We start from the raw sequence: 57,671 nt of genomic DNA, 5'->3' as shown, positions 1-57,671 counted from the left end.
ATGCACCAAAGGCTCGATTCATCTCGATGATCTTGGGGCAGGCTATGGCGTCTATCTGGTCAATGAAGTGCAGGAAGCGGCCAAAGTGGACGACGTGATTCCCAAACACGAAAGCATCCGGGGTGTGTTGGCGGAGTTTGCGGACGCGATTCTCCATGATCGAGCACCGCTGTCATCTGGTGAAGATAATCTATTGACGCTCGCGGCGTTGAACGCGACGAGCGATTCATCGCGAGATGGAAAGGCCTGCTGTCCCATGGATTATTTGCAATAGGCGCACTGGATGGGCGCTATGACCGGATGGCGGGGCTGCCAATGCCGCGAGCGCCTAGATGCGCTTTCGTTTCAATCAGTTTTCTATTCTTGCTCTCTGCTTGCGATCAGCTTACATAACAGATGGTATTGGGGATATACTGCGCATGCAACTGCTTTTAATCAGGAACGAAAAGGAGGCATTGCGCATGCCCAACACCGTCTTGCAGCAGATAGCTTCACTGGATTGGCAGTCACTTCAATCAACGCTCGACGAATGTGGTCACGTGACCATTCCGGCGTTGCTCGGCATGGACGAATGCCGCGATCTCATCGACATGTACGCCAATGAATCTCTCTTTCGCAGTAGGATAAATATGGCTAGATACCGCTTCGGGCGCGGAGAGTACAAATACTTTCAAGCGCCGCTTCCCACACTGGTACAACACTTGCGCATGGGGTTTTATCCAGAACTCGCGAAGACGGCCAATCGCTGGTTGCAACAGCGTGGACGAGATGCGCTCTACCCACAGACATTGCCTGCATTCCTCGAACGTTGCCATCAACACGGACAGAATCGCTCAACCCCATTGATGTTGCAGTATGAGACAGGGGGCTATAACTGTTTGCACCAAGATTTGTACGGTGAAGTTTTCTTCCCGTTTCAAGTCGTCATCCTGTTGAATCAATGTGGCACAGATTATACCGGCGGCGAATTTCTGCTGGTGGAACAGCGGCCGCGCGCCCAATCGAGGGGATATGCCATTGCGCTCCAACAAGGAGATGCGTTGATTTTTCCGACGCAGCATCGCCCTGTGCAAGGGACCAAAGGATATTATCAAACCACATTGCGCCATGGTGTCAGCACGATTGCATCGGGAAAGCGGTACAGCTTGGGCATTGTCTTTCATGACGCGCAATGAAGCCGTCAGTTGGAGGCTAGCTTTGTGTATTTTTTACCAATCTCTGCCCGGTAGCGGAGGTGTGGCTTCATGTAAGTGTTTGCATGCCTAGCAAATGGTTTTATGTTATTTTTTATTACATATCCAAATAAAAAAGCCGATATACGTTATATTATATTACATAAGTTGTTGACGATTACGGATGATTTCCATACCCTAAAAGTGAATTAAAGAGAACAACTGGATGGGGAGGGGGACGCGATGAGAGCAATAACTATGCATAAATAATTGGTGATTCATATAGATTTTATAAACAGAATTATCAATTATTTATCTCTGGTTACTTTTTTCAAGATAAAAAGAAACGCAGAAGTTTACTTAGAACATATGAGGGGGGATCTTATCTACTGAATCTTTAGCTTACCGAGACGTTGATCGCGATCCTAAATCACCAATGAACGAGGAGGCGAAATTCATGAGGAGCATGATACTGAAGATCTGCAAAAGACTAGCAGGGATGCTCATTATGGTTCTAATTGTTGCTTCTTTCACGTTTTTTCTAGTTCGTATCATTCCCGGCAACCCGGTTCAGGCAAAGTATCTGTCTTTGGTTTCTAAAGGAGTAAGTCCTTATCAGGCCAATATACAAGTGCGTGCTCTGTACGGGTTTTTACCGCAAACCTCCTTATGGCACCAATACATCAGTTATATGGTGGATCTATTTCATTTGAACTTAGGCCAATCGATCACATATACAGGTGATTCCGTCTCCCAAATCATGTCTGATGCATTGCCGTGGACGATTGGTCTAGTTTCAATTGGTATCATCATAAGCTTTGTGCTTGGAGTGATTATGGGCGTTGTTGCTGCAGTGAAACGTTCTTCTAAAACGGGTGATGCCGTAACGTGGGGTTCAACTTTTTTGCATAGTATTCCTAATTATTTATTGGGTGTGCTCTTGATTTTCTTATTTAGCACATTCTGGCGTCTATTCCCAGTTGGCTCTCCCTATGACGCATCGTTAAAACCGGGCTTAAATATCCCTTTTCTAGCCTCGTTGCTTCGCCATCTTTTTCTCCCAATCGCCACTTATGTCATTTCAGGGTACGGTGGATGGACGCTTTCAATGAAATCCAGTGTTATCTCCGTACTTGGTGATGATTTTATACTCGCATCCGAACTCAGAGGAATGCGACGGGGGATCATTGTGCGCTACATTGCGAGGAACGCTTTTTTGCCACTTTTTACAGGACTGGCGCTCACATTAGGGTTCATGTTTGGTGGATCCGCCTTAATCGAGACAGTTTTCAACATTCAAGGATTAGGATACCTACTCACTTCTTCAACAGGGGCGTTAGATTACCCGTTGATGGAAGGGTGCTTTTTGTTAATCACAGTAGCTGTGATTTTGGCTAACGCTGTGGCCGATGTCCTATACACGGTTATTGATCCTCGGGTGAGGGGGTAGTTGTCATGAGCTTAGTGATCGGAAGTGGAAAAAGCACGAGAGTGGAAAAGTCCGTAATGACTTCCTGGATTCGTTTGATATGGACGACGTTCAAGCGCAAACCCACTAGACTGATAGGGCTGGGTATTGTTTTCTTCTTTTTCCTTATGGCTGCACTGGGCCCTCTTTTATACTCGAATCACCTTGCCGTTAATCCTATGAACATTTATGCAGCTCCAAGTTGGAGGCATCCATTGGGAACAGATTTTGAAGGGGAAGATGTATTAGCACAGATTATTCTTGGCTCGCGATATGTACTGTTATCCGCAATCATCGCGGCCTTTTTTACAGTGCTATTCGGTAGTGTGCTTGGGCTGGCGTCAGGTTATATAGGTGGAAAAACGGATTGGATTATCATGCGAATTACTGACTTGTTTTTAACAGTACCAACCTTTCCGTTGCTGATTGTCTTGTCGACCGTGGTTAGTTTTAGCTCTCCCGTCGGCATTGGGCTTGTGATGGGTGCAACCAGTTGGGGAGGTATTGCGCGAGCTGTACGCTCACAGACCCTTTCCTTACGCGAGCGAGGGTATATTGAGGCGGTTAGGGCCCTGGGCTTCTCCACACCACATATCATATTTAGAGAAATACTCCCCAATGTGGCCCCATATATAGCCATGAACTTACTTTTAAGTATCACTGGCAGTATTTATGGCGAAGTAGGTCTCTTCTTTCTTGGGATCATTCCCTTTTCGACTCAGAATTGGGGCGTCATGTTGAACATCGCATTTTCATCAGCGGGTGCAATTTATGAAGCCAGCTCATTTTTGTACTTGTTCTCACCGCTGATTTGTATCATGTTGCTGACATTTGGCATCGTGTTTGTCTTGGATGCAATTGATGAACTACTGAATCCAAGGTTGAGGAAGGTGTGATTTTAAATGGCGCTCTCTACGCGATATGGGAATGGTTCTACGGCTGTAATCAGTGATGACGTTTCATGTAGGATTCAGAATGTTACCGTAAAATACAAGCTTGATAATGGGGAATTTGCAGCGATTCGCTCAGTCAGTGCGAACATTCCTTCTGGGAAAATAACTGCCATGATTGGAGAATCTGGTTCGGGTAAGACAACGCTGGGACTAGCCATGCTCAATGGCGTATCACATCCAGGTAGAGTTGCAGAGGGTGTAATTGAGTACACGGGCGTTGGAGATATTCTTTCAAAAGAAGGGGAAGAACTTAGAAAACTAAGAGGTAAACATGTGGGCATGGTGTTTCAGGCAGCACAGAGTTCATTGAATCCATTAAAAAAGGTTGGCTCCATCATCATTGATCTCGCTAAATCGCACGGCTATGAGGATCCAAAGGTGTTAATTCGTTCTGCATGTGACCTGGCGCGACGGATGTCATTGGATCCCGACCGTGTCTTGAGCTCATTTCAGCATCAACTTTCTGGTGGGATGCGCCAACGAGTGAGTATTATTTTGGCGCTGATTCTCGAGCCAAAAATTTTGATTTTGGATGAACCTACCACTGCACTTGATATTTTATCTCAAGCTACTGTGTTAAAAGTGCTGCGTGAAATTCAGGAAGAACGAGAATTAACCACTGTTTTAATCACTCATGACATGGGTGTGGTTGCCGAATTATCCGACCAAGTATACGTCATGTATGCCGGGAAAATCGTAGAGGAAGGGAATACTTCAGAATTGCTGCAAAACCCTAGACATCCTTATACTCGTGCATTAATTCAAGCGATACCCAGGTTGACAGGTGACCGTTCTAAGGCAGTCCCCCTGTTGGGCTCGCCGCCAGAGATTTCTTCAACACCAAACGAAGGTTGTGTGTTTGCCAAACGTTGCGCATTTCGTCTGGATATCTGCGAATACGGTGAGACACCAAGGAGAATCACTGATGACGGTCATCAATACCTCTGTCATTTGAATGAGGAGGGTCTGGCATGATTGAAATAAAAAATTTGGAAATGACTTTTCCCGGGAATGGCGGCTTGCTTAGTCAAACATCGTTCAAAGCGTTGCGAGGCATCAACATGAAAATACAAGACGGCTCAGCGATTTCTGTGATTGGGGAATCAGGGTGCGGAAAGACAACCTTAGGGCGGATTTTGGCAGGTTATCAGCGGCACACTGATGGTCATGTTTATTTCGATGGTAGAGATGTGGATACCCTTAACAAGAAAGAACGCAAAGCGGAATTCCTCAAAGTTCAACTTATTCAACAAGATCCTTATGCTGCTTTGAATCCCTCCCGAACATTGGGCAAAGCGCTGTACGAGCCACTTCGGCTGCGTGCCAAGGCAATCGGGGAAAACCATGCATGGATTGAAAAACGTATGGAGTATCTCCTCGCTTTGGTCGGTTTAGATCCAGTTTCTACAGTTCATAAATATCAACACAATTTATCAGGGGGGCAAAGGCAGCGGTTCGTAATTGCTCGCTCTCTTACTGTGGATCCCAAAGTGCTGATTGCTGACGAGGCGGTGTCTATGATTGACGTCTCCCTTCGGTTGGAAGTTTTGAATCTTTTAAATGATCTCCGCTCTCGGCTAGGGATTTCGGTGATTTTCATTACCCACGACGTTGCAGCGGCTCGCTACATTGCGGATGAAAGCCAGCTGTATGTCATTTACAAAGGAGAAATTGTAGAGCAGGGAAAAACGGATGAAGTGATTAGCAAACCGATGCATCCATATACACAATCTCTCTTAAGTGCCATGCCTGTGTTAAAGGGGCTGGAATCCCCTGGGCCCGAGCGATTTGATCCGATTGAAGCACCAAATGAGGACCCAGTGGATACGCATTGCCTTTTTGCACAACGCTGTCCTTTTGCGCAGGACAAATGCTTCAAGGAACATCCGCAGCTAGAGAAAGTCGTTGACGATTCACGGTTTACAGCTTGTTTTTATCCGACCCCAAGGCGAGTCGCGCCTGTTTCAAATGAACGTGATGTAAGTTAAGCAAATTGAGCTGGGGGGAATTTAGGTGATATCCATTCATTCATTCTGTAGATGAATAATAGGGGGATCTGTTATGAAGAAAGTAACGGTAATTGGACTCGTTACCTGTGCATTCACCGTTTTGACCGGATGCGGTAATTCCAATGGGCAGACATCCGCAAACCAAACATCCTCTAGTCATCCATTTACTACAATCACCACAATCAATCCAGGCGCGCCTATGAACAAATATAACGGCAGCTATTATGAACCGGCAGGTATGGTGCTTATGCCGCTCGCTTGGACAAAGAATACTTCTGATGTGAATGCATTTTGGCCCTCTTTAGCCACAAAGTGGAGTTTATCTCGAGATGGGCGTTCTCTCACTGTGTGGTTGCGAACTGATGCAAAGTGGTCAAATGGAAAGCCCGTCACAGCAGAGGATGTAAAGACCACTTTTGCTGCTTTAGCGGCGACTGGTCAAGATTCGTACGAACTACAAGCCATCAAGATAGTCAATCCGCATGAAGTGATATTCAAAAGAGATCCAGCGCCGTTTAATTTGTTCGAAAATCAAATTCTTCAGCAGGTGATCACGCCGGCTCAAGTTTATGGGGAATTTCTACCTTCTGACACTTGGACACTGATTGCTGAATCTCAATATTTGGGTGCCAATCAGAAGTTGCAAACTTTAGCTACACAAGCTTCGAAAAAACTCACAGCGATTGGAGCAAAATTGCAGGCGTACAATCCTTCGACCAAGCTTGGGAGGATTAGCGATGGGCCATTTGTTGTCACAGGGGTTAACACAGGGCAGGAGACGGCCACCAAGAATCCATTGTACTGGGACGCAAACAAAATTAAGGTGCAAAATGCAGTGTTGTATAACTATACGGGTGGACCAAATACGTTTGCCTTGATGACCTCCGGAAAGACAGACGAAGCCACATCTGGGATGCCGCTGAATGTTGAGAAGGCCGCAAGCCGTACACCAGGCAATCAATTTTTCGCTATACCAGAATACTCATTTTCAGGATTACTTTTTAATGAAAAGTCCTATCCATATAACATAGTGCAGGTCAGACAAGCTTTGGCATACGTAATTAACCGTCAGTTTACATCCAAAATTGAGATGCCCTATACGCCAAGCAAAGATATACCTATGGTTACCGGTCTGGGGAATGGGGTGCTTCAGTCATACCTTTCAGCATCACAATTAAAACAGCTTAACCCATATAATTACAACCCAAAGAAAGCCACGAGCCTGTTAGAGTCAGTTGGATTTAAAAAAGGCTCTAACGGTCAGTGGTTGCTGCCGAATGGGCAGCCATGGAAGATAACCCTCTATGATTGCGCTGGAGATGCTGATTGGAACGTGGGCGGAAGTTATATCGCGAATGCGTTGACCAGTTTCGGAATTCCCACAATCCACGATGTAGTAAATGCGACAGCATGGGCGCATAATCAGGCGCTGGGCGATTATCCCATCTCCTTTTATTGGGATAACGGTGGGCCAAACGGATATCTCGGTTATAGCTCTATCTATGGCGCGGCTGATGGCTATAGCCAAGTGAATGGCACACTTAAGCACACTTCTTCTGTACAACAAGGGAACTATATTCAAACTCCTGTGACGTTAAACGTAAAAGGGGTGGGTAAAATCAATCCAGGTGAACTGACTTTGCAATTGGTGCAGACGAGCGATAAGAACAAAGTGAAAGAAGATGTATACAAACTGGCTAGGGCCTTCAATCAAACCGTACCCATGATTCCAACCGAAGATGAGATGGTAAATGGGTTTGTGAATGATCTCTACTATACCGACTACCCGACCAATGATTCATTGGTGCTAGATTCACAGTATTATTTCGCTCCATTTGAGTGGATGGATCTTGGTTATGTTCACAGCAAGAGTTAAGGGGCGCGCAGGATTTCGGGCAGGCGGGATGGTGATTAAAACATCCCGTCCGTCTTTGTAAGACGATTTCATAGGTATGAGTGAATCAAAGTATCGCATAATTGCAATATATCTTTATTGAGTATATCGCATTCTAGATATTTCATATTGATATGGAGGGAAAGATAATGGAGGATTTAAAACAGCAATACGAGTCTAAGGGATACATTGTGGCAAGTGATGTATTTACGCAAGAGGAAATTCGTTCAATGAAAGCTGAAATCAAAGCTCTCCTAAATAAGAAAGGAGTCTTTTCTAGAGAAAATGATGCGAGTAACGGCGTATTCGTTGGTCTTTCAGCTAATAGCGACCTTTTTAAGAAAATCGCTGCTGACAGAAGAATCATCAATGTGCTTCAGAATGTTATTGGTAAGCAAATTGTATTTTTAAGTGATAAGGTTGTTTTTAAAAATGCAACCACTGATTTTGGATCCCCATGGCACCAAGATTGGCCTTACTGGAAAGGGAGTCACAAGCTTTCTGTTTGGGTTGCTCTTGATGATGCCACTATTAAAAACGGATGTTTGAAAGTCATTCTTGGGTCACATCTTAGAGGAGAACTGTTGCATCGTGGAGAGGTGCATGACAATTTTGGTTTTATCAACCGAATGAATCCAGACGACATTGATGACGCGACAGTTGTTAGTTTGCCGATTAAGGCAGGTGGTGCTGTGTTTTTTCATGACTTACTTCTTCATGCATCGCATCCAAATGTTTCAGGGGAGGACCGCTGGGCACTTATTAGCACATACAAAGATGGGACCCAGCCTGATCCTAGTTATGACTGGGCCGTCGCATCTTTTCCTATTATATGTGAGTAAGCATTATTGCATTTTATACAATGTGATTTAACTGAACAATTGTGCAAGTCAATAAATAACGAATCCGCGGAGGGGAAGCCGATGTTGAAAGTAGCCGTTATCGGTGCCGGCACAATGGGGAGTACACATGCGCATTCCTATGTGAAAATGACCAATGCCAAGTTGGTTGGCATCGTGGATATACGAGGAGAAAAAGCAGAAGCGTTGGCGCAAAAGTGTAGTACGAGCGCTTTTAGCACCTTTGATGAACTATTGACGACGGAAGATCCCGATATCATAGACATCTGTGTGCCAACCTACTTGCATAAAAGCTTTGTTTATCAAGCGTCAGCAGCCAAAAAGCATGTGATATGCGAGAAACCGATTACGAGGACGTTGCAAGAAGCAGCAGAAATGATTCAAATCTGCAAAGAGGCGGGCGTACGTTTGTTCATCGGGCAAGTGGTTCGCTTTTTCCCAGAATATAAGCAAATTTATGACACATTGAAGGCAGGGGAAATCGGAGAAATTGGTACTGTTCACGCATTCAGAGGCGGAGGTTTTCCAGGTGGGTCCTGGGGAGATTGGTACGCAAACGTTGCAAAGAGCGGATCGCTCATTGTGGATTTGATGATTCATGATATCGATTATTTACGGTGGTGTTTTGGTGAAGTTGAACGGGTGTATGCGAAGAGCTTGCTCGGTCGTGAGTTGAATCGGTTCGATCACGCCTTTGTCAGCCTGCGTTTTAAAAACGGTGTGATAGCGCATGTGGAAGGATCTTGGGCTTATCCTGGTGGTTTTCGTACTGAATTGGAAGTGTGCGGCCGAGAGGGCATCGTCCATTATGACAGTGCGCAAGCGGCACCGATTCACACCTCCTTGCGTACGACGGCGGCAGGAGGCAGTGGTGTCGCGGTTCCAGAAAGCCCGTTGCAAAAAAGCCCCTATCAGTTGGAACTTGAGCATTTTGTCGATTGTATTGCCCAAAACAAGGAGCCAATTGTACGGGCGGAAGATGCCTACAAGGCGTTAGAAATCAGTTTGGCTGCACTAGAATCTGCGCAAACGGGGTCGGTTGTAAAGTTGATGTAGCAAAAATCTAACGGGGAGTGTGGAAAATGAAAATAGGGATTATCAGTTTTGCACACATGCATGCCTACAGTTACGCCAATTGCTTGCGTCAAATTGACGGTGTGGAATTGACCATGATTGCAGATGAGTCAGAGGAGCGGGGGCGGAAGATGGCCCAGCAGTTTGGCACGCAATTTTATAAAGATTATCAAGAGCTGCTCGCGCAGGATGTAGATGCAGTGGTTATCTGCAGTGAAAACGCGAGGCATGCTGAAATGGTCATTGCCGCCGCACATGCAAAGAAACATATTCTTTGTGAAAAACCGATTTCAACCAATGTGGAAGATGCAAAAAAAATGATAGCCGCATGTGAACAAAATCAGGTCAAACTACAAATTGCCTTTCCTGTTCGTTTTAGCACACCTGTGCAGAGGGTGAAGCGAATGATTGATGAGGATAAACTAGGGCGCATTTTGACCGTAAGAGGGACAAATCGTGGACGGAATCCTGGTGGGTGGTTTGTGGACCCGGAATTGTCGGGGGGCGGGGCTGTGATGGATCACACCGTTCATGTTATTGATATTATGCGCTGGTATCTGAAGAGCGAGGTTCGTGAAGTATACGCAGAGATTGATACTCGCTTCAATGATATCCCATCCGATGATTGCGGCTTGCTCATGTTGGAGTTTGAGAACGGGGTTATCGCTTCTCATGATCCTAGTTGGTCTAGGTGCAAATCATTTCCGACGTGGGGAGATGTCACGATGGAAATCGTAGGGACAGGCGGCACTACGCATGTCGATGCGCTTGCTCAGAATTTTGGAGTATACAGTGATAAAACGAATCAGTTTGGCTATAGACATTGGGGAGATAACAGTGATTTAGCCTTAATCTCAGATTTTGTAGCATGTATCCAGGAACAACGTACGCCATCTATCAGTGGTGAGGATGGGTTACGCGCTATGGAGGTCGCTTTGGCGGCGTATCAGTCAGCGAGGACAGGGCAACCCGTTTTCTTGCGTTGAATGGATAAGGCTTCTATCCGTTGTTCGGTGTGTAAGGATCTGTGACGTGCACGTCACAGAAGAAAATGCATGGCGGCAGGGACAACTCGCTTGCAGGGTGTTTGTTCCTAGCCGCTGTGGGGGCACTGAAACAACGAGCAGGTATATGAGAAGGCGTGCCATGCTGAATTGGGATTGTTGCTGCAAGACTTCGTTATACACCACTCATTTCTACGTCACTTGATAAAAATAATACTTTCATTCCAGACACTATTGAATATTCTTAAAATTGATCGTATCATTTGACACATAGATACTTTTTCAAACGAAAAAAGTAATGAGTATCTAGACAGAGATTTTTTTGCTAGGGTGGTTTCTAAATGAACACGGCGAATCATCGGTTATTGCGAGATATCAATTTGAGTCTAGTCCTGCAAATGATTCAGGAGCAGGCGCCGATTTCACAGCGAGATCTCGTACAACATACAGGGCTTTCACCGAGCACTGTGTTTACACTCATCAACCAGCTCCATGCCAGCGATTTGATTCGCGAGTGCGGGTATGCCACATCTTCGGGTGGGCGACGGCCGAAATTGTTGGAAATGAATCCGGAAGGTGGATACTTTATCAGCGTTGACCTGGGTGGGACGAAAATCTCCGTTGGCGTCTTGGATCTGGTCATGCATGTACGACAACAGTGGGTTTACTCAACGCCGCCCGAAGGTGGCGAAAGTGTCTTTCAGAAACTGATGGAAGTCATTTCTGACACGCGTCAGTACTGTGAAGATCAGGCGTGGAAGATCCTCGGGATGGGTATTTGTACTTCTGGTATCGTCGATTGTTTGAATGGCGTCGTCATTGAAGCGGATAACCTGGGGTGGCATGATTTCCCGCTCGCGGAACGGCTGAAAGCTGCACTCGGTTTCGTTCCGGTCATCGAACATGACACAAATGCTGCGGCTTATGCGGAATTCGTGTATGGCGCGTCGCGCGGCCAATCAAATGTCGTATATGTGTCCATTGGCACAGGGATTGGCGCAGGGCTGATTTTAAATGGTCGGCTTTTTACTGGTTCAAACGACATGGCTGGCGAGATCGGGCATGTCACGGTAGAGCACGGCGGCCCGATGTGCAGATGTGGAAAACGCGGCTGTCTTGAGGCCATTGCATCCGGGCCAGCGCTTGCCCGCACATATGTGCAGCGAAGCAGGGCAACGCCGGGCGCGGACGGGGTCGATGGGAAAACAGTCATTGCACTTGCTGAACAGAAGGATGCTGTCAGTTGTGAAATTGTGACGGATGCTGGGAAAAAGATTGGACATACGGTAGGTAACCTGACCAACGTATTAAACCTTGACACCATCGTCATTGGCGGCGGTGTCATGGCGGCAGGGGATGTGATGTTTTCAGCAATCAAAGAGGAGATTCTGTCGGTACTGTTGCCGCGGATGCGTGATAAACCGCATATCGTCAAAGCATCTTTGGGTCCGTCCGCGGGGTTGGTCGGTGTAGGGGCATTGAGCTTAGCCCGCATGTTCAATGCAGTCAGCTTATCTGACGTAGGAGGGTGGTCATAGGTGGCGCTTGGGGTGCTTCTGCTTGGCAAAGGCAGTATGGGTGCGATTCATCAAAAGGTGTATGCCAGTATTCCGGATGTACGATGTCAAGTATGGCCGGAGCGTATCACACAGCCTCGTAACCAATTGGCACAAGCGTTTCGAGATGAAAATGTAAATATCGTTGATGTCTGCTTGCCTACACACTTGCATGCCGAGGTTGCCGAATTGGCGCTTGAGTATGGGAAGCACGTGTTTATTGAAAAGCCGGTTGCGCGCGAGTGGAGTGAGTTGGAGCGGCTGCACTCCGCTGCGCAAAAGGCGCAAGTGAAAGTGATGGTGGGGCATGTACTGCGCTATTTTCCAGACTATCGGCTGATTTTGGAGCGGGCGCGGGCAGTCGGCAAAGCTGGGATGCTGTTGGCAAATCGGAGAGCGAAGCGTCCCCAAGGCAGCGGCGACTGGTTTTTGAACACACGGCAGTCCGGGGGGATCATCCTGGATTTGGCTTTGCACGACATCGATTTTGCGCGGTTGATGTTTGGCCCGGTTGCCTGTGTTTTCGCGCAAACGGCAGGTCTGGACGAGACGTATGCGCTCATCACGTTGCACCACGAAAATCAGAGTGTGTCTCAAATCGAAGTGAGCTGGATGTATACAGGTGGGTTTCACACTCACATCGAGGTCCAGGTTGATGGACATCACTGGGTGCATGACAACCACGAGTCCAACCCGATGGTGGTCCACGCCGACGAGTCGTCTGTGGCAGCCGTTGAGGTGCCATTGACACCGTTCAGAGAAGATCCGTGGACACGCCAATTCAAGGATTTTATTCGCTGTATTCAAGAGGATACCAAAAGTCCGATCTCTTTACATGACGCGGGGGAAAGTCTGAAAGTGGCGCTAGCTGCGATTCAGTCTGCAAGGAACAAAGCGCCGATTTCCGTTTCGGAGGTGTCTTGATGAAGATCGGGATTCTTTCTTATCAGCATGGTCCGTCCGAGGCATTGATTCGATGTCTAAAACAGGATTTGGGCGTAACAGACGTGATGATTTGGCAGCGTGGATCAGATGGGGCAGCCCATGGCGAAAGCACTGTGGAAACGTTCATCAACGAGGTGGATGGCGTCATTGTGCTCGGACATGATGAATGTCGTTTCGCAGATGTATTGCAAGTCCTGCAATTGGGGAAGCCGCTGTTGTGTGAGCCAGTGATAGACATGGTTGATAAGGATACCCGAAGCTTGCTTGCCGAAGCAGATAAAGACGAAGTGCTGCTCATCCCGGCATTTCCGATGCGGATGAGTCCTGTTGTCGGCAATCTGAAAGACACCATCGAGTCGGGGCGGCTAGGTGAAATTGTCGGCGTGCATGGTGTCAGTAATACAGGCGTTACGACTTTTTGGGGAGAGCAGGTGGCAGATGAGAACGCCTTCATCAGGACGACCATGCACCTTGTCGATACCATCCTGTGGTTGTTGCAGTCCGACGTAAAAAGTGTATATGGGGCAACAACCAATCTGCTGACTCAAGAAAAGGCGAGCAACCGTGTAGGAAGTGTTCAAATGGTGTTTGACAACGGCGTGATCGCAGGCTTGGCGTCAATCAGTCCAGAAGCACCGCCTGATACAGACGACCGCAATTTCTCGTTGTCTGTCGTCGGCACACTGGGGACTTGCGACATGCGCGCGTATGGCCAGCGCGTGGAGGAGCGAACCAAGGCGCGCACAACCATCTTGCGCTATGGAGATGAGCCGATGGTCTTGCTGATAAGCGAATTTTTGCGTTTGGTCGCTGGCGAAGATGCGACGAGTTTGCAATTGCCGCGGTTCAGGGACTGTGCTCGCGTGGGGCGAGTGATGCAGGCAATTGGTAGATCTACGAAGACGAGCACTTTGGTCCTTAGTTCCATTTTTTGATTCTATTTATCTTCCTACAGCGCTTGGTCGTTTAAGGTATCGCCTTTACAGGAAGAAAGGGTAGCCGATAAGCTGTTGTTTTTGCGGAAGGCTCTGAATATATCATGAACGGGGCTGCCAAAGAAAAGCACACCATGCGTGGTGGGTTCCGCAAGGCATCTCGGACGGCGTGGCAACAAGGTACCGCATTATTTCAGGTTAGGAGAAATGCAGAATGAAAAAAGCAGTCAATCAATGGTGTTTTCCAGACGGAACGTCTTTGAAGCAAGTGTTTGAAGTCAGCCAGGCCGCTGGTCTCGATGGGGTGGAGTTGAACATATACGAGCCAGGTGGCGTCGGGCTGACGTTGGATACCACCGATGCGGAAGCGAAGGCCATCAAAAAAATGGCAGCTGACCATGGGCTGGAGCTGAAAAGTTTGTCCAACGGCCTTTTGTGGCAGTCTCCTTTGTCTGCGGCAAGTGCAGATGTGCGCGCCAAGGGGGTCCGTATTGTGCGCAAGCAGTTGGAACTTGCGTCTGCACTGGAAATGGATGCGATTTTGGTCGTGCCAGGACGAGTGGACAAGGAGACGTCATATGAAGATTGCTGGACGCGCAGTCAACAGGAGTTGGCTCAATTGGCGCCTTATGCTGAGCAGCTTGGCGTCAAAATTGGCGTGGAGAACGTCTGGAACAAATTCCTGTTGTCGCCGACCGACATGGTCCGCTACATCGATGAGCTGTCCTCCGCCTTTGTCGGCGCTTATTTCGACGTGGGCAACGTGTTGAACTTCGGCTTTCCAGAGCAGTGGATACGTTCACTGGGCGAGCGCATTGTCAAAGTGCACGTCAAGGATTTCTCGACGAGTGTCGGCAACATCACCGGGTTTGTGCCGTTGCTGTCCGGTGACGTGGACTGGAAAGCTGTGCGGCAAGCGCTGCGCGATGTCGGCTATGACGACTACATCACAGCAGAGTTGTCGCCTTACAAAGTGGATGCCAATCAGATGATTCACGATACATCACGGCAAATGAGTTTCATTATCGATTGTGAATCAATCTGAGGGTAGAACGCCGCCATGCGTGATGCCATCTCGACCAGCAATCTGAGAAAATACCAGTCAACCAAGGCAGCGCGGATGGCGCACGCAAAGGTATCACATGATGTAGAGTAGAATCATAGAAATGTCAGTCGATTTCGTCATCTCGGACAATATACACAAAAAAATAAGCTCATTTTCAGGATGGGAGTGTCTGGTTTTGACATTGAGAATCGGTTTTATTGGCGTCGGTGGCATTGCGCAAGCGCACCTGAAGAATGTGAAGGAGTCGGGCATCGCCGACGTGATCGCCGTCAGTGACATCAACGAGCAGGCGGCGACGTCTTCAGCGGAGAAATACGGCGCGGTCGCGTACACAGATAGCATCAAGATGTTGGATAGCGAAAAATTGGACGCTGTGTTCGTCTGTGTGCCGCCGTTTGCGCATGGCGCCATCGAAGAAGAAGTGGTGAAGAGGGGCATCCACATTTTTGTGGAAAAGCCGTTGGGACTGGATTTGGCGGTTGTCCAAGCGAAAGCGGACGTGATTCGTCAGTCTGGCGTCATCTCTGGCACAGGATACTGTTTGCGCTATTGGGATATTGCCCAGGAGGCAAAGACTTATTTGGCGGACAAGCAGGTGGCCTTAGTCGATGGCTATTACTGCACTTCGTTTGTGCCGACGCCTTGGTGGCGCGTGATGGAGAAATCCGGCGGCCAGCTTGTTGAACAAACCACGCACATCGTGGATTTGTTGAGGTATTTGGGCGGTGAAGTGACGTCGGTGCAGGCGTTCATGAGCCTGGTGGCGTCGAAGGACATCGAGCATCTCGATATCTATGATGTCGGCACCGTCAATGTGGCGTTTAAAGATGGCGGAGTCGGGCATGTTCGGACTACATTCCTACAACCGGATCACCGCTCGGGATTGGAAGTAATGGGCAATGGGTTCCGGTTGACCGTGGACGGTGGAACGTTGACCATCGTCGAGAAAGAAAAGACCGTCATCAAAAAATCCAATGTGGATTTTTACAAAGAGCAGGATTTGGCGTTCCTTCAGGCCCTGGAGACTGGGGATAGGTCTTTGATTCTCGTCCCTTATGACGAAGCGTTGAAGACATTGGCCGTGACGCTTGCCGCAAATGAATCGGCGCAAACCGGAGAAACGGTGCAACTTTTAAACCTAGGGGTTCATCTTTGAGATAACACACTCCAGCAGTTGTCGGCTGCGGTTGGCGACGTTGGACGCAGCTTGTCGCACATGAAGCCTGTGGCTTTGCAAAACGCTCCAATGATATAGGCGTGGTGTGAGAGGTGCGCTTTGGCGGCCTCTCATGCCAGCTCAGGGGGGACGGCTTGGTGAAAACAGTAAACGTGTTGCTGTGGTTTGACGTGGAGGATTACATCACCAAAGAATCTGATGATGCCCTCTATGGGTTGTTAGAATTGCTGGATTCGTTGTCTATTAAAGGCACTTTTAAAATCGTTGGCCAAAAGGTCAGAAGATTAGAAGAGAACAGGCGCGATGATATTTTCGCGAGGTTGAACAACCATGGTATCGGGTTCCACACAGATTTGCACAGTTATCATCCAACAGTCAGCGAGTATTTGGAGGCGTACGGGTTTCGCGATGGGGTGCAAAAGTTTGAAGCGACCGAGTTACCTGGTTTGCAGTCGCTCCAAAAGCGTGTGAGCAAGACGGCGAGATGTTACGGGCAAGCGGGCTACTCGTGGGCGCCGCAGGCGTTCCCGACCTTGAGACACTGGGGGCTGCCTGTATATTTGGACTGTCATGACCAGGTTCGGTTGGACGGTGTTCCGTTCTGGTATGGCGGGGTGCTCAACCTGACAGATATTAGGGCGACCATGCGCATGGAATTAGAGGAGGGCGGGCTGGACAAAGCGATACAGGTGTTTGATAAGCACCATCAAGTGCGGTTGGATGACGGGGGGTTCATCAGCATTTTTTATCACCCCTGCGAATTTGCGACAAAGGAATTCTGGGATGGTCATAATTACGCGTTGGGTGTGAACACACCCAAAGAACAGTGGCGCATTCCGCCTTTGCGATCCGGTGAGGAAATGAAGCATTATCTGGAGATGTTGGGCGAATTTTTGCGCTACACCCTCACAAAAGAGCAAGTTCGTTACATTACGGCAGATGAGGCCTTGGCATTGGCGCATGCCCCACAAGTGTCACTTGGTGACGAGGAAATTCGCGAGATCGCCGCAGACGTCGGGCAAGACCTGTATTTTACGGTGCACAACCATAAGTCTATCAGCGCCTCTGATCTCTTCATGCTCTTTTACAAATACTTATGCAAACAGCCCTTTCCAGCAGAGATGTTATATGGACCAGAGCAGCACGTGGACAGTGACTTCGTCGGGTCCGTCAAGGTTCGGGACATCATTCAAGCCATTTCGTCAGACCGTTGTGCTTATCCATCCATCTATTTGGATAAACAGTTGCCAGATGCTTTTACCGTCGCCGGACAGCGCGTGAATCCGGTAGATATGGCATGCACGTTGGCGTACATCATCGCGCATGATTTATCTGAAGAAGATTCGGTTGCCATCGTGAAAGGGACGTTAAAAAGCGCGCAGCACGCCAAAAAGGAAGTGCTGTGGGGACCAAAATGGGTGGTGTTCCCGCCCGAGTTTACTGCGCCGAACATTGTCTCTCTCTCTGAATTGCAGACATGGACGCTCAAACCTGCACTATTTTAATCGCTTGTTTTGTGCTAAAACTACAGTTGAAAATCAAACAAGATCGCACAACGCGCCAAGCAAAATTCGGCGCTCGGCATAGACCGCAGTTCTTACAAGGAGTGTTTCATCATGAAAATTGGTCTTAGCACGTACAGCTTTTTTCAAGCGCTCAACAAAAAGGAAATGAACGTTTTAGAGGTCATTGACTGGATTGCCGAAAATGGCGGCGAGCACGTGGAAATTGTACCTATCGGATATACGTTGTCTGACAATCCTGAATTGGTAGATCAAATTCGGGAGCGGGCGGCAAAGGTTGGCATTGATGTCTCCAACTATGCGATAGGGGCCAACTTTATCCAAGACAGTGACGCGGCTTATGAAGCGGAGATCGAACGGGTGAAAGGTGAAGTCGAGATCGCCAATCGGCTTGGGGTGAAGTTCATGCGCCACGATGTGGCATGGCGGCCGATACCGGAAGCGACGCTGGATCAGTTTGAGCAAGATCTGCCTCGCATCGCCGATGCTTGTCGCAGGATTGCCGATCACGCGAAGCAGTATGGCATCACGACGAGCGTGGAGAACCACGGCTATTTCGTCCAGGCGAGTGATCGGGTGTTGCGGTTGGTCAAAGCGGTGGATCGCGACAATTTCAGGACGACGTTGGATGTCGGCAACTTTATGTGCGCCGATGAACAATCGCCTGTTTCCGTGCAGAAAAACCTGCCCTATGCTTCGGTTGTGCATTTAAAAGATTTTTACCTGCGGCCTTCGTATCGCAACCCTGGCGACGGTTGGTTCCAGACGGCGGGCGGCAACTTCTTGCGCGGCGCCATCGTCGGGCATGGGGATATCGATATGTGGGAAGTGATTCGCCTGGTCAAGCAGTCCGGCTACGACGGCTATATCTCCATTGAGTTTGAAGGGATGGAGGATTGCCGGGCCGGATCCAAAATCGGCATGGACAATGCCCGCCGGATTTGGGATGCAGTCTAATCGGGGGCTGTCTTTCTAGACATCTGTGCTGCAGCGCGGCGCAATAGGCGATGGACATCGGCAGAACGCGTGATTTTCCGACTTGGCATCATCGAGCGAGGTGCATGGGATGAAACGCATTGAGGGGATTCACTTTCAGACTGGGGAACCTGTTGCAGTGGAGATGGACAACGGTGTTATTTCAAGCGTGACGCCAATCGCCAAATGGGATCAATCGGTTCTGCCCATGATTGCGCCTGGTCTCGTGGACTTGCAGATAAACGGCTACGGCGGCATGGATTTCAACGCCATTCCCTTTGTCGATCACGACGTCGTGCGCATCACACAAGCTTTGTGGAAGGAAGGCGTAACGAGCTATTTCCCGACGGTCATCACCCAATCCGACGCGAGGATAGAAGCGGCCGTTCGCACCATCGCGCGCGTCTGTGAGCGCCATCCGGATGTGGCTGATTGCATTGCAGGCATTCATGTTGAGGGGCCGTTCATCTCCCCTCAACAGGGCGCGCGCGGCGCGCATGATCCGCAGTACATCAAAGCGCCGGATTGGACGTTGTTTGAGCGGTGGCAGGCGGCCGCCGGAGGCAGGATAAAGATCATCACCCTATCTCCGGAGTGGCCAGAGGCAACGGATTTTATCGCCAAATGCGTACGCGCGGGCGTGACGGTGTCCATTGGGCACACGGCGGCGACACCGGAGCAAATTCGTTTGGCCGTGCAAGCGGGGGCGCGCCTGTCGACACATCTGGGCAATGGGGCGCATGTGATGCTGCCGCGGCACCCAAACTATATCTGGGAACAGTTGGCCTGTGATGAACTCTGGGCCTGTGTCATCGCTGACGGCTTTCATTTGCCTGCATCTGTGCTCAAAGTGGTGACAAGGGTGAAAGGCAACCGGGCGATGTTGGTATCGGATGCGGTGGCGCTGGCCGGGATGCCGCCCGGAGCATACGATTCACCAGTCGGTGGCAAGGTTGTGCTGTCGCCAGCGGGGAAGCTGTCTTTGGCCGACACGCCAGAAATCCTCGCCGGTTCTGCACAGATGCTGCCGGCGGGCATTCAGAATTTGGTATTCCACAATCTCGCTTCTCTATCAGAAGCGTGGGCAATGGCGTCGATGCGACCGTCCTCATTTATGCAGTTAGAGACAGAAGGCGGGCTTGCAGTCAACGGTCCTGCAGATCTCGTCCTCTTCTTTGCAGATGGTGGTCACATTCAAATCTTACAAACCTATAAGCGAGGACGCTTGGTGTATACAGGATGAATGTCCCTGTGCCATTTTGTGGTTGCAAGAGGAGGAGGAACCATTGAGAAAGAATTACTGTCTAGTGGGCGTGGGCTCGCGCGGCATGAGCATGTGGGCGAAACCTTTGGTCACCGATTATCCTGAAACCGCTTGTCTCACTGGCGTTTGCGATCTCAATCTTGGCCGTGTTCATCTGGCAAGAGAACAGTTGGGCGCCGACGTCCAGGGTTTTACGGATTTTGATGAAATGCTGGATACAGTGCCTTGTGATTGCGTGATTGTGACAACGAAAGACGCGACGCACGACGAGTTTATCATCAAGGCGTTGCGGCGCGGCAAGGACGTCATCACCGAAAAGCCTTTGACCGTGAATGCGGAGAAATGCAGGGCCATTCTCGCTGCGGAAAAAGAGACAGGAAGAAAGGTCCAAGTCACTTTCAATGCCCGCTATGTGCCCTATCGGACGAAAATCAAGCAATTGATCCAAGCGGGGATTGTAGGCGAAATCCATTCGGTGGAGTTCCATTGGTATCTGGACACCGTTCATGGTGTCGACTACTTCCGGCGTTGGCATCGGAAGAAAGAGAATTCGGGTGGCCTCTTGGTCCATAAAGCGACGCATCACTTTGACTTGGTGAATTGGTGGCTTGAATTGGACCCTGTAGAGGTCGCGGCCATGGGCAGCAGGCGCTATTACGCGCCACATCGTCAACCAATGCATGGGGAGCGTTGTCTGACCTGTCAAGTAACAGAGGACTGCGCATTTTACATGGATATCTCCGCGCCTGGCATGAAGTCGCTCTATTTGGAGCAGGAACAGCACGATGGCTATGTGCGCGACGCATGTGTATTTTCTGAAGATACGGATATAGAGGACACCATGTCGCTGATAGTGCAGTATGACAGAGGCGTGCAAATGACCTATTCATTGACTGCCGCCACCGCTTTTGAAGGTTGGCGCGTGGCCTTCAACGGCAGCAAGGGGCGGTTGGAGGCGTTTGAGCCGGAGTGCTTTGTCACACAGCCGGATCAAACGCAATTGCAAATGCGCAGCCAGTCATCTGTGCGCAAGCGTGTGAACTGGGAGCAGGCGACTGCGCAGACGTCAGACGTCGTCAATGCCCATACGGTGCGCTTCTATCCATTGTTCGGCGGGGTGCAGACCTTTGATGTGCCCATTGAGGAAGGCATGCACGGCGGCGGGGACCAACGTTTGCGGGACGATTTGTTCCTAGCCGTTGGTGAGGAGGATGCGCTGAAACACTTGGCTGGTTCACGGGAAGGTGCGATGTCCTGCTTAATCGGCATTGCGGCAAATGTGTCAATGGCGGAAAAGCGATTTGTCGGCATAGAAGAACTACTCAGGTAATGGATATCACACCACACCACAGTAGAGGAGATGCCATCCATGGATACGAAAGTCTACAGAACGTCTGAAGAACTGGGGGCTGCAGCAGCTAGATATGCAGCGCAAATCTTGAATGAGGCCATCGCCGAGCAGGGATACGCCAGACTCACACTATCCACAGGCGCCTCGCAGCTCGATACGCTCAAAGCGCTGGTGCAAATGGATGTCGATTGGCGCAAAGTCGAGATGTTTCATCTAGATGAGTATATGAATCTCGCTAGCGACCATCCCGCAAGTTTCCGTAAATATTTGAAAGAGAAATTTACGGATCTTCTTCCTTTGGCCAAGGCGCATTTCGTCAATCCAGAAGGGGATGTGGCGCAAAACATACTGGATTTGACCAACGAAATCCGCAAGGCGCCGATTGATTTGGGCCTGATTGGCGTCGGTGAAAACGCGCACATCGCCTTTAATGATCCGCCCGCAGATTTTGACACAAAAGAAGCCTATATCGTCGTCAATTTGGATGAGGCTTGCAAGCAGCAACAGGTTTCCGAAGGCTGGTTTAAGACGATGGAGGAGGTTCCGCGGCAGGCCATTTCGATGACGGCCCATCAAATCATGCAGTGCAAAGTTATTGTATCGTGTGTTCCATATGCGGTGAAAGCCAAGGCGATTCGGAGTCTGTTCGAGCATGAAGTGACAAATCAGGTGCCCGCAACCATACTGAAGACCCACCCGCATGTTACACTGTTTCTCGATGAGGCATCGGCTTCACTGATCGATGTGAATTCACTCGCAACTTCGGAGTAACGCAGCACGCTTAGAAAGCGCACCCATGTTCGAAGACGCAAAATCGGCGTGATGATGTCGATATGGCGAAGCGCCGATGACGTATGACAGGAGAATGCCTTACATGTCTATTTTGACGGGCTTAATTCGCTTTTTCCGCATTCCGGGCGTTTGGAAGATACTGGCCGCGATGTTAGTCTACGGCTGCGGCACAGGGATTCTGGGGCCAATGAATGCCATTTACTTAAAAAACGGCCTGCATTTGAGCAAACTTGAAATCTCCTTATTGGTTTCCATCACGCTCGTCATCAATATGTCTGTCACTTTTTTTAGCGGCCTCTTAAGCGATCATATGAAGAATCGCAAGTACCTCCCCATCATTGCTTCAGCCATATCCATATGCGGACTTTTTGGGTACGATCACGCCAACTCATTTATCACAGCGCTCATCTTTTACGCGCTCTCAACGACCCCTTCAGGCGCGATGGTCGGCCAATTGTACGCGATGGCGCGCAGTCACTTCGCGGAAGAGGCTCCGGATATCGTGGAGATTGGCATTGTGTGGCTGCGCACGTTAATGAGCATTGGCTTCTTCATCGGGCTGCTCCTGGGCGCGCAACTGTACACGTTGGTCACGTTCCATGGCGTCATCATCGGCAATTTGATTTGCTACGCAATCATCTTGATCTTATTTGTTTTCTATCGGGAAAGACATGCTGTTGCAACGCTCAAACGCCAAGAAGGCACGAGCATAGAGTGGGTAACCCTCGTCGCCGTTCTCATGATTTTGTGCTGTGATCAGGTGCGTGGATTGTACTTTCCGCTGATGGTGGATACGATTTATAAGAATCCAACGGTCGTGTCACACCTTTGGAGCGTGCAAGTGATTTTTGAGTTTGTCTGGATGACCCTGGCCGGTGTCGCAGCCCAGCGGTACGGGGGATTGCGTGTCACCATCTTTGCCGGTTTTGCCGCGTTGTTCGTCTACTGCGTCTATGCGATGCATCCGGCCTTACCGTGGCTTTATGCGGCGCAACCGATTTACTCATTCTTTGTCTCTGTCATCAACACGGTGACGATGGGCATCATTCAAAGAATGTTTTTGCACCGAGCGGGCTTTGGCAGCTCTTTGTACTTCGTCCTAAGTCAAGGGGCGTCACTGATTGGCTACATGATACCGAATGTGGTTTCCGGATTTTCGCCGCACATTTTTTATCTGCCAGCGATGTTGATGGTGGTTGCAGTTGGTTTGTTGTTTGGCCAGCAGTATTTTGCTGCAAAGGCGCGTGTAACCGATTTATCGGCGTAAAGCGGTTTGTGGTCACTGTCAACTGCGCTGCGCACTGTCGTTTGAATACAAAGGCCGTCAAGGGCGTGGAATGGTTCAGGAAACCACGCATTGGCGGCCTCGTCCGTTCACTCAGTCGCGCGCTGTCCTTTAACCGCCAAATTGCAGGATGCCTAGAGGTGTCTGCACACACTGCGTCTGTTTCTTCCAATTGTCCCTGTTGGACTGCCAGAAAGTCACTGCGTCTGCCTCCTGGATACCAAGTGTCTGGTAGGTTGCTTTGATGGCGCGCAGAGCGGCGCCGGAAGCGGAACTGCAGGTCTGGGGTTGGAAGTCGATGACCGGTTCCGCGATCATCAGACGCTGAACCAGCGTATTCGCGTTGGCAAACAGCCCGCCAGCCAGGACGACGGTTGGCTGCGGGCAGTTCGAAGGCGGAAGCTTGCGGAGAACGGCATGAATGAGCTGTGTGTACGCGGCAATGGCTTTGGCAACAATCTCGTTGGCCACACCGTCTTTGTCCTCTTCAACTGCGGCGAGCACTTCTTTGGCAAACAGCGCGATGGCGCTTACTGGGTGAGGCGCATCGTAGATCTTCGGCAACAGTGCGAAGGTGTCTGCCGCCGCGTACATTGCTTTTGCTTTCTCCCACAAGACGGTCTGGGCACCACGTCCTTCGGCACTTTGGATGGCCGCCATCAGCCCCTGCCGTCCGATGGCAAATCCACTGCCTTCGTCGCCAAGTAGATAGCCGTAGCCACCGGCCCGCACAACGTTGCCCGACGCGGATTCACCCACAGCGATGGAGCCCGTGCCTGCGATGAGCACCACGCCTGGCTTTCCTTTCGTACCTGCAGATAACGCCGCCAGCGCATCATTTGTGATTTCAATGACAGCCGCAGGGAACTCGCGTGCGAAAACAGCGCGCAATCCTGCAATATCACCAGGTCTGTCCACGCCGGCCATGCAGACAGATAGCCCGTGCACTTCTTTGGCGCTCAACCGCAGCGCCCCAAGGCAAGTGTCAATCGCCTCTAAAATGACCTGTTGCGCCTCCTGCCAGCCTACCGTGCGCGGATTGCTGGAGCGCGCCATCAGTGAAGCGCCTTTTGCGTGATGCAGCAGCAAAACCTGTGTTTTCGATCCGCCGCCGTCCACGCCAATGAAGATTGACAATGTTCTCACCCCATGACGATGGCCGAGCCGACCAGATTGTGCAACAGTCCGCGCAGACGGATGATCGCCTTTTTCTCGCGCCCGTAATGCACGGCATTTGTGAGGATGATGAGCCAAAGTCCTGAAGCGGGATCAAATGCGATGCTGGTGCCGGTGAAGCCGGTGTGGCCCACGGTGGTTTCTGGCCAGAGGTCGCCGGCGTGATCGTACGGATCATGGCGGCACACCCAGCCCAGCCCGCGATTGCCCGCGAGGCCTGCAGTTTGATTTTGCACCGCCAGCTTGCGTACTGCCTCCGACAACAGCGGTGTGTGACCGAGCCACATGGCGATGTAGGCCATCAGATCTGCCACTGGCGCAAACAGTCCGGCATGACCGGCGACGCCGCCAAGGGCGTTTGCATTTTCATCGTGCACGACACCGACCTTGCCGTGTTCAGTCGCCGCAATTTTCTCGTAGAGCGATGCGGGCGGGCAAAACATCGTCTTTGCCATGTTGAGCGGCGAGAAAATCCGCTCGCGGACGAAACCCTCCAGGGGTTTGCCACTGACGGCTTGCACAATTTCGCCAAGGAGCAGAAAACTGATGTCGCTATATTCCGTGTGGGCGCCAGGTTCTCTGATGGGCGCCTCTTGGCGCAACGCAGTGCGAATTTGCGCTTGACTGTCAAATAATTGATAGAATTTTCGATGCGGCGCAAGTCCCGCCGTGTGGGTCAACAGATGGCGGATGGTGACCGCTGGTTTTGCCGTATCTGGGAATTCAGGGATGAAAAGTTGAACTGGATCATTCAAGCGAATCTCGCCGTCGTCTATCAACGACAGGATGGCGGGCAAAGTCGCCACCACCTTGGTCAGCGAGGCCAAATCAAACAGGGTGTCTATCTCCATTTTGCGCGCGACGCGATTTTGGTTTTCCGCATATCCGAACGCTGCCAAGTAATGTGTGTCTCTGCCGATGCCTGCCGCGACGACAGCGCCTGGAATGTTTTCCTGCTCAATCTGTTTTTCCAGCAGCGGTGAAATCAACTTCAGCCTTTCCTCCACGAGTTTCATCCGGCATCTTCCTCCATGAGCAACGCCTCGCGCAGATGGCCATCGGCCTGTTCCAAGCGGCGTGCGGCCACTTGCGCGCTGACGTCTTTCTCCAGCATGAGAATGGCCTGCTTGACTTGGCCGTCGGCGGTCGCCAAAGTGGCATCAGCCATTTCATAGGACACACCGGTCGCCAACATGATGATGCGTTTGGAGCGCTCGATGAGTTTGTAGTTGGTGGCTTTCAAATCGACCATCAGGTTCTTGTAGACCTTCCCCATTTTCACCATGACGCCCGTGCTCAACATGTTCAACACCATTTTTTGCGCCGTTCCAGCCTTCAAGCGAGTCGAACCCATCAGGACTTCTGGCCCCGTATCCACATCAATGGCGATGTCCGCTCGGGTTCCGATGCTGGAGTGTGGGTTGCAGCAAAGGGCAATGGTCAAAGCGCCGACAGATTTGGCATAGTCGATGGCCCCGATGACAAACGGCGTGCGCCCGCTGGCCGAGAGGCCCACAATCGCATCCAAAGCCGTCAACTGCCGTTGTGCCAGCGCGTCCGCGCCAGCGGCAGGGTCGTCTTCCGCATTCTCTGTCGCTTGAAAGACCGAATGTTGCCCGCCTGCCATCACGGCCTGGACCAGTTCGGGTGGCGCGCTGAAGGTCGGCGGGCATTCGGCTGCATCGAGCACACCGAGGCGGCCGCTTGTGCCAGCGCCAACATAGAATAGCCTGCCGCCCTGTTTGAGGTGATCGACAATGGCGTCGATGGCTATGGCGATGATTGGCAGAACACCCTCCACGGCGAGGGGGACCGTTTTGTCTGCTTGGTTCATCAGCGTGATGATCTCAAGTGAACTGGATGCATCCAGCCGCTCGGAAGCAGGATTGGGTTGTTCGGTATGCAGTTGCTCTAGCACGACATCATCGCCTTTCTGCATCACTCGCTATGCCAACGAGTATGGTTGTTTATGCGAATGTTGTTCCATTGCGTAAACATGCTTCTATACGAGATGAGGATGATAAACTCAGTATAAAAGAATATTCGGGCAAATTGGCCCGTAGTTCTCGATAGATCGCAAAAAATGAGGTGGAAAACTAGTGGAAGAACTGCTTCCTGGGGTGACAGCAGATATGCTCCAGCCCGCTTATTGGTTGAGCTATGACAGCAAAGACAGGTCATATTCGATTGACGGATGCAATGCACGACTGCGACAAGCGGGAAAGTTAAATTGCTTGACTGAAACCAATCAGTTTCCGGTGGTCATGCCTTCGCGGCCCACGCAACTGCTGTATAATCAAGATGGAGAAGCAATTGATGAACAACAGTGGGATGCGATTTGCGCGTCTTCGTCTGTCCGCCGTTGCCAGGCGACCCCAGGATTCGCGGTGCGGTGCGCGGATGTGCGGCGCTGGGCTACACACATAGAAGCCTATCGTTCGCCTTTTGACCGGGAGTTTGATCAGTTCCAGGATACGACGTTGCACACGTTTGAACCGATCGTCATCGTTGGGGAAAGCGCGGATGGGCAGTGGGTGTACGTGTACGCAGCCACTTACCGTGGGTTTGTCGTCAAGGAAGCGGTTGCATTGACTTCTTGGACGACGTTTGCGGCTTATCAGGCAGCGGATCAACCGTTTGCCGTAGTCACTGCGCCGCAGGCCGTGACCGAGCCTCAACCCTACGATGGGGCGGTGTCGCGCAGATGGGTTGAGTTTGCCGCCCGGCTGCCCTTGGCAGCGAAAACAGGCCCGCTGGGACGGCAAAGCAGCATTGGTCAGACATGCGTGCTGTTGCCAGTGCGTGGTCAAAGCGGCGAATTGGAGATGCATCCAGCTTATCTGCGCAGCGCGCATGTTCACGTAGGCTGGTTGCCATTCAGGCGCGCCACAGTGCTGGAGGTGGCGTTTTCCCTGCTCCATGAGCGCTATGGCTGGGGCGGGCGGCTCGGCGTGCATGATTGTTCCAGTTTCGTGATGGACGTCTACCGGACCATGGGCGTGCAAATGCCGCGCGACGCGGGCGCTCAGGAGGTGTCTTTGCCGACAAAAATCGCCTTCCCGGTAGAGATGATGGCCACTGAACGCGGTCGACGATTGGCTGAACTGGGATCTGGGGATCTGCTGTATATGCCGGGGCACACGATGGTTTACCTCGGCGCCGTTGGCGACAGGCATTACGTCATTCACGATTTTGCCGGGTATGTGCAGGCAGGCAAGGAGATCCCAGTCAATCAAGTCATGGTTTCCACGCTGAACATCGAGACGAAAGCGGGCAAGTCCTATCTGGCGTCACTGACGACGGGCGGGACATTGATGGGCATATGATCACAATTTTACCGCGTGATTTTCCGGATAGACCGCCATGCGTGATGCATCCCGCACCAACAGAACCCTGAAAATCAGTCAATCGGAGCATCGCGGATGGCGCAGCGCAAAGGTATCAACTTTATTTACAGAATAGGTGGATTTCATATATTTTGGAGGCGTTTCTGTACGATGTTGGAAAATGAAGTAATCGATCAACTGATACAGATTGTCGGCGCCGAAGGAGTGCTCGGGACGCCAAATGAGCTGTACGCGTATTCATTCGATGCGACGCCCATTGTGCAGTCGATGCCCGACGTGGTGGTTATGCCAACGACGAACGCGCAAGTGGCGGCTGTGCTGAAGTTGGCAAATGAGCGGCGCATCCCAGTGATTCCGCGCGGATCCGGCACGAATCTGGCTGGTGGCACCATCCCTGTTGAGGGTGGTATTGTGCTGAACATGACGCGGTTCAATCGAATCTATGAGATTGACGAGCAAAATTTGACAGCCACCGTAGGCCCTGGCTTGGTGACCGCGCAATTCCACCAGGCGGTAGAAGCCGTGGGTTTGTTTTACCCGCCGGATCCAGGCAGCATGCGGATTTCAACCATCGGCGGGAACGTCGCGCAGTGCGCTGGGGGCATGCGCGGCTTGAAATACGGTGTGACCAAGGATTACGTCATGGGGCTTGAATACGTGTTGCCAACCGGAGAAATCCTGCGCTGCGGCGGCAAGAACTACAAGGATGTCGCTGGTTATGATTTGACGAGGCTGCTCGTCGGATCAGAGGGGACACTGGCTGTCATCACCGAATTGACGCTCAAACTGTTGCCGTTGCCGGAGACGAAGCGGACCATCGTCGTGTTTTGCAACACGATGGTCGACGCGGCGCGGATTGTGGAGCGCATTGTCGCGGCCAAGATCATCCCCGCGACGATGGAGTTTCTGGATCAGGCGACCATGCGTGTCGTCGATGATTTCGCCAAACTGGGTTTGCCGCGTGATGTGGCCGCGATGCTCTTGATTGAGCAAGACGGCGCCGAAGCGCAGGTGATTCACGATATCGAACGGATTTCGGACATCGCCAAGGCGGCAGGCGCACTGGATGTCCAACTGGCCAAGACGGCAGAGGAAGGGGCCAAGCTGATGGCAGCCAGGCGGTCCGCTTTGGCCGCGCTGTCGCGTCTGCGCCCGACGACGATTTTGGAGGACGCCACGGTGCCACGCGCTCGGTTGGCGGAGATGGTCGAGGCTGTGGTGCGCATTGCCGAGAAGCATCACGTGCAAATCTGCACGTTTGGGCATGCGGGCGATGGCAATTTACATCCCACGTGCATGACCGACGAGCGCGACACCGAGGAGATCGCCCGTGTCGAAGAAGCCTTTGAGGAGATTTTTCTCACGGCCTTGCAATTGGGCGGCACCATCACCGGCGAGCACGGCGTGGGCATGGCGAAAATGAAGTATCTGCCGCAACGCGTCGGTGAAGGCGGCATTGAATTGATGACGGCCATCAAATCTGCGTTCGATCCCAATGGCATTATGAACCCTGGCAAAGTGGTCGCAAAATCTGCGCGCAACAGAATCGTGGTGAGGGAAGCATGAGTGACAGCCTTAACAAATTTGATATGGATGAAATACTCAACTGCATGCACTGCGGGTTTTGTTTGCCCACATGCCCGACATTTCAGCAGACCGGACTGGAAACTTACAGCCCGCGCGGGCGCATCGCTTTGATGAAAGGCGTCGCTGAAGGCAAATTGCCTGTGGATGCGGAGTTTGAGCAGAACATGTACGCCTGTCTCGGTTGTCGCGCCTGTGAGACGGCCTGTCCGGCAGGTGTGCAATATGGCGGTTTGATCGAAACGGCGCGGGAGGTCGTGGAGGACACGAAAAAACGCCAGGGCAAACAGTCGTTTACGCGGAAAATGACGTTCAAGCATCTGTTCAACCACCCCAAACGCATGCAGGCGGTGGGCAATGTCCTCTGGTCCTTGCAGGCGACAGGGTTGCAGAAATTTGCCGACCGGACCGGTCTGATGCGGATTTTGCCGCGCGAAATGGCTGAGATGCAGACTGCGGTAGGCAAGGTCGCCTCGCCAAGCCAGCGCAAGCGGCGCCAGCAGGTCGTCAAAGCGGCGGGATCGAAGAAAGGCAACCCCTTGCGGGTGGGGCTGTTCACAGGTTGCATCATGGATGTCGTGTTCTACGAGACCAATCAGGCGACAGCCCGTCTGCTGGCAAAGGCGGGGTGTGAAGTGGTCTTTGTCGAGCAGCAAGCTTGTTGCGGCGCGCTGCATGCGCATTCGGGAGAGAAGCGCGAGGCGGTGGAATTGGCCAAGCGCAATATTGTCGCTTTTGAGCAGGCGGGTGTGGATCTGATGGTCAACAATGCAGGCGGCTGCGGCGCTGCGTTGAAGGAATATCACCATTGGCTGGCGGACGATGCAGAGTGGGCAGCGCGCGCCAAGGACTTTGTGGCTAAAATGCGCGATGTCAATGAACTGTTGGCCGAATTGCCGCCGCTTGAAATCACCAAACCACTCAACGCGCGCGTGACCTACCAGGATTCCTGTCACCTGGCGCACGGACAGGGCGTTCGCAACCAACCGCGCGAGCTCATCCGCCAAATTCCTGGCGTGGAGTATGTCGAACTGCCGTTCGCAGACAGTTGTTGTGGGTCGGCTGGCATCTACAACATTACGAATTTTGACATGTCCATGCAGATTTTGGACGACAAGATGAACCACGTCAAAGCGACGAAGCCGGATATTGTGGTCACGGCCAATCCAGGCTGCCTGTTGCAGATGAAAAAGGGCATTGCGCGGGCGGGGCTGGGGGATGTGATGGAAGCGGTGCACGTCGTTGACTTATTGGATCGCGTTGTGGAGTTGTAAATTTAGAGGGGCAAGCGCCAAAATGAGCGCTGCGAAGGAGGCGTCTACATGACGGTTTTGGAACGATTGGCGAATATGGGGATCACGCTGTCAGAACCACCCGCGCCTGCGGCGGTTTATGTGCCTGCAGTCACGGTGAACAACTTGGTCTACACCTCGGGCAACGACTGCCGCATCAATGGTGAATTGATGTATAAGGGCAAGCTGGGGCGCGATTTGACCATTGAGCAGGGGCAGGCGGCTGCGCGTCAGACGATGATCAACCTGCTTTCCGTTTTACAGGCGCACTTGGGTGACTTGGACAGGGTGGAGCGTGTTGTGAAACTGTTGGCCTTCGTCAACAGCGCGCCGGGATTTGTCGAGCAGCCGTATGTCATCAATGGGGCGTCGACGCTGTTGGAAGAGGTGTTTGGCGAAGCAGGTCGGCACGCGCGTTCTGCCATTGCCGCGCCGGAGTTGCCGTTTGATACGCCGGTCGAGATCGAAATGATTGTGCAAATCAAGGCGGACGCTTGAGGGGGATGGCGATGTTCGATGTGCTGATTCGCCGCGGCACCATCGTGGATGGGACGGGGCGGCCGCGGTTTGTCGGCGATTTGGCCATCAGTGACGGCCAGATTCGCGAAGTGGGCCCAAGCATCACTGAACCGGCAAAGCGGGTGATTGAAGCGGAGGGACTCATGGTTTGCCCAGGATTCATTGATGTGCACGCGCACGATGATTTGGCAGTCCTGCACGACCACGAACTCCCGTACAAACTGATGCAGGGCATCACCACCACCATCATCGGCAATTGCGGGCACAGTGTGGCGCCGATGCCCGTGGACGAGGCCTTGCGTGACGCTTTGCGCGCCTATGTGGAACCTGTGCTGGGGCGCTGGGGAGAAAAGCAGCAATCTTTTGGCTATCTGAACATTGGCGATTATTACGAGGCGCTTGAAACGACCGAGCAAAGTGTCAATGTCGGCGCATTGGTCGGCCATGGTCCACTGCGCGTACGCGTCATGGGGTTTGCCGACAGGCGGGCGACACCAGCGGAAATCACCCAGATGCAACAACTGTTGGCCGAGGCGATGGCCGCGGGGGCGCTGGGACTATCACTGGGGCTGATGTACACGCCAGGCTGTTTCGCGGACAAGGAAGAGTTGATTGCGCTGGCCCAGACGGTGAAGTCCTACGACGGCATTGTCACCGCTCACATCCGCGGCGAAGGGGATTTGCTCCTGCCGTCGATTGAGGAAATGCTGGAGATGGCGCAGGCCAGCAACGTCTCTCTGCACATTTCCCATCTGAAAGCGGTCGGTCGACACAATTGGGGAACGGTGGACAAGGCGATTCAACGGATTCGCGCGGCTAGGTCCGCAGGTCTAGATGTGACCTGTGACGCGTATCCATATGCGGCTGGCAGCACGACATTGCTTTCCTTGTTGCCGCCGTGGATGTTGCAAGACGGTGTAGGCGGCGTGTTGGCGCACTTAGCCGACGCGCAAACGCGAGCGCGTGTGGCGCAAGCGCTGGCGGCCCAGGGCGACGGCTGGGAGAATGTCGCTTTGATCACGGGCTGGGAGCGCGTGGTTTTGACTTCAAGCGCTGGCAGCCAAATCTATCAGGGCAAGTCCATCGCTGAAGTGGCGGAGATGCTGCACTGTGACGCGGTGGAAGCGTATTTCCGCGTGATTGAAGCCACAGAAGGCATCGGGACCATTGTCATTCACCACATGGCCGATGCGGATGTCGAGCGCGTGTTGGCTTTTGAACATGCGACCGTGGGCAGTGACGGCCTGCCGTCGCGCGAAGGGCATCCGCATCCGCGACTGTACGGCACTTTTCCGCGCTTCATCTCCAAGTACGTGCGTGAGAGCGGTGTGCTGACACTCGAACAGGCCGTGCAAAAAGTCACGAGCTTTGCGGTGGATCGTTTCCAACTGGGTCAGCGGGGGCGGTTGTTGCCGGGATATGTGGCAGATGTCGTGGTGTTTGATTTTGCGGCATTTTCGGATGCAGCCACCTATGCGGAGCCGAAGCAGTTTGCGCCGGGGCTGGCCTATGTGCTTGTCAACGGCGAACTGGTCTGCGAGCGAGGCAATGCCGTTGGCGCGCATCCCGGGCAGTTGATTCATCGCAAGCATGCCAGCGTGTGCTGAGGTCTTGCATCACTTGGAAAAATGGAGGGAGGCTGTTGTGATGGTTGAAACACCGTATTTGCTGATTGACGAGGCGAAGATGTTGCAGAACATCGAGCGCATGGCCGCCATTGCCCAGAAAAACGGCATCCAATTGCGCCCGCATGCAAAGACACACAAAATCCCCGCGATAGCCAAGCGGCAGTTGGCGGCGGGTGCATCGGGCATCACGGTTGCGAAAGTGTCGGAGGCAGAAGTGATGCAGGCGCACGGCATCGACAACATCTTCATTGCCTATCCGTTGGTGGTGGAATCGAAGATTGAGCGGGCGCTGCAGTTAGCCAAGCGGATCAAGATGATTGTGGCGGTGGACAGCCTCGTCGGCGCACAGAAGTTGTCGGAGGTAGCCGCACGCAACCAGCAGACGCTGGCCGTGCGTTTGGAGATAGACACCGGGCTGAACAGGACGGGTGTAGGGTATCAGGATGCCGTTGCCCTGGCGCAGGCCATTCAGCAACTGGACAATCTGGAACTCACGGGCATCTACACATACCGCGGCGCCTTGCTCGACGGCGCGCCGACGCTGGACACGGCAGCGGCTGGACGTGAAGAGGGCGAACTGATGGCGAAACTGGCAGGGGATATCCGGGCCAGCGGCATCCATCTGCAGGACGTCAGCGTCGGATCGACACCGACGGCGGAATTTGTCGCCCAAGTTGAGGGGATTACGGAGATTCGGCCAGGTACATATGTGTTTGGCGACCGGATGCAGGCGGCGTTTGGCGTCCACAGCTTGGCTGAGTGCGCCGCGTGCGTCGTCGTGACGGTCGTCAGTCGGCCGAAAGCCGATTTGGTCATTGTGGACGGCGGCAGCAAGACGTTTGCGACCGATGTGCAGCCGAACACCGCGCCTTTACACTTGAAGGGATTTGGCGCCGTCTGCGGCCATCCGGAGGCGGTATTTGAGCGGATGACCGAAGAGCACGGCATGATTCGCATCCCCGCCGCTGCGGACATCGCGGTGGGGGATCAACTGGAAATCATCCCGAATCACATCTGCAGCACGGTGAATCTGCATAATTTTGCGATCCTGCAGCGAAACGAAGGCCTGGAGCGCGTGGAGATTGCCGCGCGGGGGAAGCTGGATTAGTCAGTCAGACCACTTGGGTACGCCACGAGTTCCTTTAACGTGGGCTCGTGGCATAGTGAGGCAATACGTGTGCTTATGATTGATGTTGGCCCATGGACTCGCAAGTGATGAAGCCTGAAAAGTTGAAGTGTGTTTGCATTCGTGGATGGTGGTTTTGTCGTTGTGTACCGTCAATCCTCGAATATTTCGCTCATTTTAATTTCCAAATCTTCGAAGATCCCAACTTTTAGGGTGTCTTTTGCTTCATAAACTTCGGGAGTGGAAAATACATTGTCGCCGAATTTGTACACTTCGACTGTTCCAAAATTCGGATCGACAATCCAGTATTCTTTGATGCCCGCCGCTCGATAAAGTTTGAGCTTTACGGTTCTATCCTTCACTGCAGTTGCCTTTGATAAAATTTCTACAACGAGATCAGGTGCACCGACACAGCCCTTGTCTTGTAGCTTGGATAGGTCGCAAACAATAGTCAGGTCTGGAATCACCCATTCGTCGACGCCATCCTTTAGGTACACGTCAAACGGGGCAGAAAATACCCTGCACGCTTTGCCTTTCAGGTAGGCGTAGAATGTACCATGTAAATTGCTTGAAATGATTTGATGCCTCGTGTTAGGCGATGGCGACATGTCATAAATTACACCATCAATGATCTCGTAACGCTCGGGTGTGCTGCGATTCGGTGCCTGCTCCACGTTTATACCTCCAATCAGCGATTCACACCTGTGGACATTCGTAGAGTGCCGGGAAGCCATCTGCACCTATACATGCGCCTATTTCTCAAGGAGTCGGCATAAGACCTGGTCGACCCCCTGCTTCAACAAGGGGATACAAAGAAATAGCCGCTCCTATAGGTTGCTGGGTACAGAGATTCTGTCAGTTCGCGCTGGCAGGAGTGTATGTTTTAGTATAGTCCTGAAAGTCGCGCTCGACCATAAACATTGGAACTCATGATGCGGATGCCGCTTGAACGGTCTCTCGTACCCTTTCAACACCACCAAAAGCCGGACCGCATTGAAGTCGATCCGGCGGACATCATATAAAAGCAGTCTATGACAGCGCGTTCCTTATACTGAGTTCCAAAGGTGAGTAATCTTCTACAACGCTTCGATTCAGATTCATTCTATCATGCAACGGTGTCGTCCGGTTACACATGAATCGCGGAACGCCTGACAGATTTTGAGAAGCAGCATGGTAAAGGAACGGATGGCAAAGGATGACATCGCCCGCCTCTGCAGTCGTCTCGCTGACTCGAAGGCTGATTCCGTCCGCATCGACAAACGTGTGATGCATGAAGTAATCCACTCGGTTTACATTTGACGCATCGGACTCGCGCTCGTATTGCCCGGTGAGTTTGCGGAACCATTCGTGACCCTGATTTACCGTACGAATACCTTCGCCAAGTTCGATGCCTTCCGGCTGAGTTGCCAAAAAGCGCGCGACTACTTTATGAGACCCCTCGGCAATGACAGTACCACCGCCATGTTTGCCAATGTCCGAAAACATACATAGACATAGTAGCCCTTGTTCGGGACTATTAACATGATGTCGGAAATGGATTCCGTCCCAGTGCCATCCATCCTTGGGGACATCCCACTCCGATTGAGCGCCTTTCGCAAAATTGACTGGCCACCAACCCCAGCGGTTTGGCGTACCCCTTCCTATCCACCGCCCAATTCCCACCAAATCTTCAATGGCGTCCGACAGTCTCTCCGTGTCACATGCCCGGAATTCGGGCGTGTCGTAGTTTTCGTTAATCTGAATCATTGGCTGCGTCCAAGTAGATGGGGCAGACCGGATGGCCCCGCGTTTCTCTACCTGTTCCCATAGCACCTCTTGGGCCGCTAATGCTGCTTTGCGTGAGTATGCCAGTGGTACACGGACCCACCCGTGTTCCATAAACTGCTCAATATCAGTTCCTGAAAGAACCTTCCCCTTTAGCATCACGTTGCCTCCCAGAATCCAACAAATCGCATCGTATATCATCATTGTATACGGTTTCAATTGGTGAGGGAACCGAGATTTCTTGCATTGGAGAAATCCAGATAATCAACAATTACTGGAAGGGAAGGTTTATATCGTGGCAGGGCGTCAACGACAAACTGTATCCGTCTTTGAACATCCCCATGCTCGCTCAATCCCTCATCACTAATACTGCAACTCCAGATTCACTCGATTGATGGTCGGTTCCTGCCCACTGAGATAGGTCTCTAGGTTTGGGAGGAAAATCTCGATGACCCGTTCGTCGTAATGGGCGGTCGATCCCGACGAATGGGGCGTCATCACCACATTTTCCATTTCCCACAGTGGACTGTCCGCTGCCAACGGCTCTTGTGCAAACACGTCGAGGCCAGCGCCAGCAATTTGCCCTGTCTGCAAGGCTTCCACCAAGGCAGGCTCATCGGTGGTGTTCCCCCGGCCGATGTTGATGTAGAAGGCAGACGGCTTCATCGTTTCAAATTCGCTTTTTCCGATGAGGTGATACGATTCTTCTGTCAACGGGAGTGTATTGACGACATAGTCGCTGTTAGCGAGCAGGGCCGTCAATCCATTGACATCATACATCTCGTCCACATTTGCAGCGGACGTACCAGAGCGCCGCAATCCCAACACACGCATGCCAAACGCCTTGCACAATTTTGCCGTTTCCGATCCGATGGCGCCAACGCCGAGGATGCCGACGGTTTTCCCGTGCATCTCCAGCGACAGATTTGCATGATCCCATTTCTTAACCATCTGGTTGCGCACATACAGATGAATGCGGCGCGTCAAGGTGAGCATCATGGCCAAAATGGTTTCGGAAATGGGGTATGCATGGACGCCGCTTGAATTGGTGACCATGATGTTTCTTTGCTGCAGTTTTTCGAATGGGAGTTGGTTGACGCCTGCGCCCCAATTATGTATCCAACGCAGCTTTGCAGTCGGGTCTTCCAGGCACGTGCTGATGATGTGCCGATGCCATCCGCCGATGATTTCGGCATCATGCAGATGAGGCAGCCAAATCTCCGGATCTCTCCCCTGGATGATTTTCCAATCCGGGGCGGCGCTTTGGATCTTGGCGAGATGGGTAGCGGCGAGTTTGGTCACAAACACCATTTTGCGCATGTGATGCCCTCCTTCGAGTGTATGTGTTTATCGCGAGATCAATATTGCGTCGTTTCATGTTAAGCTGAGGAACGTACGGCCAACTCGCTGTGGTTGGCAATCTGTACGTCCATCTGATTCACTTACTTTAGTTTACCAAAAGCGGCGGTATGTTCGCCATTGAGTTGCAAGTGATGAATGCGCTTTCCTGTCTGTGAAATGCGAAGCCTAGGTGTCAAATATTCACTAGAGGAAGGTAGATGAAGGCCAGCCCAAGCCAGTTGATAAATATGGATATAGGAGCGTGATCGACAGTGGGATATGGCACAGCGACTTTTGGGTATCCGTGGCCGGATGCGCTGCCAGACATGATAGACGAGGGTTCCATTGCCAGGATAAATGGCGGACGCCATTATCATGCCATCTTTCGCGTGACTTTGCGAAGTGGCGAGCCGTGTATTCTGAAAATTGAAGATAAGTCGATGGGGACGCTGTTTACAGAGAGGCAGACCTTGTTGTGGTTGGAAAAGAAGTTGCCTGTGCCAAAGGTGCATCATTACAGTGACAATGGGCGATTCGAGTATCTGTTGATGACGTGGATAGACGGGCAATTGGCCTGCGACTACGTGGCACAGGACGGACAACCCAGCCTTGGCGCCTTGTTGGGGGAGGGGCTTGCCCGCGTTCATCGCCTTGTGGCAGATGCTTATCCTACGCCTAGTCTTCTGCCAGATGATTGTATGGAGCTGGTGCGGCACAATATTTCCACGCGCCCGAATGAGGTCATGGAGGTGGCAAAAACGAACTTTGCCGCCACGTCTTTGGATGATGTTTTGCGCCAATTGGAGGCGAATAAGCCGCAAGCTTCTGAATACGTATTTGCCCATGGGGATTATGGGCTCGGAAATGTGCTCATTCGCGATGGGCAAATTTCCGCGTTCATCGATTTTGATTGTGCTGGCCTCGCTGATCCCTACTATGATATTTACTATGCGCTACAGAGCTTTAAGTTCAATCAACGTGAAAATGAGATAGACGATTTTTTAGCCGCGTATGGCGTGGACGAATTGCCCAAAGACAGGATGCGGTTTCATCATATGTTGGATCTATTGTTGTTGTGAAGTTGCTGGATGACGTTTGCGGCGGCTCGATAACTGAAGGTCGTCATATTTTTTCGAATAGAAAAGGAAAGTTGGCGAATGCGCATGTTTGTCAATGTTAGAGCGATTATTGAAAGAAGTGGTGCAAATGGGCGGGAGATTATCATCCAGCAGCGAGTAAAGCCGCATGAGAAGCATACGCCATTTGAGCTGCCTGGCGGTCAATTAGAAGAATTTGAATCCATTGTTGACGCGCTCAAAAGAGAGGTCAAGGAAGAAACCAATCTGACTGTAACAAATATTTATGGCGAACACTCAAGGATGACGACGAACGAAGCTCTGACGGATGTTGAGGTTTTGAAACCATTTGCAGTTTATCAAACCTTAAACGGGCCAGTGGATTCTATGGGCATATACTTTCGCTGCGAAGCTGTCGGTGAGCTAGCACAAGCGGGGGATGCCACTCAACAAATACAGTGGATCTCTGTTGACGAACTCGAAAGATTGATAGACACACACCAAATCGATTTTAGTTGGATTGATTTATCCGGCGTTCTGTACTATCTAAAATGGCTTAAAACTGTGGGGATTCACTAATCCCCTCTCGAGTGTTAAGGCAACGAATCCCATGCATCCATCTACCACTTTTGCCGCCACGAAAGCGAATTCCATATGGCAGAAGCACCGCTGAATGACATCCTGGCTGGTGATTTTTTGCCCGCCTCAAAAAAGTACCTCCATCCTGATCGTTAAGAAATTGTGTAAAAATTCCTCAATCTTGTTGCCGCTGTCATCCGCATGTCAAGATGAACTCACCAATCCAAAGGAGATGACCCGAATGACGAATCAGTCTATCCGTGAGTTGCGTCCTGATGATGATTTCCATGCGATTGCACAGTTGCAGAAAGCCACTTTCACTCGAATCCGCAGTCAAATCAGAAAACGGGATGACGTGAATAAGATGGACACCGCTGAATCGCTGCAACAGACGTTTTTCCCCGTAGGGAGCATCAGTCCGCACAAGGGCTTTGTTGCGCTCGACGATGACAACACGATTGTCGCCATGATGTCAGTCCACATCTCTGCGACTTCTAAGAACGGGTACATTCAATTTGGTGTCGAGGCTGGAAGGGAGCCCATTTTAGGTCAATTGCTGACAAGATGCAGTGATGCCGTGCGGCAAACTGGCGGATCGAAACTTTATCGCATTACCTATTTGTATCCGGGGCAAATCCGCAATGCCGAGATATCCTTTTGGGAAAGCTTTGGGTTCGTATCGGATGATTATTACTTCGCCCAAATGCATATGAAACTCGAGGAGTGGACGCTGCCGGAAGACTTGGACGTCTCTGGCGTTGAACCAGTCAAGGACGAAGAGATGAACGATATTTATAAAATGTTAAAAGAAGACGGCGAAGATTTTTTGGCGGATCGTTATCGGGAGGCGTTCACGGAGCAAACGCCTGATCATGTTGTGCTGATGCTGAAAGACGGAGACGTAGATGTGGTGGGTGCAGCTTATTACCAGGTCAGCCCTTCCATACATCCAAGTTTCGGCGCGCTCACAGCGAGGGCCTTTGGTGTCCATTTTAGACCAAATGCTTCGTTGTCTCAAAAGGAGCAAAGAAGGTATTTACAAGCGGTGATTGCGTCTATGAAACAGCTGGGCGTCGATTTTACGTTTGGGCGTTTTTCTTCCAGAAATTTTGCTACGATAGTTCAACTGGTCGCAGAGGGATTTGAGTATGGTTCCTTGGCTGAACTCCGCTTAGTGAAGTCAGTTTGAGTAGGAGGCAGGCATGAAAAAATACGTCAATGCCAAAGATGTATTGCCAGAAGCCCTCGTCAAGGAAATCCAGAAATACGTGCAAGGACAGCACATGTATGTCCCACAGGTAGAACGCAAATCGTGGGGGACTGGCACAGGGATCAGGGAGGAACTCGAGTTGCGCAACGCGAAGATTGTGAAAGCATATCAAGGCGGGGTTGCTGTGGCGCAACTGGCGGAAATGTACGCTTTAAGCGAAGAACGGATTCGCGGTATTATCTATGACTACCAAATCGAGTGACGGTGGGAAGGGGTCACTAGCGTGGATCAAATGATTGTTAATAAACGTGATCGAATATATGAAATCGCCCAGAAGTATAAAGCGAGGGCCTTGTATATTGGAGTCTGGATATAGGGAGCAGGATAAGGTGGTCCTATGCGATTGAGGGGCATGAACGGAAGGACCGTTCACAGTTCATCATTGGAGCCTTCGACCACACCTTGAAGCTCCTGAACATCCAGCATCGGTGGTTTTCCATACATCCGGGCATATTCCCGGCTAAACTGGGAAGGGCTCTCATAGCCTACACGGTAGGCCGCCTCGGAAGCTTGAAGGTTCTCCGTCAACATTAAGCGCCGGGCTTCTTGCAAACGGACCGTTTTCTGATATTGCAACGGACTCATCGAAGTCACGCGCTTAAAGTGTTTATGAAAGGCTGATGTGCTCAGGTTCACCGACTGCGCAATCTGCTCGATGACGAGTGGGCGGTCGTATTGCTGATTGATCAACTGAATTGCTTGGGCGATTTTGTGCGCATGGCTGCCGATGATCGCGAATTGTCGGATACTCGCGCCTTGGTCACCCTGCAGCACTCGGTACAGGATTTCGCGAATGATAAGCGGTGCGAGAATCGGAATGTCCTGGGGTGTGTCGAGCAAGTCCAGGAGCCGTACGAGGGATTCAAGTAACGCGGGTGATGTCCTACTCACGGTGATGCCGCGACAGGCCATCGTGGGAGCTGGAGTCGAGTGATTCATCCCCTGCACGATATCCAGGATGACATCGGTGTCAAAGTTCAGTTTCAAACTCAAATAGGGGATCTCTCGTGAAGCTTCAATGAGCCGCCCGTCGATTGGCAATTCGACGGAAGTAACCAGGTAACTCATGGGATCATATCTGTAGTTTTCTCCTGCTAGCGCAGCCATTTTTGCCCCTTGTGCCACGACGCAAATGGATGGCGTATATACGGATTCGAACGGTTCGGACAATTGGGTTGCATGCATCAGGGTCAAAGAAGGCACGTAGGTCTGATGTGTGCCGTCTGACGGGGCATGTTGACGTATCAAGCGCACCAATTGTTGCAAAGCGTGTTCCATGCGTTGTGATTCATGCATTGCGATCATGTAGGCTGGCTCCTATCCGGCAGGATGTTACGTTCAGTATATGGAGGCGGAAGAGAATTAGGCAAGGATCAGACAGGATTGCTCTAACGACACGATGCGCGTACTTTCTATAATGAATTTGCAAGGTTGAAATCGGCGCATGGCCGATAGGGAAACAATATGATAAAGGGGAGAAATGCAAATGAGCTTACATGGGAAAGTCGCCATCGTCACCGGGGCGTCACGCGGCATCGGACGGCAAGTCGCCATCCAACTGGCGCAATCCGGCACGAAGGTGGCTGTCAATTATTCTTTGAGTCGGGAGAAAGCAGTCGAGGTCGTAGAGGCGATTGAACAATTCGGCGGTCAAGCGGCGGCGATTCAAGCCGACGTGAGCAAAGTGAGTGAAGTGGAAGCGTTGTTTGCGGAGACGCTTGAGCGATTCGGGCGCGTGGACATTCTGGTCAATAATGCGGGTATGATGGAAAACCATGCGATTGGGGACGTGACGGAGGAGATATTTGATAGGCATTTTGCGCTCAATGTGAAAGGGACTTATTTCGCTTGTCAACAAGCGATGAAACATATGGCGCAAGGCGGAACAATCATCAACTTCTCGACTTCTGTCTCGGGTGCCATGTTGCCAACGTACAGCGTGTATGCTGCAACGAAGGGCGCCATTGAGCAATTGACACGTCAGTTGGCCAAGGAATTCGGCCCCAAGGACATCGTCATCAATTGCATCGCGCCCGGGCAAGTTGCAACCGAGTTGTTCCTGACCGGCAAATCGCCAGAGTTGGTCGATTCGTTCCGTCGAATGAACGCGTTCGGGCGGCTTGGTGAACCGGAAGACATCGCGAATGCGCTCGAGTTGCTCGTCAGCGACAAAGCCCGCTGGATAACGGGACAGACGATTCGTGTGAACGGTGGGTTCAATTAAACATTTAACGCCCTTCATCATGGTAAAATAAGAAGAAATCATATGAAGGACGGCTTATCATGAACCAATTGCGCAATATTGGCATTGTCGCTCATGTCGATGCAGGCAAAACGACAACGACGGAGCACATTTTATATCATAGTGGACACTTGAAATCTCTTGGCCGCGTCGATGAAGGCACAGCTCACACCGATGCGCTGGGTGTCGAACGCGCGCGCGGTATCTCTGTGCGCGCCGCAGTGACGCGGTTTGCGTGGCGTGATTGCACAATCAATCTCATCGATACACCAGGACATATCGATTTTTCGTCCGAGGTGGAGCGCGCGCTCAGTGTCCTGGATGGCGTGATTTTGGTGGTTTCCGCAGTCGATGGTGTGCAAGCGCATACGGAGACGTTGTGGCATGTCTTATCTGAGATGAAAATTCCCACGCTCATCTATGTCAACAAGGTCGATAGAATCGGCGTACAACTCGACCATATCATCAAAAATCTCCGCACCGTCTTGCATCCGGCGATGATTCCTATCCAGTCAGTCGACGCAGAAGGGCCCGCGTTTTTGCAGGTGAACAGCATATTTGACACTGCTTTTGCAAATACCGCTGCCGCACAATCCGCTTTGGATGCCTGCCATGCCATTTTGGCAGAGCACGACGAGGCGCTATTCGCATCGTACGTGGAAGGACACTCGCCCGATGTTGCCTTGTTACAGAATTGTCTTCAACAGCAGACGCATGCCGCCCAGGCTGTGCCGGTCTTGTTTGGCGCATCGCTCAAAGGCATTGGCATTCCGGAACTCATGGATGCCATCGTGACCTATCTCCCTGCGCCCAAAGGTTCGCTTGACGATCCGCTCGCAGGGGTCATCTTCAAGCTGGAACGGGACAAGTCACACGGTCGCGTGGCCTATGTGCGCTTGTTCTCTGGGCAAATCAAAAATCGGGACAGCGTGCGGAACAAGACACAAGGTTTAGAGGAAAAGGTCAACCAGATTCGCCAAATCGACGTGCAGACGCAACGCGACACAGGGGTGCTTGTCGCAGGAGACGTCGGCGCGGTCTATGGCTTCCATCACGCCAAAATTGGCGACATGCTCGGCGAAGGGAATTTCGTGCCTAAGGCCCACGCTTTGTCTGTGCCGCTCTTGACTGTGCAAGTGCTGCCGGAGAACAGTCAGGATTTGGTCGCACTGGTCGAAGCGATGCAGGAACTGGATGCGGAAGATCCAGCCTTGGCGGTACAATGGCTGCCTGATGAACGCGAGCTGCACATCAAAGTGATGGGCGTGATCCAACTAGAGGTGCTGGCGCAGATAGTGGCAGAGCGCTTTGGCATCTCCATTCGCTTCAGCCCGCCTTCCGTCATTTACAAAGAGACGCCGATGCAGACGACGGAAGGGTTTGTCGCCTATACCATGCCGAAACCTTGTTGGGCGATTTTGCGCTTTTTGATGGAACCGGGGCCGCGCGGCAGTGGGGTGACCTATGAAGCCAAGGTCCGCACGGAAAGCTTGTTGCAGCGCTACCAGAACGAGGTGGAGCGCAGGGTGCCGGAAGCTTTGCAGCAGGGGCTGTATGGCTGGGAAGTGACCGATGTGCGCATCACATTGATAGAGGGCGAGCATCATGTCTGGCACACGCATCCGCTAGATTTCGTTGTGGCGACGCCGATGGCCATCATGGATGGTCTACAGCGCGTCGGCTGTCAACTGCTTGAGCCGATTCTATCCTTCCGCTTATCGGTTCCAGAGGAGTTCGGCGGCCGGGCTTTGAGCGATCTCTCGCAGATGCGCGCCGAATTTGACAATCCGACCGTTTCATCTGGCAGATTTACCATTGAGGGGAGCATCCCACTTGCCACCTCTATTGATTATCCGATTCAACTAGGGATATTGACAGGCGGGCGCGGTGTGTTTGCCACTCGTTTTCTGGAATATCGAGCATGCCCGCCTGACGTGCAGGCTACACGGACGCGTCGCGGGGTCAATCCACTCGATACATCGAAATATATCCTGTGGGCCCGAAGCGCGCTGTCTGCGCAGTGAAAAATGCGTATTTTGTAAAATGTGTCTGTTGGAGTCGGCGCAAGAATGCTGTCCGCTGCAAGCAGTTATCTCTTATAATTGGAGGAGATGACGGATGAGAAAGGAAAGTCGTTGATGGATACATTGTTGAACCAAGTGATAGAAGGCGATTGCCTGGATGTCATGAAGCGAATTCCCGACAAATCCGTTCAGATGATCTTATGTGATCTCCCCTATGGCACAACCCAGAACAAGTGGGACAGCGTCATTCCACTCGCGGCGCTTTGGCAGGAATACGAGAGAATCATCGCGGATAACGGAGCCATCGTTTTGACGAGTCAGGGTATTTTCACCGCAAAATTGATGTTAAGCAACGAAAAGTTGTTCAAATATAAGATTGTCTGGGAGAAGTCCAAGTCGACCAATTTCCTCAATGCAAAAAAGCAGCCACTGCGCAAGCACGAGGATATCTGCGTGTTTTACAAGAATCAGCCAGTCTACAATCCGCAGATGCGCGATGGTGATCCCTACAACAAAGGGGTGCGCAAAGATCAGTTGACAGGCAGTTACGGCGACTTTAAGGCAGTGGAAGTCAAAAGTGACGGCGGACGCTATCCCGTTGACATTGTCTACTTCAAAACGGCGGAAAGCGAAGGACCCGTGGTGCATCCCACCCAGAAGCCGGTGGAGCTGGGGCGCTATCTGATCCGCACCTATACAAATCCTGGTGATACGGTGCTTGACAACGCGTGCGGCAGCGGCAGTTTTCTGGTGGCGGCGGTGTTGGAGGGGCGGAATTTCATCGGGATCGAAAAAAATGAAGATGGATTGATGTTCAAGGAAAATCCAGTCGATTATGTTCAAATTTCCAGGGAGCGGATTGCGAAGGCGCAGACCATGACCATGCAGAGCGTGTTTTCGATTTAACTGGCAAGTGAACTAGCGGAGGGGGTCTACATTGATTGGCACGGTAAGGACAAATGAGCGGAGCTGGGCCATTGATGTGATCTCAGAAATCAATCGTCTGGTTGCCACCACGAGTCGTTCCATCAAACGGGCTGGTGGTGAAAGCACGCTGACGGCGCAAAGTACGCGGCTGTTTCCCGATGTGTTGCTGTACGGCGGGGATCACAATACGAATGTCTTGCAGGGCTGGGAGCTGAAAATGCCCGATACACCTGTGACAGATCCTGAACTCATTCGGAATGCGAAGACGAAAGCGAACTTGCTTAGAACGAACAGTTTTGTGCTCTGGAATGTGTGCGCCGCGGTATTGTACATTCGCGGGAACGACGGGGAATTTCATATCTATAAGACTTGGGATGAATTGCGCCACATTCAAAGCCGGGATGAGGTGGACGGTTCAGCATGGCGACAAATGTTGCAGCACATGCTCATCGATTTAAATGGCTATCTCGAAACCAACGCCATCCAATCTGTTTCCATCATTGATGCGCTCACAGAAGAGGGGATCATCGATTTTGTCCTGAATTTGTCGCCTGTCGTTGCGGATCACCTAAGGGGTGTTTCGACCCGGGACGGAGATTTCGACGCGTACGTTTCACTCTGGTGGCTGTCTGCCAAACACGAATATCGCGACGTGGACGATAAATGGTACGCGTTGGCGCGGCTGATTTTGGTCAATTGGCTCAATAAGTTTATTTTCGCGCACATCCTGAAAACCTACCACAATGCTGCCGGGCGGGTGGCGCAGATTTCAGACACGACCACGGTCGTGGAGGCAGAGGGGATCTTTTCATCCATCTCCGCGACGTGTGATTTCTGGAATATATTCAAGCCTTTGCTTGGGGAACGGTATTTGCCCAAGGCGGTTTGGCATGCACTTGTGCAAATCAATCATCTGTTGCTCGAGTTCCGCTTTGAACAGGTCAGCCCGACATTGTTGCACCAACTGTTGCAAAAGACAGTCTACGCTTCCAAGCGTCGAGTGGCTGGCCAGTTTAGCACGCCGCCGACGCTGGCCGCTCTATTGGTGCGGCTGACGATGAAAGATAAGACAGGCACAATGTTCGATCCCTGCTGTGGGACGGGGACCATTGCCCGCGCGGCGTACCAATTGAAGAAGGCCTATCAAATGCCAGCCAAAGAAGCGCTTGCGACCGTGTGGGCCAGCGATAAATTTGCCTATCCGCTACAAATGGCCACACTCGCCTTGGTCGATCCCGACAATATTGGCCAAGTGATGCGGATTTTCCGCAGTGATGTCACAGGGCTGCAAGCTGGGCAGCCTGTCTCATTGCATGATCCTTACGATGGCCATGAAGTTGTGGAACAACTGCCGACCTTTGATTCCATCGCCACCAATCTGCCTTTTGTCCAACAGGAGGACTTTGCCAAACTGAATCCGGACGTCGATTCCATCAACGAGGAAATTGGACGATTGACGGGATCGACTCTGGACAAATTGGCGCCACGCAGTGACCTGTACGCGTATCTGGTGTTTTATTTGTGGAAGCTGGTCGTGGACGGAGGACGGATTGGTTTAATCGTGTCCAATGCCTGGTTGGGCACGGCATGGGGGACGCAATTTCAGAAGGTCGTAAGAAAGTTTTTTGATGTCGAGCTGGTGATGACGTCAGGCAAGGGGAAGTGGTTTGACAATGCCGCCGTTGTCACCAATATCGTGATCTTACGCAAACGGCCGGACGTGACCTCCAAGTCAGATCAGCCGATTTCCTTTGTGACGTTGAACAAATCACTGGCCGAGTTAAATACAGATGAGGTGCTTGATGGCGCAGTTGCGCATGCGTTAGTCGGAGAAGGTGCGACAAGTGGCTCATTTGTGTCAAAGCAAGTTTACTCGCCGCAAGAAATAGATGAATTTGAAGCAATGGGTGCGCTGTGGAGCGGATTGTTTGCCGACATCAAATGGATGCATGCCATCGAAGACAGACTGATCAAGGTGAACAAGCTTTTCACGATAAAGCGAGGCGAGAAGAGTGGTTGGGATCCCATGTTTTATCCGATGGAGAACCATGGGATTGAGGCAGATTACATCAAGCCGGTTCTCAAATCATCGAAATCCATCGACACCTTGCTGGCCAAAGCGGATGCTAAAGCGTTTTGCTGTCTAGCAGACATGGATGAATTGCAGCGGAAAAACCATACAGGTGCCTTGGCGTGGATTCATAAATTTGAACGCGGGGTAAATAAAACCGGGGAGCCGCTCATACCAGTGCTGAAGAAGCTAAAAGGACCAAATTTGCACTGGTATTCCATGAACAACGCCGCAATGGCCGACTTGGTGGCGAATGTAAACTACGACAAGCGATTATTTATCGCGCGACTGCGCGAACGCTCATTTGTCAATCAGCGCCTCATCCGTTTCACGAAACGCGATGAAGCGGTTGATGTGGACGTCTGCCATGCGTTGATCAACAGCTTAATCGGCCTGTTTTATATTGAGTTTCTCGGATTTGGGCGGGGGCAGGGCGCACTTGATTTAAGCGCGGCCAAATTTCAGCATCAAATGATGATGTTAAATCCAGCACGATTGGACGAAACACAGAAACAGAAGATTCTGCTCGCCTTTGCACCGCTGTTGGAACGCTCGATCTTGCCGATTTTGGAGGAATTGGAAATGGCGGATCGAAACACGTTTGATGACGTGGTGCTGGAGGCGTTTGGCTTAACTGCACACAAAGCGTCCATCAGGGATGCTTTGCAGACGTTATACCGCATACGGATGTCTGTGAAAGTGGCAGAGTGAGCGGCAAAAGGTACCGCAAGGGGCCCCTTTTATTTCAGGAATAAAATGGTGTATGCTGTATCCTTAGACTGTGTATGGCCTTAGTGGGAGTGGTGATCATGGTCGGGGCGTCTGCAGTGAGATTTCCTTTACGCTTCAAAGTCCTCGGTGTGTTGTTCGTGGTGATGATTGTCATTTTGGTGTTGAGCAATGGGCTTTATTACTGGTCGACCAAATCGATTCTCGAACAAAAGGCGATTGGCCAGAATAAGCTTGTCTCAGAACAGCTCAATCTTGAAATTCAACAGTCGCAGCGTGGACAGTCTTTTATTGATGATCTCATCGGCAATGAGTTGCGTATGGCGGCTTTGGCTGCGGAAACCGCACTCAGCCCAGACGCGGCTAAAGTCACAAATCAGCAGCTGCGCCAGTTGGCCAAAGAGATTGGCGTCAGTGGTATCACTTTGTTTCAGCCGACGAAGGATGATATTGTCGGCGTCAAGTCTTCTGACCCAAAAGAAATCGGATTGAAAACGAAGCAAATGAATCTGTGGTACCAAGCTTTTCGCGATTTGCTAAAAGGGGACCCCGCCGCTTCTCATTTTGGCAAGGCGGAACCGAACTATTGGACAGGACCGTTTGCCAATGCGACTTCTGATCCATCGAAAATTGTCAAATGGGGCTATTATTACGATGGGACCACGAATTACATCATAGATCCTTTCATCGAATCCTCCAGCCTGACAGACTACACCAAATATGTTGGCGCAGGGACGTTTATTGCTGACATCCAAAAGTCAGAGCCGCGTATTTTATCCATCGCCGTGCTGAATCAGGATTTTGGTAAAGCACCTATCTCATACTCCTATCAAGGTGAAAACTGGGTGGACACCTCAAACCAGCCCGTGATGTACGGTACATACGCATATCAAGACAAAACACTGGATGTTGCGGCCAAAAACAAAGCATTCAATTCAAAACAGGTGGTCAGTCTTACCGACATCGTGAATCATCGGAGGGTGTTCAAAACTTTTGTGCCGGAAACTTTGAAGAAGACGCGTTATGTGGTTGAGATTGTGTCGGATTACAGCTTTATCAGTGGCACGTTGAATCAGCAGTTGCATAACAGCCTGTTGATTTCGGCGGCGTTGTTGCTCATCATCGTTATCCTGAGCTATATCGCCTCTGGTTTCATTGTGCGACCGCTGCGCTTGATAACCGAAAAGGTAAATAAATTGGCGGCAAGGAATTTTGCGGAACCCCTACAGGTGCGGGGGAGTGACGAGATCGGCGTCTTGGCGGACAGCGTGAATGTGATGTCGAGCAATCTCTTGGACTATTTTAATGAGTCTGTGCGAAAAAAGCGGGGGCAGGGGACCGAACATCTTGTGATGGTGACTCATCAACTCCTGCACGAGTTGGGCACACCCCTTATTGCCATCAAATTCTCGTTGGATTTCTTGCCAAAGGTCCAAGGAGAGATGTCGGAACGGGGGGCAGAAATTGTATCCCGCATGAAGGTGGCCAGTGAGTATGCGAATAATGTCGTGCGGGAATTTAGCGATTTCTTGAAAAATGGCAAACTCCGGTTCTGCGCATGCAACTTGGTGGAGATGATAGAGGGCGCGATCGGTATCATGCGGCCTATCGCCGACACGAACTACGTGGTTTTGAAGTTTGTCAACGCCACGGGTGCAGATAAAGTGATGGTGGAGGTGGACAAGGAAAAGTTTCAGATGGTGATTTTGAATCTGATGAAGAATGGCATCGAGGCCATGGATGATACGTCTACACCCCGAGAGATTCGCGTTGAACTTCACCCTGGCCAGCATATGGCGCAAATTGACGTGACAGATACTGGCCGCGGGATCCCGCCAGACCAGTGGGATGCCATTTTTCTCCCGTACCATTCGACCAAAAAGCATGGTCTGGGGCTTGGCCTGGCTTTTTCCGGATTCATCGTGCTAGCGCATGGCGGCACAATACACGTTGTGCACAGCGATACAGCGGGGACAACGATGCGGATCAGGTTGCCCTTGAGCGAGTAACGCCTTATGCACAGAACGATTTATCGCAGTAAAAGGTAATAATACAGGAGACAAGCTAGGCTGCAAATCCAAGAGACCGAGCCGAATACAATGACAATGGTGTTTTCATCCCAACCGTATTTGAGGCTGAAGTGGTAGTGGATGGGCGACATGCGAAAAATGCGCTTGCCTGTCCGTTTGAAATAGGACACCTGGATGATGACAGATAGAATTTCAGCGAAGTACACCAGAAACAAAATCGGGAGCAGGATGACGACGTGATCGATCACGGCCATGAGCGCCAATGTCCCGCCGATGGCCATGGACCCTGTGTCACCCATGATGAGCTTTGCTGGGTGGCGATTATAGATCAGGAAGGCCAGCAAACAGGCAATCATCATGAGACAGAAGAGGCGAACGCCCTCGTGCTGGCTGATGACGAAGAAGAAAAAGTATGTCGGGATGGCGACGACGGACAACAGCCCATCCAGCCCGTCTGTGAAATTGATGGCGTTGGTGGAACCGACGATGATGAGGCCGACGGCGACGATGAACAAAGCAACCGGCAGGTCCAGCGCGATGTTGCGCGTAATCGGTATGTGCGATGTGATGAATCCTGTGTGCAGCAGGTAATAGAGGATACCTCCGGTAAAGCAGCATTGAAGAAGCATTTTGGTTTTGGCAGAGATGCCATCGATTTTGGTGTGCGCTTTCTTGGCGTCATCCATAAAGCCAATCAATGCGAACAGAAAAAATGTGGTGGTCAGCAACCTCACATCGGTGGACGCTTCGACACACAGTGTGGCAATGGCGCCAATCAGGAACACCAAACCACCCATAAGCGGAGTCCCGCGTTTTTTCTGTTGATCCGCCGGCAGCTCTTTGCGAATGGGTTGAACCAGATTGTACGCTTTGAACAGGCGGGTTTGCAAAGGGATGACGGCAGTCACAATCAAAAATGTCGCGATTGCTGGATATAGGGAGATCAAGTAGACAACTTCCTTTCGTCCACTGTGTTTTTTATTATGATATGTTTGTCCACTTGCAATAGAATACCAGATAAGGACCTCTTGTAATGTATCATATTTGCCTGCCACAGCCCGGTTGTCTGTAGGACGGTCGGGATTTGCCGTGCAATTCAGTGATTTTTTCTTTCTGCCTCCCTTCTGAAAGAGTAAACTGTAGGTAAGTCGATCACGTATTTGGCATGCAGAGAGTAGGGATGATGAATAATGAAAGCGAATTATTGTCTGGCATGTGGCCATGCGCTGGAGACACGGGACATAGATGGAACAGATAGGCGCGCATGTCCGAGTTGCAGTTTTGTCTTTTGGGGTGATTACAGCATCGGCGTTGGCGCGCTTGTCGTCAAAGATGACAAAGTGTTGCTGGTCAGACGCGCACAGGAACCTGGCAAGGGATTTTGGACGAACCCCGGCGGTTATTGTGAGCAGTTGGAGCCACTCGAAGAGACCATAGTGCGTGAGGTGCAAGAGGAAACGGCCGTGTTGGCCAAAGTGAAAAGTGTGGTCGCCTTGCGGGATCAACCGCGCTCCATCCACAATCTCTACGTGGCTTTTGCGATGGAATATGTAGAAGGAGAGCCGAGCCCCGATGGCATGGAAGTGGATGGAGCCGGTTTTTTCAGTTTAGCTGAGATGGAAAACATGAACGTAGCCGGTTTGACGCGATGGCTAATCGATATTGCGCTCAATGGTCAAGGGCACGGTTTGGTTGTGGATAAGGACCCCATTGTGCCGCTGGATGGCCATGGGTTGTTTCGCGTTGTCACACGCGCTTAAAGGGCCTCATTGAACATCTATAGCAATGGTAAGGAGAATGTCACGATGGATTTGCGCTACCCAATTGGCAAAGCTAATCTTCCGGAAAAAATTGAAAGATCGCATATTGAAGCATGGATTCAAGATGTGCTGGCGGCGCCGAGCGCGCTAAATCAGGCTGTTGCTGGACTGACAAAGGCGCGACTGGACACACCGTATCGGCCAGATGGTTGGACAGTGCGGCAACTTGTGCATCATTTGCCAGACAGCCATATGCCTACGTATATCAATTTCCGCTTGGCATTGACCCAAGATGCGCCTGTCATCAAGTCACTGGATGTCAACGCCTCGACAGCTTTGACCGACTGCCAGACTGCGGGTGTAGAGATGTCCTTGCAACTGTTTGCGGCTTTGCAACAACGCTGGGCGGCGCTCTTGCAGACAATGGCGTTTGCAGACTTTGAGCGAACGGTCCAATTCCCGAATGGCGCTTTGCGCAGCTTGGCGACATTGCTCGGGATTTATGCCTGGCATGGCAAACATCATGTCGCGCACATCACCGCTTTGCGGGAGCGCATGGGCTGGTAAATCGGCTGATTGTCAGCATATCTGGCGGATCGCATGAGGCGCGTGTCCGGGTAATTGGAGCAACGCGATTACCCGGACACGGCGCTGAAGTTTGTTGCGCCGTGCTTTGTGATCCCTGCGGGACGCACGCTTATTGACTGGCATCGATGACAATGGCTGTCTGCTCGCTGTGTGTCTGATTGAATTGGGCAGCGGGCACGTCAAACCACTCATCTTGGGTGGCGCCCCAGGTGGTGTCAACCGTAATCCACTGGTTTTCATTGGGTAGCCAGACCTGATTCCACGCATGACTTCCATAGTCTGTAGCTGTGCCACCGATGCCTTCGTCAATCTGCACACGAAGGCCTACTGCATGCGCCATGTCTGCATAAAGCAGGGCATAATCGGCGCAGACCCCTTTTTTGGTCTCCAGCGTCTGCAATGGAGATTGTTGATCCCACTTGTGGTGATACACGTAGTCGTCATATTTTTTCCAGTCATACGTAATGTGATGGATCTCCCATTCGTACAGCGCATACGCCTTTTGTTTCGGCGTCTTGGCGTTGGCCGTGATTTGTTGCGCCAGTTTGGCCACTTGTTTCGGCACCAACAAGACGCCGCGTTCCTCATTGGCTGTTCCGGACGGCACGGCAAACAAATTGATGTTCTGTGAAATGGGCTGTATCGCGTCTTCGGCAAATACCGGCAAAGCCCGCGTCACAAATGGCTTGAGCCAAGGTTTGTAGATTTGTTGGCTGCAAAGCTGATAGGGCCAGGACTGGTTCGCTTGTTTGGCCATCACAGGAATAGAGAAGTACTGAAGCACCAGAAAAATGATGGCGCCACCGATGGCCGCCCGCACGACGCCGATGGCTGCGCCTAAGACGGCGCCAAGCACACGGCTGCGCCCCAGTACGGACGGCAGCAGGACGGGAATTTGGCCCAAAATGCCTGCCAGCAGTTGGTGTATCACGCTGGACAAGACAAAATAACAGATAAGAAAGGCAATCCATGCGCCAATTCGCGGAGAACGTTGCCATGCGATGAATATTTGTGCAAGCCAATGTGGCAAGTGGGTCGTGTTTTGATGCAGGACATAGGACGAGATGTGTCGGCTCAACAGCCAGCCAATCCAGATGGCCACAATGCCTGTGGCAATCGAAATGGCCTGCGATACGACGAGACGGCTCTCCATCCCAAAGCGGCGCGCTGCGCCGAACAGGATAGAGCCAATGATGATGACAGCGAACAAGATGGTAATCCAGTTGTAAGTCATACACACGCTCCTCTTGGACCGCAGGGCACGGGTCCGATAGCAAAGAAAATAGCACATCATGATGATCTTGAAAACAATTGATGTTCAATTGGGATGAAACTGGTAATCCGTAAACGTGGTAAAATAAACAGGAGATGTTGTAGAGGTGATTTGGTGGCTAAGCTGTATTATCGATTTGGGCAGATGAATGCGAGCAAATCGATTCAACTGTTGACCGTCGCGCACAACTATGAAGAACAGGGCAAAAAAGTCTCCCTGTTTACACCAGCGATTGATGCACGGTTTGGGCAAGGGCGAATTGCCTCCCGTGTGGGGATTGCCAAGCATGCGATGCCGGTGGATGACGATACAAATTTGTTCGAGCTTGTACAGGAAGCGCCGTCCGACTGTGTTTTGGTGGACGAGGTGCAATTTCTGCGCGCGTATCATATTCGCCAGTTGGCGCGCGTTGTGGACCAACTTGGCATTCCTGTGATTATGTACGGCCTGATGAAAGATTATCGCAATCAGTTGTTTGAAGGCAGCGAAGCCGCTGTGTTATGGGCGGATCAAATAGAAGAGATCAAAACAATTTGCGCGGATCCGACTTGTAATCGGAAAGCGACCATGATTTTGAAGATAAAGGACGGCAAGCCAGTCTACACAGGTGAACAGATTGAAGTTGGCGGCAATGAGTTATACAGGTCCGTCTGTCGGCGCCATTACTTTCACCCGAATTTGGCAGAGATGTAGTTTAGGGGAGTGCAGTTGGGGAGCGCTGGGTGCATGTAATACTTTTGTAATTGGGGGACATGCCGTGGCAATTGGATACTACTCTTAGCACGGGCTCTAATACTCAGGGAGCTAACGCTGCAAGCAATTGGAACGAATACCAATTCGGGGCTTAGGGCGACAGCCGAATGGGTTACAACGGAAATCCTGGTACCAACAATGGCTTAGCAATGCACCTTGTCATGACTGCCAGTGATGGAGCAGCATATAAAGGAACATACGACGGAGATTTCGCAGGCGATTTTCAATTCACTGATTGTAAGTGGGGAGTTTGAATTTCATGCGTCGTTCAATTTTTTTATGGGCTGGGATTGTCGTGATATGTCTCGCTGGATATATCGCTGTTATTACAGTACATTATCGAGCATATCAAAACAAAATCCAACAAATCTTGACAGGCGTTACACCCATTGCTGCATCGCAAATGGATTCCTATATGAAAAGCGTAGGGAAATCAAACGGGCAATCATACCAAATTGCAACATATCTTGGTGAAGGATTTGTTTGGAGCTTTTTTAAACAAAATGGTATACCGGTCGTAATAAATCACTTTAATTTAATTGATTACACAAACGGTCAGGTAGACGTGCAAGATCAAGTGGAATATACAATCCCAGGAAGTATGGGACTTGTTCATGTCTCAGAAAGTGACCAAGTTAAGAAGTAAAACTGCCTCGAAAAAGTGTTAGGTCATCGTTTAAACTTCGTGATGCCTTTATTCATACCCCTCTCACTTTGATATATGTTTATTAATGGATCTGCGTCACGTCACCTTTAGCTGTCGGGGCAGACCAATGACCCGAGGCGAGTTGCCTCCCAGATCAGATGAATTATACGCAGAATGTGCGCTACACTCTCTATAATTGACTGGCGTGCTCTCCAACTGTACAATCATACATAGACAAACTACATAAGTAGGTGATTGATGTGCAAAAGGACGGTTTAAGAGGTCATTTAGATGGCATCATTCTGGCCATTTTAATCAATGGAGACGCCTACGGATATGACATTGCCCAACAGGTCCACCGGCGTACAGAAGGTGTGTTTTCTCTGAAAGAGGGGTCTCTTTATCCAGCGTTGAAGCGTTTGGAGGCCGAACAGTTTATTCAAGGATACTGGGGGACGGACAAAGAGAATGGACCGCGCCGCCGTTACTATCATTTGACTGAACGCGGCAAACAGCATTTTGAAGTCATTCGGGCGGCCTGGATGGCGGAACAACGCACGCTCTCTCTGTTCTTTGGAAAGGTGGCGCCCCAATGAGTGTGTTTGATCTCTATTTGAAACAGGTATTTCGCGGCACATATCTGCGCAAATCCGAAAAGCGAATCTGGATGGAAGAAATGCGTGGACATCTCGATGAGGCAGCAGACCGGTATCGGCAAACCGGGCGCACAGATGAAGAGGCGCAAGCGCTGGCGATAAAAAGATTTGGCAGCAGCAAAGCGGTTCGCCGGGACGTTGTTCGCGCGGTGTTTGGCATTTCGCCGCATTGGTATGTGGCTGCAGCCATCATCTCCTTTGTCAGCTTGGGGCTGGCCTTATTTGTCAATATGCGCGCTTTTGATATCATCCCCTCAACCATGACACCCATTTCGACGCCAGTCTGGGTCTTGTTTTTGCATCAACACTTTCCTATGTCGTGTTCAGCCTGGGCTGGGTTGACTGTACTGTTTATCATGTTGCTTTATACGCGCAGCATTCGCGATAGATTGGCGGTCTGTCTGTCCAGTTCGCCGTTTATAGCGGATTGGCTCTTTGTGAGATTAAGCCACCAACGGACAGTGGGAGGAACATTTTGGGGGGATCCGCAGTACAGTATGATGCAACCGCTCTTATGGACAGTCATCGGGATTTTTGTCTGGCTGATGTGGTGTTTCGTGCTTTATGTGTGGACGCGCAATCGGTTGGTCAGTTTGACGCCTTTGTGGATGTCGATGGCGCTGGTTTTGTGGCCCACGTTACGCAACGCCGTGCAATCACTTTTGTATCAGTGGACGGGCAATCCGATTTTCTGGGGTCACGGATTCCCGTATTCGGTGCAATCTTGGATGCCGATTCTTTTGCGCATTATCCTTGGCGCGGTGTTTTTGTGGGGATGTAAACGCATTGATATGCGATATGAGCGAAAGCTCAACCATGTATAAAGCCACTAGGATAACAGAATAAACGCTGAATTTGGAAATTCAGTTTGCCTTTATTCGGAATTTGTGTTATGATTCTTCATTGACAGGTCAAGAGGTATACGGAATCAGTTTTTTGACATCAATCAATTTTTTGCAAAAGGGTTTACGACGGTTTTTGTTTCACACCTTATTTCGAACGGCTGTTCACATCAAATGGCGCGGTTTAATTTTGCAAAACGCTCAAATATCTGAACGTGTAGTTCAAGGATATAGATTCAAAACAGGCGCGGTCATCGGAGCCGCATGGTAGCTAGAGAGGTAGGGCTAGCCACGTATCAGTATCTGCAGTACCTGTTCGTCTGCGGCCGACAAATATGTCGGCCGCTTTTTGCAGTGTGCCGGGTGACGAGCAGCACCTAAGCACGCGTCTAGAGATGCGCTTTTGGCCCGACAAAATGCTGGTGCAGGACGAGGGACGCCGCACCGATGGCGCAGGCATTGACGCCAAGTGACGACGGCAGTATGCGGAAGTTGGCGTACGGGTGTGTAAAACAGCGCGCTTTGACCACCGGATCGATAGAGGCAAGGAGCACATCATCGACGGCGCGCATGCGGCTGCCAATGAGGATCAGCGAGGGATTCAGCCCGTTTAAGAGTGTTGCAATACCGATGCCAAGATAGGCGCCGACCGCTTTCACTGCCTGGATGGCTTCGGGCTCCTGCGCTTTGGCTCGTTCAACGATTTCGTGTGTGGGCAGTGATTCCCCGGCGATGTGTTCATACTGTTCCATCAGCGCCTTTTCTGAAGCATACATCTCCAAACAGCCACGGTTGCCACAGGAGCACACCCGTCCATCCACTTCTATGGTCATGTGCCCAAATTCGCCAGTGATGCCTTGCTCGCCGCGGATCAACTCATTGTTGAGGATGATGCCTGTGCCGATGCCCGCGCCAACACTCACATAGACGAGATTGGCGGTATCCCGACCGACCCCGCAAAACTTCTCGCCCATTGCGCCGGCGTTCGCCTCGTTGTCGACAAAGACAGGGATGTTTAATTCCTCCTAGTATATTGATGTCACGTACTCCAAAGAGTTTTGAGATAAAATTCTCGTAGTGGTCGGGGTACTACGAATTCCTCCTTGGGACCATTGGTTCTCGATA

At 51.2% G+C, this 57,671-nt stretch carries 52 protein-coding genes (1 of these 52 running past the window's edge); 42 read left to right on the top strand and 10 right to left on the bottom strand.

Annotated elements, in window-relative coordinates; genetic code table 11:
• The 21 genes from ACFSB2_RS12695 to ACFSB2_RS12595 all read left to right on the top strand — a co-directional run.
• Positions 1 to 274, top strand: the final stretch of a protein-coding gene (locus tag ACFSB2_RS12695) for a Gfo/Idh/MocA family protein (RefSeq protein WP_377943431.1). 740 nt of this gene lie to the left of the window's left edge; 274 of the gene's 1,014 nt are visible here — the last part of the coding sequence; its start codon lies off the left edge, out of view; its stop codon occupies positions 272 to 274.
• A 187-nt stretch (positions 275 to 461) separates the two neighbouring features.
• Positions 462 to 1,175 carry a 2OG-Fe(II) oxygenase gene (locus ACFSB2_RS12690; protein WP_377943430.1) on the top strand — a complete coding sequence of 238 codons (714 nt, stop codon included), beginning with the start codon at positions 462 to 464 and terminating at the stop codon, positions 1,173 to 1,175.
• A gap of 454 nt (positions 1,176 to 1,629) precedes the next feature.
• Positions 1,630 to 2,622 carry an ABC transporter permease gene (locus ACFSB2_RS12685; protein WP_377943429.1) on the top strand — a complete coding sequence of 331 codons (993 nt, stop codon included), beginning with the start codon at positions 1,630 to 1,632 and terminating at the stop codon, positions 2,620 to 2,622.
• 5 nt (positions 2,623 to 2,627) lie between these two features.
• Positions 2,628 to 3,536, top strand: a complete 909-nt coding sequence (locus ACFSB2_RS12680; protein ID WP_377943428.1) for an ABC transporter permease — start codon at positions 2,628 to 2,630, stop codon at positions 3,534 to 3,536.
• Positions 3,537 to 3,542: 6 nt separating this feature from the next.
• On the top strand, positions 3,543 to 4,568 hold the full coding sequence (locus ACFSB2_RS12675; RefSeq protein WP_377943427.1) for an ABC transporter ATP-binding protein: 1,026 nt from the start codon (positions 3,543 to 3,545) through the stop codon (positions 4,566 to 4,568).
• Entirely contained in the window at positions 4,565 to 5,581 is a 1,017-nt protein-coding gene (locus ACFSB2_RS12670; protein ID WP_377943426.1) for an ABC transporter ATP-binding protein, read from the top strand. Before ACFSB2_RS12675 ends, ACFSB2_RS12670 begins: the two co-directional genes overlap by 4 nt.
• 73 nt (positions 5,582 to 5,654) lie before the next feature.
• A complete protein-coding gene (locus tag ACFSB2_RS12665) occupies positions 5,655 to 7,478 on the top strand; it encodes an ABC transporter substrate-binding protein (RefSeq protein WP_377943425.1) in 1,824 nt (607 codons plus the stop codon).
• Between the two features lie 167 nt (positions 7,479 to 7,645).
• A complete protein-coding gene (locus ACFSB2_RS12660) occupies positions 7,646 to 8,338 on the top strand; it encodes a phytanoyl-CoA dioxygenase family protein (RefSeq protein ID WP_377943424.1) in 693 nt (230 codons plus the stop codon).
• Between the two features lie 81 nt (positions 8,339 to 8,419).
• Positions 8,420 to 9,412: a Gfo/Idh/MocA family protein gene (locus ACFSB2_RS12655; protein ID WP_377943423.1), complete on the top strand. Its 993-nt coding sequence runs from the start codon at positions 8,420 to 8,422 to the stop codon at positions 9,410 to 9,412.
• A 26-nt stretch (positions 9,413 to 9,438) separates the two neighbouring features.
• Positions 9,439 to 10,416, top strand: a complete 978-nt coding sequence (locus ACFSB2_RS12650; protein WP_377943422.1) for a Gfo/Idh/MocA family protein — start codon at positions 9,439 to 9,441, stop codon at positions 10,414 to 10,416.
• 359 nt (positions 10,417 to 10,775) lie between these two features.
• Positions 10,776 to 11,972, top strand: coding sequence for an ROK family transcriptional regulator (locus ACFSB2_RS12645; protein WP_377943421.1), 1,197 nt, complete (start codon positions 10,776 to 10,778; stop codon positions 11,970 to 11,972).
• Entirely contained in the window at positions 11,973 to 12,914 is a 942-nt protein-coding gene (locus ACFSB2_RS12640; RefSeq protein WP_377943420.1) for a Gfo/Idh/MocA family protein, read from the top strand.
• The gene (locus ACFSB2_RS12635) at positions 12,914 to 13,870 is read left to right on the top strand and encodes a Gfo/Idh/MocA family protein (protein WP_377943419.1); all 957 of its coding nucleotides are present in this window, start codon (positions 12,914 to 12,916) and stop codon (positions 13,868 to 13,870) included. Before ACFSB2_RS12640 ends, ACFSB2_RS12635 begins: the two co-directional genes overlap by 1 nt.
• 214 nt (positions 13,871 to 14,084) lie before the next feature.
• Positions 14,085 to 14,915 (top strand): sugar phosphate isomerase/epimerase family protein, encoded by an 831-nt coding sequence (locus tag ACFSB2_RS12630; RefSeq protein ID WP_377943418.1) that lies wholly within the window; start codon positions 14,085 to 14,087, stop codon positions 14,913 to 14,915.
• A gap of 196 nt (positions 14,916 to 15,111) precedes the next feature.
• Positions 15,112 to 16,092 carry a Gfo/Idh/MocA family protein gene (locus ACFSB2_RS12625; RefSeq protein ID WP_377943417.1) on the top strand — a complete coding sequence of 327 codons (981 nt, stop codon included), beginning with the start codon at positions 15,112 to 15,114 and terminating at the stop codon, positions 16,090 to 16,092.
• A gap of 158 nt (positions 16,093 to 16,250) precedes the next feature.
• Positions 16,251 to 17,618, top strand: a complete 1,368-nt coding sequence (locus ACFSB2_RS12620; protein WP_377943416.1) for a polysaccharide deacetylase family protein — start codon at positions 16,251 to 16,253, stop codon at positions 17,616 to 17,618.
• 111 nt (positions 17,619 to 17,729) lie between these two features.
• Positions 17,730 to 18,593, top strand: a complete 864-nt coding sequence (locus ACFSB2_RS12615; RefSeq protein WP_377943415.1) for a sugar phosphate isomerase/epimerase family protein — start codon at positions 17,730 to 17,732, stop codon at positions 18,591 to 18,593.
• A 109-nt stretch (positions 18,594 to 18,702) separates the two neighbouring features.
• Entirely contained in the window at positions 18,703 to 19,854 is a 1,152-nt protein-coding gene (locus ACFSB2_RS12610) for an N-acetylglucosamine-6-phosphate deacetylase (protein ID WP_377943414.1), read from the top strand.
• A 43-nt stretch (positions 19,855 to 19,897) separates the two neighbouring features.
• Complete coding sequence (locus tag ACFSB2_RS12605; RefSeq protein WP_377943413.1) at positions 19,898 to 21,205, top strand: Gfo/Idh/MocA family protein; 1,308 nt, start codon at positions 19,898 to 19,900, stop codon at positions 21,203 to 21,205.
• Between the two features lie 39 nt (positions 21,206 to 21,244).
• Positions 21,245 to 21,997: a 6-phosphogluconolactonase gene (locus tag ACFSB2_RS12600; RefSeq protein WP_377943412.1), complete on the top strand. Its 753-nt coding sequence runs from the start codon at positions 21,245 to 21,247 to the stop codon at positions 21,995 to 21,997.
• A 103-nt stretch (positions 21,998 to 22,100) separates the two neighbouring features.
• The gene (locus ACFSB2_RS12595; RefSeq protein WP_377943411.1) at positions 22,101 to 23,285 is read left to right on the top strand and encodes an MFS transporter; all 1,185 of its coding nucleotides are present in this window, start codon (positions 22,101 to 22,103) and stop codon (positions 23,283 to 23,285) included.
• A 129-nt stretch (positions 23,286 to 23,414) separates the two neighbouring features.
• Here the strand turns inward: ACFSB2_RS12595 and ACFSB2_RS12590 are convergent, their stop codons facing one another.
• Genes ACFSB2_RS12590 through murQ form a run of 3 tightly spaced genes read right to left on the bottom strand, consistent with a single transcriptional unit; the run spans position 23,415 to position 26,397 of the window.
• Positions 23,415 to 24,440, bottom strand: coding sequence for an N-acetylglucosamine kinase (locus ACFSB2_RS12590; RefSeq protein WP_377943410.1), 1,026 nt, complete (start codon positions 24,438 to 24,440; stop codon positions 23,415 to 23,417).
• 5 nt (positions 24,441 to 24,445) lie between these two features.
• The gene (locus ACFSB2_RS12585; RefSeq protein WP_377943409.1) at positions 24,446 to 25,495 is read right to left on the bottom strand and encodes a serine hydrolase domain-containing protein; all 1,050 of its coding nucleotides are present in this window, start codon (positions 25,493 to 25,495) and stop codon (positions 24,446 to 24,448) included.
• Positions 25,492 to 26,397, bottom strand: coding sequence for an N-acetylmuramic acid 6-phosphate etherase (murQ, locus tag ACFSB2_RS12580; RefSeq protein WP_377943408.1), 906 nt, complete (start codon positions 26,395 to 26,397; stop codon positions 25,492 to 25,494). The genes ACFSB2_RS12585 and murQ overlap by 4 nt, the downstream gene beginning before the upstream one ends.
• A 181-nt stretch (positions 26,398 to 26,578) precedes the next feature.
• Here murQ and ACFSB2_RS12575 point away from each other — a divergent pair, with 181 nt between their 5' ends.
• The 6 genes from ACFSB2_RS12575 to ACFSB2_RS12550 all read left to right on the top strand — a co-directional run bounded on the left by ACFSB2_RS12575 (position 26,579) and on the right by ACFSB2_RS12550 (position 33,957).
• Positions 26,579 to 27,805: an SH3 domain-containing protein gene (locus ACFSB2_RS12575; RefSeq protein ID WP_377943407.1), complete on the top strand. Its 1,227-nt coding sequence runs from the start codon at positions 26,579 to 26,581 to the stop codon at positions 27,803 to 27,805.
• A gap of 171 nt (positions 27,806 to 27,976) precedes the next feature.
• Positions 27,977 to 29,392, top strand: coding sequence for an FAD-binding oxidoreductase (locus ACFSB2_RS12570; protein ID WP_377943406.1), 1,416 nt, complete (start codon positions 27,977 to 27,979; stop codon positions 29,390 to 29,392).
• Positions 29,389 to 30,684, top strand: a complete 1,296-nt coding sequence (locus ACFSB2_RS12565; protein WP_377943405.1) for a (Fe-S)-binding protein — start codon at positions 29,389 to 29,391, stop codon at positions 30,682 to 30,684. Before ACFSB2_RS12570 ends, ACFSB2_RS12565 begins: the two co-directional genes overlap by 4 nt.
• A 48-nt stretch (positions 30,685 to 30,732) precedes the next feature.
• Positions 30,733 to 31,200, top strand: coding sequence for a RidA family protein (locus ACFSB2_RS12560; RefSeq protein ID WP_377943404.1), 468 nt, complete (start codon positions 30,733 to 30,735; stop codon positions 31,198 to 31,200).
• Positions 31,201 to 31,211: 11 nt separating this feature from the next.
• The gene (locus ACFSB2_RS12555) at positions 31,212 to 32,828 is read left to right on the top strand and encodes an N-acyl-D-amino-acid deacylase family protein (RefSeq protein WP_377943403.1); all 1,617 of its coding nucleotides are present in this window, start codon (positions 31,212 to 31,214) and stop codon (positions 32,826 to 32,828) included.
• A gap of 40 nt (positions 32,829 to 32,868) precedes the next feature.
• Complete coding sequence (locus tag ACFSB2_RS12550; protein WP_377943402.1) at positions 32,869 to 33,957, top strand: alanine racemase; 1,089 nt, start codon at positions 32,869 to 32,871, stop codon at positions 33,955 to 33,957.
• Between the two features lie 170 nt (positions 33,958 to 34,127).
• Here ACFSB2_RS12550 and ACFSB2_RS12545 read toward each other — a convergent pair whose 3' ends face one another.
• From ACFSB2_RS12545 to ACFSB2_RS12535, 3 genes are all read right to left on the bottom strand, one after another.
• The gene (locus ACFSB2_RS12545; protein ID WP_377943401.1) at positions 34,128 to 34,649 is read right to left on the bottom strand and encodes a Uma2 family endonuclease; all 522 of its coding nucleotides are present in this window, start codon (positions 34,647 to 34,649) and stop codon (positions 34,128 to 34,130) included.
• Between the two features lie 355 nt (positions 34,650 to 35,004).
• Positions 35,005 to 35,898 carry a phytanoyl-CoA dioxygenase family protein gene (locus tag ACFSB2_RS12540; RefSeq protein ID WP_377943400.1) on the bottom strand — a complete coding sequence of 298 codons (894 nt, stop codon included), beginning with the start codon at positions 35,896 to 35,898 and terminating at the stop codon, positions 35,005 to 35,007.
• A gap of 204 nt (positions 35,899 to 36,102) precedes the next feature.
• Positions 36,103 to 37,059 (bottom strand): D-2-hydroxyacid dehydrogenase, encoded by a 957-nt coding sequence (locus ACFSB2_RS12535; protein WP_377943399.1) that lies wholly within the window; start codon positions 37,057 to 37,059, stop codon positions 36,103 to 36,105.
• A 293-nt stretch (positions 37,060 to 37,352) separates the two neighbouring features.
• Here ACFSB2_RS12535 and ACFSB2_RS12530 point away from each other — a divergent pair, with 293 nt between their 5' ends.
• The 4 genes from ACFSB2_RS12530 (at position 37,353) to ACFSB2_RS12515 (ending at position 40,207) form a co-directional block, all read left to right on the top strand.
• On the top strand, positions 37,353 to 38,159 hold the full coding sequence (locus ACFSB2_RS12530) for a phosphotransferase (RefSeq protein ID WP_377943398.1): 807 nt from the start codon (positions 37,353 to 37,355) through the stop codon (positions 38,157 to 38,159).
• A 78-nt stretch (positions 38,160 to 38,237) separates the two neighbouring features.
• Positions 38,238 to 38,735 (top strand): NUDIX hydrolase, encoded by a 498-nt coding sequence (locus ACFSB2_RS12525; RefSeq protein WP_377943397.1) that lies wholly within the window; start codon positions 38,238 to 38,240, stop codon positions 38,733 to 38,735.
• A 241-nt stretch (positions 38,736 to 38,976) separates the two neighbouring features.
• Positions 38,977 to 39,924 carry a hypothetical protein gene (locus tag ACFSB2_RS12520; protein WP_377943396.1) on the top strand — a complete coding sequence of 316 codons (948 nt, stop codon included), beginning with the start codon at positions 38,977 to 38,979 and terminating at the stop codon, positions 39,922 to 39,924.
• A gap of 13 nt (positions 39,925 to 39,937) precedes the next feature.
• Positions 39,938 to 40,207 (top strand): CD3324 family protein, encoded by a 270-nt coding sequence (locus ACFSB2_RS12515; protein WP_377943395.1) that lies wholly within the window; start codon positions 39,938 to 39,940, stop codon positions 40,205 to 40,207.
• A gap of 167 nt (positions 40,208 to 40,374) precedes the next feature.
• On the opposite strand, the gene ACFSB2_RS12510 is transcribed toward ACFSB2_RS12515, so the two are convergent.
• Positions 40,375 to 41,301 carry an AraC family transcriptional regulator N-terminal domain-containing protein gene (locus ACFSB2_RS12510; RefSeq protein WP_377943472.1) on the bottom strand — a complete coding sequence of 309 codons (927 nt, stop codon included), beginning with the start codon at positions 41,299 to 41,301 and terminating at the stop codon, positions 40,375 to 40,377.
• A 190-nt stretch (positions 41,302 to 41,491) separates the two neighbouring features.
• Between ACFSB2_RS12510 and ACFSB2_RS12505 the strand changes: the two genes are divergently transcribed.
• The 5 genes from ACFSB2_RS12505 (at position 41,492) to ACFSB2_RS12485 (ending at position 50,007) form a co-directional block, all read left to right on the top strand.
• A complete protein-coding gene (locus tag ACFSB2_RS12505; RefSeq protein WP_377943394.1) occupies positions 41,492 to 42,229 on the top strand; it encodes an SDR family oxidoreductase in 738 nt (245 codons plus the stop codon).
• A 59-nt stretch (positions 42,230 to 42,288) separates the two neighbouring features.
• Complete coding sequence (locus ACFSB2_RS12500) at positions 42,289 to 44,271, top strand: GTP-binding protein (RefSeq protein WP_377943393.1); 1,983 nt, start codon at positions 42,289 to 42,291, stop codon at positions 44,269 to 44,271.
• An 87-nt stretch (positions 44,272 to 44,358) separates the two neighbouring features.
• Positions 44,359 to 45,177, top strand: a complete 819-nt coding sequence (locus ACFSB2_RS12495; RefSeq protein WP_377943392.1) for a DNA-methyltransferase — start codon at positions 44,359 to 44,361, stop codon at positions 45,175 to 45,177.
• 31 nt (positions 45,178 to 45,208) lie between these two features.
• Entirely contained in the window at positions 45,209 to 47,980 is a 2,772-nt protein-coding gene (locus tag ACFSB2_RS12490) for an N-6 DNA methylase (protein WP_377943391.1), read from the top strand.
• A 98-nt stretch (positions 47,981 to 48,078) separates the two neighbouring features.
• The gene (locus tag ACFSB2_RS12485; protein ID WP_377943390.1) at positions 48,079 to 50,007 is read left to right on the top strand and encodes a sensor histidine kinase; all 1,929 of its coding nucleotides are present in this window, start codon (positions 48,079 to 48,081) and stop codon (positions 50,005 to 50,007) included.
• 20 nt (positions 50,008 to 50,027) lie between these two features.
• Here ACFSB2_RS12485 and mraY read toward each other — a convergent pair whose 3' ends face one another.
• Positions 50,028 to 50,975, bottom strand: a complete 948-nt coding sequence (gene mraY / locus ACFSB2_RS12480) for a phospho-N-acetylmuramoyl-pentapeptide-transferase (protein ID WP_377943389.1) — start codon at positions 50,973 to 50,975, stop codon at positions 50,028 to 50,030.
• A gap of 243 nt (positions 50,976 to 51,218) precedes the next feature.
• Between mraY and ACFSB2_RS12475 the strand changes: the two genes are divergently transcribed.
• Together ACFSB2_RS12475 and ACFSB2_RS12470 are read left to right on the top strand one after the other, a co-directional pair.
• A complete protein-coding gene (locus tag ACFSB2_RS12475; protein WP_377943388.1) occupies positions 51,219 to 51,788 on the top strand; it encodes an NUDIX domain-containing protein in 570 nt (189 codons plus the stop codon).
• Between the two features lie 45 nt (positions 51,789 to 51,833).
• Positions 51,834 to 52,355 (top strand): YfiT family bacillithiol transferase, encoded by a 522-nt coding sequence (locus ACFSB2_RS12470; RefSeq protein WP_377943387.1) that lies wholly within the window; start codon positions 51,834 to 51,836, stop codon positions 52,353 to 52,355.
• Between the two features lie 130 nt (positions 52,356 to 52,485).
• Here ACFSB2_RS12470 and ACFSB2_RS12465 read toward each other — a convergent pair whose 3' ends face one another.
• On the bottom strand, positions 52,486 to 53,610 hold the full coding sequence (locus ACFSB2_RS12465; RefSeq protein WP_377943386.1) for a transglutaminase domain-containing protein: 1,125 nt from the start codon (positions 53,608 to 53,610) through the stop codon (positions 52,486 to 52,488).
• Between the two features lie 153 nt (positions 53,611 to 53,763).
• Between ACFSB2_RS12465 and ACFSB2_RS12460 the strand changes: the two genes are divergently transcribed.
• The 4 genes from ACFSB2_RS12460 to ACFSB2_RS12445 all read left to right on the top strand — a co-directional run bounded on the left by ACFSB2_RS12460 (position 53,764) and on the right by ACFSB2_RS12445 (position 56,528).
• Complete coding sequence (locus ACFSB2_RS12460; RefSeq protein ID WP_377943385.1) at positions 53,764 to 54,342, top strand: thymidine kinase; 579 nt, start codon at positions 53,764 to 53,766, stop codon at positions 54,340 to 54,342.
• A 319-nt stretch (positions 54,343 to 54,661) separates the two neighbouring features.
• On the top strand, positions 54,662 to 55,048 hold the full coding sequence (locus ACFSB2_RS12455) for a hypothetical protein (protein ID WP_377943384.1): 387 nt from the start codon (positions 54,662 to 54,664) through the stop codon (positions 55,046 to 55,048).
• A 260-nt stretch (positions 55,049 to 55,308) separates the two neighbouring features.
• Complete coding sequence (locus ACFSB2_RS12450; protein WP_377943383.1) at positions 55,309 to 55,644, top strand: PadR family transcriptional regulator; 336 nt, start codon at positions 55,309 to 55,311, stop codon at positions 55,642 to 55,644.
• Positions 55,641 to 56,528: a permease prefix domain 1-containing protein gene (locus ACFSB2_RS12445; RefSeq protein ID WP_377943382.1), complete on the top strand. Its 888-nt coding sequence runs from the start codon at positions 55,641 to 55,643 to the stop codon at positions 56,526 to 56,528. The genes ACFSB2_RS12450 and ACFSB2_RS12445 overlap by 4 nt, the downstream gene beginning before the upstream one ends.
• A gap of 407 nt (positions 56,529 to 56,935) precedes the next feature.
• On the opposite strand, the gene ACFSB2_RS12440 is transcribed toward ACFSB2_RS12445, so the two are convergent.
• Positions 56,936 to 57,559: an ROK family protein gene (locus ACFSB2_RS12440; RefSeq protein ID WP_377943470.1), complete on the bottom strand. Its 624-nt coding sequence runs from the start codon at positions 57,557 to 57,559 to the stop codon at positions 56,936 to 56,938.
• Positions 57,560 to 57,671 lie beyond the last annotated feature (112 nt).

This window comes from Alicyclobacillus fodiniaquatilis (assembly GCF_042678105.1).
Classification (GTDB): Bacteria; Bacillota; Bacilli; order Alicyclobacillales; family Alicyclobacillaceae; genus Alicyclobacillus; species Alicyclobacillus fodiniaquatilis.
The sequence above is the reverse complement of the archived record's forward strand: the minus strand, read 5'-3'. Positions and strand labels throughout refer to the sequence as shown.

Bases quoted from the DNA above. Each gene is read 5' to 3' on its own strand.
- ACFSB2_RS12690 (WP_377943430.1), top strand. From the start codon at position 462: ATGCCCAACACCGTCTTGCAGCAGATAGCTTCACTGGATTGGCAGTCA.
- ACFSB2_RS12685 (WP_377943429.1), top strand. From the start codon at position 1,630: ATGAGGAGCATGATACTGAAGATCTGCAAAAGACTAGCAGGGATGCTC.
- ACFSB2_RS12680 (WP_377943428.1), top strand. From the start codon at position 2,628: ATGAGCTTAGTGATCGGAAGTGGAAAAAGCACGAGAGTGGAAAAGTCC.
- ACFSB2_RS12675 (WP_377943427.1), top strand. From the start codon at position 3,543: ATGGCGCTCTCTACGCGATATGGGAATGGTTCTACGGCTGTAATCAGT.
- ACFSB2_RS12670 (WP_377943426.1), top strand. From the start codon at position 4,565: ATGATTGAAATAAAAAATTTGGAAATGACTTTTCCCGGGAATGGCGGC.
- ACFSB2_RS12665 (WP_377943425.1), top strand. From the start codon at position 5,655: ATGAAGAAAGTAACGGTAATTGGACTCGTTACCTGTGCATTCACCGTT.
- ACFSB2_RS12660 (WP_377943424.1), top strand. From the start codon at position 7,646: ATGGAGGATTTAAAACAGCAATACGAGTCTAAGGGATACATTGTGGCA.
- ACFSB2_RS12655 (WP_377943423.1), top strand. From the start codon at position 8,420: ATGTTGAAAGTAGCCGTTATCGGTGCCGGCACAATGGGGAGTACACAT.
- ACFSB2_RS12650 (WP_377943422.1), top strand. From the start codon at position 9,439: ATGAAAATAGGGATTATCAGTTTTGCACACATGCATGCCTACAGTTAC.
- ACFSB2_RS12645 (WP_377943421.1), top strand. From the start codon at position 10,776: ATGAACACGGCGAATCATCGGTTATTGCGAGATATCAATTTGAGTCTA.
- ACFSB2_RS12635 (WP_377943419.1), top strand. From the start codon at position 12,914: ATGAAGATCGGGATTCTTTCTTATCAGCATGGTCCGTCCGAGGCATTG.
- ACFSB2_RS12630 (WP_377943418.1), top strand. From the start codon at position 14,085: ATGAAAAAAGCAGTCAATCAATGGTGTTTTCCAGACGGAACGTCTTTG.
- ACFSB2_RS12615 (WP_377943415.1), top strand. From the start codon at position 17,730: ATGAAAATTGGTCTTAGCACGTACAGCTTTTTTCAAGCGCTCAACAAA.
- ACFSB2_RS12610 (WP_377943414.1), top strand. From the start codon at position 18,703: ATGAAACGCATTGAGGGGATTCACTTTCAGACTGGGGAACCTGTTGCA.
- ACFSB2_RS12600 (WP_377943412.1), top strand. From the start codon at position 21,245: ATGGATACGAAAGTCTACAGAACGTCTGAAGAACTGGGGGCTGCAGCA.
- ACFSB2_RS12595 (WP_377943411.1), top strand. From the start codon at position 22,101: ATGTCTATTTTGACGGGCTTAATTCGCTTTTTCCGCATTCCGGGCGTT.
- ACFSB2_RS12585 (WP_377943409.1), bottom strand. From the start codon at position 25,495: ATGAAACTCGTGGAGGAAAGGCTGAAGTTGATTTCACCGCTGCTGGAA.
- ACFSB2_RS12570 (WP_377943406.1), top strand. From the start codon at position 27,977: ATGTTGGAAAATGAAGTAATCGATCAACTGATACAGATTGTCGGCGCC.
- ACFSB2_RS12565 (WP_377943405.1), top strand. From the start codon at position 29,389: ATGAGTGACAGCCTTAACAAATTTGATATGGATGAAATACTCAACTGC.
- ACFSB2_RS12560 (WP_377943404.1), top strand. From the start codon at position 30,733: ATGACGGTTTTGGAACGATTGGCGAATATGGGGATCACGCTGTCAGAA.
- ACFSB2_RS12555 (WP_377943403.1), top strand. From the start codon at position 31,212: ATGTTCGATGTGCTGATTCGCCGCGGCACCATCGTGGATGGGACGGGG.
- ACFSB2_RS12550 (WP_377943402.1), top strand. From the start codon at position 32,869: ATGGTTGAAACACCGTATTTGCTGATTGACGAGGCGAAGATGTTGCAG.
- ACFSB2_RS12540 (WP_377943400.1), bottom strand. From the start codon at position 35,898: ATGCTAAAGGGGAAGGTTCTTTCAGGAACTGATATTGAGCAGTTTATG.
- ACFSB2_RS12535 (WP_377943399.1), bottom strand. From the start codon at position 37,059: ATGCGCAAAATGGTGTTTGTGACCAAACTCGCCGCTACCCATCTCGCC.
- ACFSB2_RS12525 (WP_377943397.1), top strand. From the start codon at position 38,238: ATGCGCATGTTTGTCAATGTTAGAGCGATTATTGAAAGAAGTGGTGCA.
- ACFSB2_RS12520 (WP_377943396.1), top strand. From the start codon at position 38,977: ATGACGAATCAGTCTATCCGTGAGTTGCGTCCTGATGATGATTTCCAT.
- ACFSB2_RS12515 (WP_377943395.1), top strand. From the start codon at position 39,938: ATGAAAAAATACGTCAATGCCAAAGATGTATTGCCAGAAGCCCTCGTC.
- ACFSB2_RS12510 (WP_377943472.1), bottom strand. From the start codon at position 41,301: ATGCATGAATCACAACGCATGGAACACGCTTTGCAACAATTGGTGCGC.
- ACFSB2_RS12505 (WP_377943394.1), top strand. From the start codon at position 41,492: ATGAGCTTACATGGGAAAGTCGCCATCGTCACCGGGGCGTCACGCGGC.
- ACFSB2_RS12500 (WP_377943393.1), top strand. From the start codon at position 42,289: ATGAACCAATTGCGCAATATTGGCATTGTCGCTCATGTCGATGCAGGC.
- ACFSB2_RS12495 (WP_377943392.1), top strand. From the start codon at position 44,359: ATGACGGATGAGAAAGGAAAGTCGTTGATGGATACATTGTTGAACCAA.
- ACFSB2_RS12485 (WP_377943390.1), top strand. From the start codon at position 48,079: ATGGTCGGGGCGTCTGCAGTGAGATTTCCTTTACGCTTCAAAGTCCTC.
- ACFSB2_RS12475 (WP_377943388.1), top strand. From the start codon at position 51,219: ATGAAAGCGAATTATTGTCTGGCATGTGGCCATGCGCTGGAGACACGG.
- ACFSB2_RS12470 (WP_377943387.1), top strand. From the start codon at position 51,834: ATGGATTTGCGCTACCCAATTGGCAAAGCTAATCTTCCGGAAAAAATT.
- ACFSB2_RS12465 (WP_377943386.1), bottom strand. From the start codon at position 53,610: ATGACTTACAACTGGATTACCATCTTGTTCGCTGTCATCATCATTGGC.
- ACFSB2_RS12455 (WP_377943384.1), top strand. From the start codon at position 54,662: ATGCGTCGTTCAATTTTTTTATGGGCTGGGATTGTCGTGATATGTCTC.
- ACFSB2_RS12445 (WP_377943382.1), top strand. From the start codon at position 55,641: ATGAGTGTGTTTGATCTCTATTTGAAACAGGTATTTCGCGGCACATAT.